Below are 57671 nucleotides of genomic sequence, written 5' to 3' on the forward strand. Positions count from 1 at the left end.
TCACGCGCCGCGGTGTTGCGTCCGGCCTCGCGGTCAGCGGCATCGGCGTCGGCACGCTGGTCATGCCGCCGCTCGCGACGGCGCTGATCGACGCGCTGGGATGGCGCAACGCCTACCTCGCGCTCGGATGCGGCGCGGCGGTCGTCGGCATCGGCATGGCCGCGCTCATTGCCGATGATCCCGCCGGCAAAGACATGGGGCCGGCCGGCGTCCATTCGGGCATGCTGCTGCGCGAGGCCGTCCGGTCGCGGCAATTCGTCTTGCTGTACGCGGCCTGCCTGGTCTGCTCGTTCGGGGTGTTCGTGCCGTTCGTCCACCTGGTGCCGTATGCGCTGGACCACGGCATCGGCCAGAAGGACGCGGCTTACCTGCTGGGGACGATCGGCATCGGCAGCACGCTGGGCCGGTTCTTCCTCGGTGGACTGGCGGACAAGGTCGGGAGACTGGCCTTCCTGCTGGCGATGTTTGCCGGCATGGCTGCCGCACTCGCGGTGTGGGCCGCGTCGACGGGCTTCCTCGCGCTAGCCGGGTTCGCGCTGCTGTTCGGCCTGTTCTACGGCGGCTGGGTCGCCATCATGCCGCCCGTGGTGACGGATTTGTTCGGCAACCGCCAGGTCGGCGGCATCATCGGCGTCCTGTACACGAGCGTCGCAGTGGGTACGCTCCTCGGTCCCACCGCGGCCGGCTACCTGTTCGACGCGAGCGGCAGCTATACGGTGCCGATCGTGGCCAGCGCAGCCGTCAACGTCGCGGCGGCGGGGATAGCCGCGCTCGTGGGCAGGCCGGCCTGATCACCATTCGTGCGTCGTCCGCTGCCACGCCGGCAGCGCCTGGATGCGCTCGAACCAGGCCAGCAGGTGCGGATACGCATCCAGCGGCAGGTGCGCCCGGTCCTTGTACATGAGCGGCGCCGCGACGGCGTAGTCGGCCAGCGTCACGCCGTCGCCGGCGAGCCACTGGCGCGTGGCCAGGTGCTGGTCCAGCACGCGGGCCGCCTCGGCCAGGTCGGCTGCGCCGCGCGCGACTTCCGCCGGATCGGCGTCCTGGCCCGTGACGAATTTCTTCCAGAGGTGTTCCCACGTGAACACGCCGATGGCCGGGGCGAAATGCTGGCACGCCCAGAACATCCAGCGGCTGACGTCCGCGCGCGCCCGGCGCTCCTGCGGCCACACGGTCTGGCCGGGCGTGCCCTCGGCCAGGTATTGCATGATCGCGCACGATTCCCACAGGATGAAGTCGCCGTCGATCAGCACGGGCAGCTTGGCGTTCGGATTGACCTCGCCGAGGCGGCGGCGGTCGTCCTGGCTGGCCAGGTTGATCTGGATGAGGTCGAACTCGATGCCGAGGTGGTCGGCCGCCAGCAGCACGCGGCGGGTGTTGGACGAGTAGTGGTTGTAGTAGAGCTGCATGGCCGTCTCCTGAGGGTTGGTTGATGCGGTGATGTTAAGACGGGCCACTGACAGATTCTGTCAGGAGTATTCGGGGATGTCGTACGCCTTGCGCCACTCCCGCAGCAGCTGGTGCCGCGGCGACGGATAGCGCTCCGTGATCGGCTCGGCCCGGACGATGCGGTCGACGCGGAAGTGGCGGATCGCATCGCGCAGTTCGCACCATGCCGCCATCACGCGCTTGCCCTCGAAGAACGCGAGCGCGAACGGCCATACGATGCGCTCAGTCGCCGTGTCGCGCTCGTCGCGGTACGCGATGCGCAGCTTGCACTGGCGCCGGATCGCCTCGCGCGCCGGCTGGATGAACGCCTCGACCGGCACCGCTTCCGGAAAGGCCGGCACCCACAAACTCATCTCGGCCATGTGGTCGCGCAGGTCGCGCGGCGTGGCCGTCGCAATCTTGGCCAGGGAGCGGTCGGCCGCGTCGGACAGCGCCGCATCGCCCTGCTGGCGCACCCAGCGCGCGCCCAGCACGAGGGCTTCCAGCTCGTCGGCGTCGAACATCAGCGGCGGCAGGAAAAAGCCCGTGCGCAAGACGTAGCCGACACCGGCCGAGCCGTCGACGGGCGCGCCCAGTTGCACGAGCGTCTGGATGTCGCGGTAGATCGTGCGTTCCGATACACCAAGGCGCTCGGCCAGGGCGCTGGCCGTCACGGGGCGGCGGTGGCCGCGCAGGGCGTCCATCAATTGGAACAGGCGTCCGGTGCGGCTCATGGCAGGCGTAAAAGTTTCATGGACGACATCATATTACGCCGGACCGACGGGGTCCAGACGCTCCCGTCCATCCGGCCGCACGACCAGTCATCCCGCATTTTCGGCAGTTCGTCGGTACCCCGTGGCCACGATGCCTGCAGGGATGTAGAGTGACTCCATCGAAACAAATTCCAACCGCAAGGAGTCATCATGACCAGGACCTACCACCGCAGCTTCGGCGCCACGCTGGAAGACCTCGCCCGCGACATCGTCGACGCCTGCCGCCGCACCGTGCGCGCCATCGCCGTGATGCCGTGGCCCGCGATGCTGGCGTGCTGCATCGCCCTCGCCTTCGTGATCAGCATCCTGCCGCTCGCATTGTTCCTGTTCGTCCTGTTCATGGGCATCAAGGTGGTCATCGGCGCATTCGTCGTGGACCACCGCCGCACACACCGCGAGAAATAAGCAGGAGAGCATCATGCGCGCCAGCGACATCAACCGCGTACTCGACTTCGTACGCGACGCCTTCCACGAAGCCAGCAAGGTGTGGTGGCGCTTCTTCGACTGGCTCGCCGTCGTCGAATGGCGCCAGCTGTTCCTGACGTGGTTCTTCGTCGTGGTCTTCTTCCAGCTCGTGAACACGCCCGAGCCGGGTTTCTGGTACATCTTCATCTCGTTCGCCGTCAAGGTGCTGGCGGGCGGCAAGCGCAAGGCGGAGCTGATGGCGCGCGAAGCGACGGCACAGGCCAACGTCGCCACGCTGGAACGCCGCCTGATGGAGGCGCAGATGGCCGCGCTGCAGGCCCAGGTCGAACCGCATTTCCTGTTCAACACGCTGGCCCTGATCGGCCAGCTGATCGAGACGGACCCGAAGGAAGCGGCGCGCGTGCACGCCCACCTGATCGACTACCTGCGCTCGACCCTGCCGCAGATGCGCCAGCGCGGCGGCGCGACACTGGGCAAACAGGTCGAGCTGTCGCGGGCTTACCTTGCCATCATGCAGGCGCGGATGAAGGAACGGCTCAACGTGCGCTTCGACGTGCCCGACTTCCTCGGCAGCGCCCCGTTTCCGCCGATGATGCTGCAGACCCTGATCGAGAACGCCATCAAGCACGGCCTGGAGCCGAAGATCGAAGGCGGCACCGTCGCCGTGCGCGCCCACGTGGTGGGGGCTGACCTGCACGTGGAAGTGTGCGACGATGGCGTCGGCATCGACCCGCACGCGGACGACGGCGTCGGCCTCGCCAACATCCGCGAGCGCCTGCAACTGCTGTACGGCGCGGAAGCGTCGCTGGACATCTCGACCCCGCCGGGCGGCGGCGCCTGCGCCACGATCCGGCTGCCCTACAAGATGATGGAGGATGCCTGACATGGTCACCGCCCTGATCGCCGACGACGAAGCCCCGATGCGCGACCTGCTGCGCGCGCGCCTGCAACAGGCGTGGCCGGACCTGCAGATCGTCGCCGAGGCCGCGAACGGCGTGGAAGCCGTCGAGCTGGGAGAGCAATTCCGGCCCGACATCGCCTTTCTCGACATCCGCATGCCGGGCCTGTCCGGCATCGAGGCGGCGCGGCGGCTGTACGAGCGGTCGCACATCGTGTTCGCCACGGCCTACGACCAGTACGCGCTGGACGCCTTCGAACAGGGCGCGCTCGACTATCTGTTGAAACCCGTGTCGGCCGAACGGCTCGCGACCACGTGCGCGCGGCTGCAGGCGCGCCTGCGCAAGCGTTCGTCGGCCGAGGCCGCGCCCCCGCAGGACATCGGCCAGCAACTGGCGAAGCTGACCACCCTGCTGGAGAACAAGGGCAAGCCGGACAAACCGACTTACCTGCGCTGGATCCAGGCCCAGGTCGGAGCGAGCCTGCGCATGGTGAGCACGCGCGAGATCCTGTTCTTCCAGTCGGACGAAAAATACACGCGGGTGCAGACGGCCGCCGCCGAATTTCTGATCCGCAAGACGCTGAAGGAATTGCTGGACGAGCTCGACCCGGACGAGTTCTGGCGCATCCACCGCTCGACGCTCGTGCGCGTGGACGCCATCGCCGAAGTGAAACGCGACCTGCGCGGACGCCAGATGCTGAAGGTGCGCGGCTATCCGGGCGAGCTCGAGGTCAGCCGCAATCACGGCAATCTGTTCCAGCAGATGTGAATCCATCCCATAGGAGACCGCCATGCCCTCGATCGCCATCCCCTGCCTGCGCTACCGCGACACCCCGGCCGCCATCGACTGGCTGTGCGAAGTCTTCGGCTTCGCCTGCCAGGTCGCCGTACCCGGCATCGACGGCGCCATCGCCCACGCACAACTGACGCTCGGCGACGGCATGATCATGCTGGGCTCGGTCAGCGACGAGGGAGAATATGGCAAGGTGCTCGTGCAGCCGGACGAGATCAAGGGCCGCCAGACCCAGACCGTCTACCTGCAGGTGAACGACGCCGACCGCGTGTGCGAGCGCGCACGCAATGCCGGCGCCATCATCCTGCAGGAACCGAGCGACACGGAATTCGGGAGCCGCGGCTTCATGTGCCGCGACCTCGAGGGCCACGTGTGGAACGTGGGGACGTATGATCCGTGGAAGCCGGAAGACCTGTTCCTGACGAACTCGTGATCAGCTGAACAAGCCTTCGTCCGACCCATCCCCGTCAAAAAAGCCCTGCCCGCCGTCGATACTGCCGTTGTCGACGCTGCTGTCGAACAACCCTTCCGACGAGCCATTGTCCAGCACACGGTCCACGTCACCCAGCCCCGCCTGGTCCGCCAGCGCGCTGCCGGACTGGTCGTTGAACAGGTTGTTGCTCGGATCGTCGCTGTTCAGCAAGCGGTTGCCGCCGTGGTCATGGTGGCCGAACATGTTTTCCAGGCCCTGGAAGAGGAAGCCACCGGCCGCGACACCGGCCGCCGTCGCGGCGATCGAACCCAGCGTACCGCCGAAGCCGCCACGCAGGAAGCCGGACGACGGCGCCGACTGGTATTGCGGCTGATTCTGCGGCTGATACTGCGGCTGATACTGCGGCTGATACTGCGGCTGATACTGCGGCTGATATTGCGGTTGGGATTGATAAGGCTGTTGGGTATCGCGCTGGTAGGACTGGGCCGGCTGCGACCTGCCGCTATTGCCCCAGGAATTTGCGTCGAGGAATTTACCGCCGTCACCACCTTGCTGACCGGAACGCACCTGGCTTTCCAGCCCGGCGATGCGGTCCTTGGCATTGTTCAGCGCCTGTTCGAGCAGCAACGCCCTCTGCACCAGCAGATAGGCAGCATCGGGTTGCTGGGCCACGGCGCGCTGGATCAGGGCCTCCGCTTCCGGGTCTTTCTGGATGCCGCGGGCCTGGATCAACTGGCTCAGGAAATCGTGCAACATCTGCGAATCTTGCGGGCTCATGACATCTGCTCCATTGAATGGTCGGATAGCCCACATGTTGTGGGCCTGTCCTTGAATTCAAGTTTGACAGCATCCGGGCAAGATTGCCTTAAACGGCGCTGAACCGTGCGCTCAGGACTTCTGGAGATCCCGCCCGCCGAACGCGTTCGGCAACTGCGCGGCCGCGGTCGTCTCCATCACGTCGCCCTTCAGGTTCGCCAGCACGACGGGCAAGTCGTTGCCGCCCAGTTCCAGGATCACCTGGCGGCAGGCGCCGCACGGGGCGATGGGGCCATCCGTGTCGCCGATGACGGCCAGCGCCGTGAAGTCACCCGGCACGTAGCCGTGGGCGATGGCGGAAAAGAATGCCGTGCGTTCGGCGCAGTTGCACAGGCCGTAGGATGCGTTCTCGACGTTACAGCCGCGGAACACGCGGCCGTCCTTCGTCTCGAGCGCGGCGCCCACCTTGAAGCGCGAATAAGGCACATATGCCAGTTCGCGCGCGGCGCGGGCTTCGGCTATCAGTTTTTTGTATTTCATGGGGACTCCCGAACGTCGTCCCCGCGAAAGCGGGGACCCAAGGTTGCTTGCGCAGTCGAGACGCCGACGAATTGGGCTCCCGCCTGCGCGGGAGCGACGGTTGATGTCGTCTTATGGGCGAATCGTTTTGTAGATCATCGGCTGCGCGGCAGGCTGTTCGGCCGCGATGCGGTACGCCGCCTGCACTTCGCGCACGGCGCGTTCCGCGGCATCCCGCGTGCGTGCGTGGACGAGCGCCAGCGGCTGGCCCGCCTCCAGTTGCGTGCCCAGCTCGACGAGGTCGGTGAGGCCGACGGCGAAGTCGATCGGATCCTGTGGACGGATACGCCCGCCGCCCAGGCCGACGACGGCCAGGCCCAGGCCGCGGCAATCCGTCGCGTACGCATAACCCGATTCGAGCGCCGGCACCGGCACGACGATCGGTGCCTTCGCGAGGTGCGCGTCCGGATTGTCCATCAGGTCGGCCGGACCGCCCAGCGCCTTGACCATGCGCGCGAAACGCTCGGCCGCTTCGCCCGAATCCAGCGCGTGCTGCAGCCTGGCGCGCGCTGCCTCGTCGGTCGCGGCGAGGCCGGAGATGACGAGCATCTCGGCGCACAATGCCATCGTCACCTCGTGCAGGCGTGCCGGGCGCGACTTGCCGGCGAGGTAGTCGATCGCGACGCGCACCTCGACGGCATTGCCGGCCGCCGGGCACAGCGACTCGTTCATGCCGGTCAGGATCGCCGACGTGCGCGTGCCGGCGCCGTTGCCGACGTGGACGATGGACTCCGCCAGCTCGACGGATTTTTCATACGTCGGCATGAACGCGCCGCTGCCGGCCTTGACGTCCATGACGAGGGCGTCGAGGCCCGCCGCCAGCTTCTTCGACAGGATCGAGCCCGTGATCATGGCGACGGATTCCACGGTCGCCGTCGTGTCGCGGATGCTGTAGAAACGCTTGTCGGCCGGCGCCAGCTGCGCGGTCTGGCCGATGATGGCGACGCCGACTTCCTTGACGATCTTGCGGAACAGTTCCGGATCTGGCACGGTGCAATAGCCGGGAATCGAATCGAATTTATCCAGCGTACCGCCCGTGTGACCGAGGCCGCGGCCGGAAATCATCGGGACATAGCCGCCGCATGCCGCGATCATCGGGCCGAGCATCAGCGAGACGACGTCGCCCACGCCGCCCGTGGAGTGCTTGTCGACGACGGGACCGGGCAGGTCCAGCGACTTCCACTCCATGACCTGGCCGGAATCGCGCATCGCGAGCGTGAACGCGACGCGCTCGTCCATCGTCATGTCGTTGAAGTAGACGGCCATCGCGAGCGCGGCGATCTGGCCTTCGGTGACGCTGCCGTCGGGGATGCCGCGCACGAAGAAGCGGATCTCTTCCGCGGTCAAGGTGCCGCCGTCGCGTTTTTTGCGGACGATTTCTTGGGGAAGGAACATAGGTTTATCCCGTTTTGGATACTGTCTTCAAAACGTCATTCCCGCCTGCCCGGGAATGACGGGCTCGGGGTTCCGGGCCTCAAACGCCGTACGGAATCCACACATTCTTGACCTGGCTCGCGTGCTGCAGCACCGCGCGCCCGCCCGCCTGCTTCGCATCGAACCAGTCGCGTCCTTTCGCGCCGCCCGTCCACGTGCGCTTCAGCGACTCGGCCGACAGGCGCTCGACTTCCGCGCAGCCTTCCGCCGAGCCATCGTGGCGCCACACGGCATCCACGTCGAAGTGCGACGCCAGCGTGCGGGCCAGCTCGTCGTGGCTGCCCGTGACGATGTTCAGCGCGCCGCCCGGGAGGTCGGACGTGTCGAGCACCTGGTACAGGTCCAGCGCGGACAGCGGATGCGCTTCCGACGGCACCGCCACGACGCGGTTGCCCAGCGCCAGCGCCGGCGCGACGAGCGAAATGAAGCCCAGCAGCGGGTTCTCGTTCGGGCACACGATGCCGATCACGCCCACCGGTTCGTTCAGCGCGACGGTGATGCCGTGCATCGGCGGCTGGTGCGCCAGGCCATCGTATTTGTCGGCCCATGCGGCCCAGTAGAACAGGCGCTCGATCGATGCCTGCACTTCGCGTGCCGCATCCTTGGCGCCCGTCTGCGCAAAGATGCGCGCGGCGAATTCGTCGGCGCGGATCGCCAGGTTTTCCGCGATGTAGTACAGCACCTGCGCGCGGTTGTGCGCGGTCGCTTTCGCCCAGCCGGACGCCTTGTGCGCCGCCTCGACGGCGTTGCGGATGTCCTTGCGGTTGCCCTCGCCCACGTCGGCCAGGAACTCGCCGCCGGCGCCATGGATCGCGCGGCTGTACGCGCCGTCCGGGCGCGCCTGCTTGCCACCGATGTACAGCTTCGCGGTGCGGTCGACGGCAAACGGGCTGTCGCCGCCCGCCAGCTTCACTTTGCCTTTGTGCTCCAACTGAGCTGCGACGACAGGTGCGGCCGGACGCGCATCTTCCGCCAGCGGCACCAGGTACTCGACCATGCCCTCTTTGCCGCCCTCGCGGCCGAAGCCCGATTCCTTGTAGCCGCCGAAACCGCATGCTGCGTCGAACTGGTTCGCCGTGTTGATCCACACGACGCCGGCCTTGATCTGCGGGGCGACGTCCAGCGCGAGGCTGATCGATTCGCTCCACACGCAGGCCGCGAGACCGTACACGGTGTTGTTCGCGAGTTGCACGGCTTCGCCCGGCGTGCGGAAGCTCGATGCGACGAGCACGGGGCCGAAGATTTCCGTCTGCGCCACGGTGGCCGACGTCGACGCGCCCGTGATCAACGTGGGCAGGTACCACGAGCCGGCGACCGGCGTTTCACCGGCCGGCTGCCAGATCTCGCAACCTTCGGCGCGCGCGGCTTCCACGAGGCCGTGGATGCGCTGCTGCTGCACCGGATCGACGAGCGCGCCGATGTCGTTCGATTTGTCGAGCGGCGAGCCGACGCGCAGGTTCTGCATGCGCGCCTTGACCTTCTCGATGAAGCGCGGGTAGACGCTTTCCTGCACGAGCAGGCGCGAACCGGCGCAGCAGACCTGGCCCTGGTTGAACCAGATCGAGTCGACGAGGCCTTCGACGGCCGCATCCAGGTCGGCGTCGTCGAACACGATGAACGGCGACTTGCCGCCCAGTTCCAGCGACAGTTTTTTACCGGTGCCGGCCGTAGCCTTGCGGATGATGCGGCCCACTTCCGTCGAGCCGGTGAACGCCAGCTTGTCGATGCCCGGGTGGTTGACGATCGCCTCGCCCACGCGGCCGTCGCCCGTGACGATGTTGACGACGCCCGCCGGCACGCCCGCCTGCTGGCAGATCTCGGCGAACAGCAAGGCGGTCAGCGACGTGTACTCGGCCGGCTTGAACACGATGGTGTTACCTGCGGCCAGCGCCGGCGCGACCTTCCACGCCAGCATCAGCAGCGGGAAGTTCCACGGGACGACCTGGCCGACGACGCCGACGGCGCGGTAGTCCGCGAATTCTTCCGACTGCAGCTGGGCCCAGCCGGCGTGGTGGTAGAAATGACGGGCGGCCAGCGGCAGGTCGGCGTCGCGCGTTTCGCGGATCGTCTTGCCGTTGTCCAGCGTCTCGAGCACGGCGAACAGGCGCGCGTGCTTCTGCAGCAGGCGCGCGAGCGAATACAGGACTTTCGCGCGGCCGTGGCCACCGAGGGCGACCCAGCCCGGCTGCGCGCGGCGCGCGGCGTCCACGGCGCGGTCGACGTCGGCCTGCGACGCCTGCGTCACCTGCGCCAGCTCGCTGCCGTCGGCCGGATTGAACGAGCCGAACGTCTCATTCGCATCGGTCCAGGCGCCGTCGACGAACAGGCCGAAACGGCGGCCATGGGCTTCCAGCCACGCTTGCGCTTCCTTGGTGCTCTCGGGGGCCGGGCCGTAATCCATAGTTTGCAGAATTTCTTTAATAGTGGGCATGACAGGTCCGTGGGTGATCAACTGAGTCAAGGTTGCGCGTGACGGTGTGCCGCGGAATAGCTGCCGGTGACGTAGTGCTCGAGCTGGCGCTCGATGTCGGTCAGGAGGCTGGAGGCACCGATGCGGAACAGATGCGGTTGCAGCCATTCGTTGCCCAGCTCTTCCTTCATCACGGTCAGGTATTGCAATGCGGCCTTGGCGGAGGACACACCCCCGGCCGGCTTGTAGCCGACCTTGTAGCCGGTGCGTTCATAGTACTCGCGGATCGCTCGTACCATCACCAGCGACACGGGAATGGTCGCGTTCACACCTTCCTTGCCGGTCGATGTCTTGATGAAATCGGCGCCTGCCATCATGCAGACCCACGATGCTTTTGCTACGTTTTCCAGAGTGACGAGATCGCCCGTCGCGAGGATCGCCTTCACGTGCGCGTCGCCGCACGCCTGGCGGTAAGCGACCATCTCGTCGTACAGCGCCTGCCAGTTGCCCGTCAGGACGTGCTGGCGCGTGATCACGATGTCGATCTCGGTGGCGCCCGCGGCCACGGACAGCTCGATCTCGCGGATTTTCGTTTCGAGGCTCGACAGGCCGGCCGGGAACGCGGTCGACACGGCCGCGATCGGGAGGCGGCCCTGCAGCACCTGCGCGGCCGGCTGGATCATCTCGTGGTAGACGCACACGGCGCCCGTCGTCAGGGAGTCAAGGCCCAGTGCCTGCATCAGGTCCGCGCGCAGCGGACGCATCGCCTTGCGGCACAGGCGCTCGACGCGGCCCGGGGTGTCGTCGCCGGACAAGGTCGTCAGGTCGATGCACTCGATCGCGCGGATCAGCCACGCGGCCTGGTATTCCTTCTTGACCGTGCGGCGGTTCGCGAGGCTGGCGGCGCGGCGGTCGGCGGCGTTGCGGTTGACCTTCAGGTGGTTGATCCAGCCCAGGTCGAGGTCGATTGCCGTGTTACGTTGAAAGTCCAAGGTGAGATCTAAATGCGGGCTCATAGCAAAGCGGTTCCGTTGGCAAGGAGTTTGACGCCGAGGTGGTGCGCCAGGGTGGCGCCGATGTCGGCGAACGTGTCGGACACGGGCAGCTCGCGCGCCGGCGCGGCCGGGCCGAAGAACAGCATCGGGATGTGTTCGCGCGTGTGGTCGGAACCGGGCCACGTCGGATCGCAGCCGTGGTCCGCCGTGATGACGACGAGGTCGCCCTCTTTCAGCTTCGCGATGAAGTCCGGCAGGCGGGCATCCAGTTCGTGCAGCGCGTTCGAATAGCCGGCGACGTCGCGGCGGTGGCCGAAGTGCATGTCGAAATCGACGAAGTTCACGAACGTGAGCGACTTGTCCGGCGCGGTGTCCGCCACGTCCAGCAGGCGGTCGAACAGCGCCATGTTGTCGGCGCCCTTGATGAGTTGCGTGACGCCCTGGCCGGCGAAGATGTCGCTGATCTTGCCGAGCGAGATGACCTCCCCGCCGGCACCCTTCACGTGGTCGAGCAAGGTCGGCGCGACGGGCGGCACGGCGTAGTCGTGGCGGTTGCTCGTGCGCTTGTAGTTGCCGTTGCTGCCGGTGAACGGACGCGCGATCACGCGGCCGATGTTGTACGGCTTGACCAGCTCATAGGCGGCTTCGCACACCTGGTACAGGCGCTCGAGGCCGAAGTGCTCTTCGTGCGCGGCGATCTGCATCACGGAGTCGGCCGACGTGTAGATGATCGGCTTGCCCGTCGCGACATGCTCGTCGCCCAGTTCCGTGATGATGGTCGTCCCGGACGCGTGGCAGTTGCCCAGCCAGCCCGGCACATTCGTGATCTCGGCCAGCTTGTCCGTCAACTCTTGCGGGAACGTGGGCACGGTCTTCGGGAAGTAGCCCCAGTCGAACAGCACGGGCACGCCGGCGATTTCCCAGTGGCCGCTCTGCGTGTCCTTGCCGGTCGAGCGTTCGCGCGCGACGCCCCAGGCGCCGGTGAAACCATCGCGTTTCTGGAAGCCCGCGGGCCACTCGCCGCTCGCCTTGTGCGCGGCGGCGCCGAGGCCGATGGTTTCCAGCGTGGGCAGCGACATCGGCTTGCCCGCATCCGCGGCCCACTTCGCGATATGGCCGAGGGTGTTGGCGCCCGCGTCGCCGTATTTGTCGGCGTCGGGCAAGGCGCCCAGGCCGAAGGAGTCCAGCAGGAGGATGAATGCGCGTGACATGTCTATTTTTCCAAGTCAGATAACACGTCATTCCCGCGAAGGCGGGAATCCATCCTGAAGCCCGGAACTCGACAGCGTCGGCGTTACCCGTAACGATTGCCGGCACCTCAGCATGGGTTCCCGCGTCCGCGGGAACGACGGTGTGTTTAGGCCGCGTTAGTCGTTTTACCCAGTCGTTCAATAAACCCGTGAATCAGCGTGACCATATCCTTGGCCGCAATCGCAGCATACTTCAGCGTCTGTTCGTGCGACAGCGGGAACGGGGTCAGGCCTTCGGCCAGGTTCGTGATGGCGGACATGCCCGCGACCTTCAGGCCGCAATGACGGGCCGAGATCACTTCCGGCACGACCGACATGCCGACGACGTCCGCACCCAGCGCCTTGAACGCGCGGATCTCGGCGGCCGTCTCGAAGTTCGGGCCAGGGCAGGCGAGGTACACGCCTTCATTCAAGGTGATGTTCTTCTCCGCCGCCGTGGCCTTGATCAGGTCGCGCATGTCGGCATCGTACGCATTGGCCATGCTGAAGAAGCGCGGGCCGAAGCGGTCGTCGTTCGGGCCGGCCATCGGGCTGCCCGGCAGCAGGTTGATGTGGTCCGTCAGCACGACGACGCTGCCCGCATCCACTTCCGGACGCAGCGAGCCGGCGGCGTTCGTCACGAACAGCAGTTCGCAGCCGATCAGTTTGAACGTGCGCACGGCCGAGGTCATCACGGCCGGGCCGTAACCTTCATAGAAGTGGCCGCGGCCCTTCATGCACACGACCGGCACACCGGCCAGCGTACCCAGGACCAGTTCCCCCGCGTGGCCGTGCACGGTGCTGATCGGGAAGCCCGGCAGGTCGGCGTAGCTGATCGCCACCGCATCCTCCATCTGCTCGGCCAGCACACCGAGGCCGGAACCGAGGATCAGGGCCACGCGCGGCGTGAAGCCCGGCTTGCGGGCGCGGATGACGTCGGCGGCTTCGAAAGGAGTGTTGCTGAAGGAGTGAGTAGTCATTGTCGCGGTCCGGTCGAGAATGGGGCAGAGGGATGCACCAACATATGCCAACTATGCATGAACCCCGATTGTGTTGGCAAATACCATTTTTCTGGCAGATTTATATCTTGCGGGAATAAATTCGCGCTAGACTCCAATCATGCATATGCCCGCGTTGACCTTGTGCAAACATATGTTTAAGATGAAAAACAAAAGTTTAACCCAACCGTCATCGTGACAGAACCGTCGAAGAAACAACATCTCTACGAGGCCATCCGCGCGAATCCTTTCATTTCGCAGCAGGAGCTCGCCAACCAGCTCGGACTGTCGCGCTCCGCGGTCGCCGGCTATATCGCGGGCCTGATCCGCGAGCGCAAGCTGCTCGGGCGCGCCTACGTGCTGCCGGACCGCCGTCCCGTCGTGTGCGTGGGTGCGGCGAACCTCGACCGCAAGCTGCGCTCGACGGCGCCGCTCGCCCTGCGCACGTCGAACCCGGCCAGCCAGAGCGAATCGTTCGGCGGCGTGGCGCGCAACATCGCCGAGAATCTCGCCCGGCTGGGCACGACGGTCGCGCTGCTGACAGCGATCGGCGCGGATTCCTCCGGCGCCGCCCTGCTCGACCATGCCGAGAGCCTCGGCATCGACGTGCGCGGCGCGCTGCGCCTGGACGGCTGCTGCAGCGGCACGTACACGGCCGTGCTGGACCGCGACGGCGAGATGGTCGTGGCGCTGGCCGACATGGCGCTGTATGACCGCATGGAGCCGGCGTACATCGACGCGCGCCAGGCCCAGCTCGCGGGCGCCGCGCTCGTCGTCGCGGACCTGAACCTGCCGCGGGACACCGTCGCCGCCCTCGCCCACCAGGCGCGCCGCAACGCGACGCCGCTCGTCCTTGTCGCGGTATCCGAACCGAAGATGGCGCGCCTGCCCGACGACCTGTCCGGCGTGCGCCTGCTGATCCTCAACGCCGGCGAGCTGGCGGCGCGCGTCCAGCGTCCGCTGCCGGACGGCGCTGCGTTCGCGGAGGCCATCCGCGCAGTGCAGGCCCAGGGTGCGCAAGACCTGATCGTCACACGCGGCGCGCGCGGCGTCCTCGTCACCGCGGGCGACGGCATCGTCGACCTGCCCGCGCCGCCGGTCGACGTCGTCGACGTGACGGGCGCCGGCGATGCGTTCGCCGCCGCCATTTGCTGGTCGCTCGTGCAGGACAGGGATGACAACAGCGCCGACGACCTCGTGCTCGCGTGCCGCCGCGGCCTGCATTTGTCGGCCCTCACCCTGGGCGTGCCCGAGACCGTCCATCCTGGCCTGGGGCCGGACAGCCTCGCCACCGAATCCCTTCCGCTTTCACAGGACTGAACATGCAAGCCTTCCTCCAGTTTTCCCCCGAAGTGCAAGCCGCGCGCGCGGCGGGCAAACCCGTCGTCGCGCTCGAGTCGACGATCATCTCGCACGGCATGCCGTACCCGCAGAACGTGCAGACGGCACGCGAGGTCGAGCAGGTGATCCGCGACGCCGGCGCGGTACCGGCCACCATCGCCCTCATCGACGGCCGCATCTGCGTGGGCCTGGCCGACGACCAGCTCGAACAACTGGGCAACGCGCAGGATGCGCTGAAAGTGAGCCGGCGCGACCTCGCGTACGTGCTGGCCGAGAAGAAGCTGGGCGCGACGACGGTCGCCGCGACGATGATCTGCGCGGCGCTGGCCGGCATCGAAGTCTTCGTCACGGGCGGCATCGGCGGCGTGCACCGCGGCGCGGCGACGAGCTTCGACATCTCCGCCGACCTGCAGGAACTGGCGCGCACGAACGTCGCCGTCGTGTGCGCGGGGGTGAAGTCGATCCTCGACATCGGCCTCACGCTGGAATACCTGGAGACGCACGGCGTGCCGGTGGTGAGCGTCGGCCAGCCCGGCTTCCCCGCCTTCTTCACGCGCGAATCGGGCTTCAATGCCGACTTCCAGCTCGACACGCCGGAACAGCAGGCCCGCTTCATCCGCACCAAGTGGCAGCTGGGCCTGACGGGCGGCGTCGTCGTCAGCAATCCGGTCCCAACGGAATCGGCGATGAAGAACGACGAGATCGGCGGGATCATCGCGCAGGCCCTTCGCGAGGCCGACACGCAAGGCGTGAAAGGCAAGGCCGTGACGCCGTTCCTGCTGGCCCGCATCAAGGACCTGACGGGCGGCAGGAGTCTCGCCACGAACATCGCGCTCGTGAAGCACAATGCCCTCGTCGGCGCCCGCCTCGCGGTGGCGCTGCACGCGGCCGCCCACGTTTGAGACCATCATGTCGATCGACCTGAAGCAACTGAAATACTTCCTGGCGGTGGCCGAAGAAAAAAGCTTCAGCCGCGCCGCCGAGCGCCTGCACATCTCGCAGCCGCCGCTGTCGCAGCAGATCATGAAGCTGGAGAGCGAACTGGGGGTGCGCCTGTTCGCGCGCACGACGCGCAGCTTCGAGCTGACGGTCGCCGGCAAGGCGCTGATGCACGAAGCGGCCGACCTGCTGGGCCGCATGCGCATGACCATCGACACCATCCGCCAGATCGACCGCGGCGAAGTGGGCCGCCTGCGCGTGGGCATCGTCGGCTCGGCGATGTGGGGCCCGATCCCCAGCCTGCTGGAACAGTTCCAGAGCCAGTTCCCGCGCGTGACGTGGACCATCCACGAACTCGGTCCGAACGACCAGTGGGACGCGCTGCGCGGCAAGCAGATCGACGTGGGTTTCTGGCGCGAGCCGAAGATCGACGAGGACATGCTGAGGAACGCCGGCCTGCGCCAGGAACTGGCTTTCCGCGAAGACGTATGCGTCGCGATCAACGCCCAGCATCCGCTTGCGCAGCAGGACGCCATCGAACTGATAGCCATCGCCGACGAGCCGATGCTGACCCTCCACCTGGACCAGTCGGCGGAGCCGCGTTACCTGATCCAGTGCTGCGTCAACGCGGGCTTCCAGCCGACGATCTTCCAGGAAGCCGCGGAGCCGCAGACCCTGCTCGCGATGGTCGGCGCGGGACTCGGCGTGGCGCTGATGCCGGCGACGACGAGCCGCATCGGCTGGCCCGGCGTGCGCTTCCTGCCGGTGCGTACCAATCCGCCGTCGGCCAATCTGTACATCACGTATCCGACGCAGGACGATGCGCCGGTGGTGCGGGCATTCCTCAAGATCCTGCATCCCGCCGGGGAATAAACCGTCGGGTGGGCACGGGGCGCCCACCCGACGCACGATTCAATGGGTAGCTCCGCCGGCCTCCGCCGTATCGGTCTCCGTCACCACCGCCACCTCGACCGCGATCCTGAGCGCGTCGACGATGTCGCGCAGCGCCATCGACGGCGGCCGCTCGGGGCGATCGGCCGCCTGCTCGGGCAGGAACGGCACGTGGATGAAGCCCGCCTTCACGGGTTGCCCGACCGCGTGGTGCATCAGGCCGTAGAACACGTGGTTGCACACGAACGTGCCGGCCGTCTGCGACACGCCGGAAGGAAAGCCGCGCAGCCGCAGCGCCTTCACGATGGCCTTGACGGGCAAGGTGGTGAAATACGCTGCCGGGCCGTCGGCCGCGACGGGCGTGTCGACGGGCTGGTTGCCCGCGTTGTCGCGGATCGACGCATCGTCGACGTTGATGGCCACGCGCTCCAGCGAAATCTCGGAACGCCCGCCGGCCTGGCCGACGGCGATCACGATGTCGGGCTTGACGCCCGCGATGGATTCGCGCAGCACGTCGAGGGCGGTGCCGAACACGCACGGCAGCTGGCGCGCGACGACCGCGAAGCCCGGCCCGGACCAGCCGTCCAGCGCGCGCACGGCTTCCCACGACGGGTTGATGGCGGCGCCATTGAACGGTTCGAATCCGGTCAGCAGGACGGTCCTGGTGGGTACTTGAGTGGTGGGTGCGGTCATGGTCGGCTCATCGATACATCAGGAAGTACAACAGGACGATATTTGCGCCCAGCAGCGGCAACGCGGTCGGCAGCTGGGCCTTGATCACGGCATTCTTGTCGGGCAGTTCGAGCAGTGCCGCCGGCACGATGTTGAAATTCGCCGCCATCGGCGTCATCAGGGTGCCGCAATACGCGCTGAACATACCGATCGCGGCCATCACGGCCGGGTTCGCATGATACACCCCGACCAGCACGGGAATCCCGATGCCGCCCGCGATGACGGGGAACGCGGCAAAGCCGTTGCCCATCACGACGGTAAATAATGCCATGCCCACGCAGAACGCGGCGCAGGCGAGCAGGCGCGAATCGAGCGGGATATAACTGGTCGCGACGTGGGCCACGGCCTTGCCCACGCCCGCCTCGGAAAACAGCAGCCCGAGCACCGCGAGCATGTGCGGCAGCACGACGGCCCAGCTCATCGCATCGATCAGGCGCCGTGCCTCGCGCACGCCCTGCAGCGGCGTCGCGCGCGTGAGCCAGCACGCGAGCGCCAGCGCGGCGATGCTGCCGCAGCCCATGCTCACCAGGGTCAGGTTCTTCGGGTCCAGCAGGTAGCGCATGCCGACGTGGACGTCCTTCAGCACGACGGAACCGAGCATCGTCACGACGGGAATCGCCAGCGCCGGCACGAGCAGGCGGTTGCCCAGGCGCGCCGCGGTGGATTGTCGTTCCGCTTCCGGCAGGACGTCCGCCTTCCCCGGCCGCACGAAACCGAACCCGGCGACGAGCGCCATCGAGATCATCAGCACCCCCGCCACGCTTGGGGCCAGGCGCTCGCCCAGCAGGTAGACGAGCGCGTACAGGCCCCAGAACAGTGCCGTCGTGAAGCGGCGCGGATTCGTCTTGTCGCGCAGCGTCATGAGCGCGCACGCGGCGAACAGGAGGCCGACGAGCAGGTAGAAAAAATCGAGCGCAACGAGCATTACGCGACCTCGCCTGCGGTCTCGCGGCGGATGCGGGCGTCGAGCCGGCGCAGGTTCCACGCGTGGATCACGAACGCCGTCACCGCCGTCGGGATGCCCCACAACGCCATGTGGATGGGATCGACCTCCAGGCCCTCGGCTTTCAGGATCGTCTGCATCAGCACGATGGCGCCGAACGCGACGAACACGTCCTCGCCGAAGAACAGGCCGACGTTGTCCGTGGCCGCGCTCATCGCCCGGATGCGCTGGCGCAGCGGTTCGGGCAGTTGCCCGTGGCGCGCCTCGGCCGCCGCCTCGGCCATCGGCGCGACGAGCGGACGCACCATGTTCGGATGGCCGCCCAGGCTCGTCAGGCCGAACGCGGCCGCCACCTCGCGCGCCAGCAGGTACACCGTCAGCAGACGGCCCGTCGTGGCCGAGCGGATGCGCGCGATGCTGGCCTGCGCGTGCTCCTTCAGGCCGAAGCGTTCCAGCAGGCCGATCGCGGCCAGCGGCAGCAACAGGATCAGCGGCAGGTTGCGGGTCTTGATGAACGCCGTGCCGAGCGACTCCAGCAGGTGCAGCAGCGGCAGGTGCGCGGCCCAGCCGGTCACGCCGCAGGCGACGATCACGACGAGCACCGGATTGGCCCGCAACACGAATCCGGCGGCCACGGCCGCGATGCCGAGCAGCGGCCACAGGTTGACGGCAGATTGCATGATCCTCCAGCGGTTGTGGTTGCGTGCGGAATCTTAACCTAGAGCTAGCTCTGCGCCGTTCGTGTCTTGTGCATCCGGTGATGCCGTCGCTTCGCCACGACGCGCCGCCGACCTGCACACAAGCGGGCGGCACGCTTTGCGCGCACGCATGGCTTACCAGGCGATGCGCGCTAAGCTCGATGCCGTATCCATCGGGGGTTCGGCCATGACTGTCTTCGAACGCGCGCTACGCTGGGTTGTGTCTGGTTTCCTGCTGCTGGGCTTGTCCAGTTGCGGTGGCGACGTGGGCATCGGCATCGGGATCGGCTGGTTCCACGAGCCCGACCATCCATGGCCCGACCATCCCGACTGGCCCAGCTGGCCCGACCGGCCGCAGGGCGCCACGGGCCTGTTTCCGATCGCGGGCGACGTCTGCGGGCAATGCGCCGGCTCGCAGGACGGCACGGGCGGCGCGGCGCGCTTCAACGGTCCGCAGGGCATCGCGGCGGACGCGGCGGGCAATCTGTACGTGGCGGAAAGCGCCAGCGCCACCGTACGCAGGATCTCGACCCAGGGCGTGGTGACGACGCTGGCGGGCGCACGCGGCGCCGTCGGCTATGCGGACGGCGCCGGCGCGGCGGCCCGCTTCAACGAGCCGAGCCGGCTCGTCGCGGACAGCAACGGCAATGTGTACGTGACGGACAGCGGCAATTCCGTCATCCGCCGCGTGGCGCCGGACGGCACGACGACGACCATCGCCGGCGATGGCACCTGCGGCAGCGCGGACGGCAAAGGCACGGCGGCGCGCTTCTGCAAGCCGCGTGGCATCGCGCTGGACCGCCTGGGCAATCTGTGGGTGGCCGATACCGGCAACCACATGCTGCGCCGCATCGACGCGGGCGGCAACGTCACGACGGTCGCCGGCACCCCGGGCGTATGCGGCAGCCGCGACGGCGACGGCGGGCAGGCGCAGTTCTGCGAACCGCAGGACGTGGGTGTGGACAACTGGAACAATGTCTACGTCGTCGACACCGGCAATTCGACGATCCGCATGGTGAACGACAAGGGCATCGTGTCGACGCTGGCCGGCCAGCCGGGACGCTGCGATGCGGTGGACGGCAGCCCGGGCGTCTCACGCCTGTGCGCGCCGGGCGGCATCGCCGTCGACGGCAACGATTTATACATCGCCGACACGGGCAACTCGACGATCCGCCGCATCAACCTCGACAACGTGACGAGCACCGTGGCCGGCGTGCCGGGCCACGCGGGCATCACCCTCGGCGCCCTGCCTGGCAGCCTGGACCGGCCGATCGGCGTGGCCCTGGCCCCCGACCGCTCGATCGCGCTCACGACGCACAACCTTGTCGTGAAGCTGTTGCCGGCGAAGTAGTTACTCTGGACGGACGGGGTTGCTGGCCTGCTCGCCAACGACCGTGATCCACGGCCGCACGTGCCACTGCGTGACGAGTCCATTCACGACATACGGATCGGCATGGGCGAAGCGCTCGGCGGCGTCCGACGATTCGCCGCTGAACAGCAGCACGGCCTTGTCGGCCGGATCGGCCAGCGCACCGGCGATGACGATCTCGCCGCGATGCTGGGCTTCCCATGCCAGCCTCAGGTGTTCGTTGCGGAATTCGCCACGGCGTTCAAGGTAGTCCGGGGCCAGGTCGTAGATCAGCAGAAAGTGCACAGTATGTCTCCGTAAAAACGCGTTGGTGCCAGACATGGTAATCGCTTCGGCGCTGAGGCGTCGTGTCAAGGCGGTTTGCACAACGTCGACCGCGGCAGCGCATGACAGCATTGGGAGATGAAAAGACACCACATCACACTGGGTGCGCCCACCACGGCCGACGGCACCGTGACCTCCGCGAGCGCGCTGGTCTCGATTAACGGCGTCCGCGTTGCGCTGGAGGGCGATACGATCGCTTGCCGGACCTGCGGCAGCACGGGCGTCATCCGTTGCGTCGGGCCGCGCATTCCGGAGCGCTACAACGGCAAGCAGGTCGCGCTGGAGAACGATCTGTGCATCTGCAACTGCCCAAGGCCGCCCAGGCTGGTTGCGAACCAGACGATCAAGGCACAGTGCATCGACGATGGCGCGATGCCATGACCGACCGTGCCCCACGGTACCGTGCGTAGCCGATACCCGGCCTTATGCCACACTTTGCTTCTCCCGCCGACCGCTCATCCGCGCTGCCGGCACGACCTTTTCTGGAGGAAGCATGCCCAAATCGACGATTGCCGGCCATCCGCTGCACCCGATGCTGATCGTGGCGCCGGCCGCCCTGATTCCGTTCGGTTTCATCCTCGACGCCATGCACCGCGCGACGGACAACGACGACTATGCGAACGCCGCCTTCTACAGCCTGACCGGCGGCCTCATCGGCGGTCTCGCGGCCGGGGTCGCCGGGGCCATGGATTACCTGGAAATCGAGAACGAGACCGAGGTCAAGCAGACGGCCAACGTCCACGCGATGCTGAACGGCGGCGCACTTGCGGTGACGGCGGCCAATCTCGCACTGCGGCGGAGCGGCTACAAGCACACGGGCGGCTCGCTGGCGCTGTCGGCGATCGCCGCGATCGGCGTGGTCGTGTCCGGCTGGTTCGGCGGCCGCATGGTCTACGAACAAGGGATGCGCGTCAAAGGCGTCAGCCCCGTCGAGCATGCGCCGGAGGCGAGGATGCCGGGCGACGAGCGCGTCGTGCAGGCGCTGCACGACGTAGAACGTTACGCGCCCTCGTCCGGCCCCATGCTGCACTAGAGCTGGGCAGCTCGACGGCGGACAGGCTTGTTGGCGGCGCCCGGCGTCGCCAGCTCGTCCGCCGCCGTCATCACCGTGCCTGCCGGATGGGCTTTGGTGAGCGGACGGGTGAAGACGAGGCCGGTACCCGACACGCTGGCGCCCGCGTCATGGGCGCGCGTCAACGGCGCCTGGAGCGTCAGCTTGCCCGTCCGCCAACCCGTCTCCACCGCGGCGACGACACCCTGCTCTTCATCCACGCCGCTGCCGACGATCACCGGCTGGCCGGCCACGAACTGGCGCGCGTCGTCGACGCGGACGACCGTGGAGCCCTTGTCTGCGGGCGCCGCTGCGCGGGTGAGCCCGGGCGAACCGACCGTCGCGACCGTCAGGGTTTCGGCATGGTCGCCCGCATCGATGACGACGGCCTGGCCGGGCGCAACATGCGCGACCGTGTCGACCTTGACGCTCGTCGCTCCCGCCGCCGTCGCGCCTGTCCTGACCGAGACGGCCGTCACGAAATCCACGCAATCGTTGTCGCTGTCCTGGCCGTCGGGATAGCGTCCCGTGCTGCCCTGGGTCGCATCCACTTTCGCGAGGTCGCCGCTGAACGGGATGCCCGGGAGGGAACGCTCCCCCGTTTGCGCGGCGCGGATACCCGGGGCGTCCGCGTGACAGGTGGCGGCCTTGCCGGCGGCGCCGCGGAATCCACCGGATGCCCACGGGTCGACGAGATCCCCGTAGTTCAGGCTGTCGACGACGTACCCCGCCGCATCGCGCAGCACCATGCTGCCCGCTTCCCGCGACAGCGCCGGGCCGCCGAACCACTGGTTCGGGGTGCCCTGGAATCCCGCGCTGGTCACGGTGTCCACGCGCACGACGGCATCCGTGTCATGCGCACGCGCCAGGGCGCGGTCGAGCACGATCCCGCTGCCCGCCGGGCGCACCGGCTCGTTGCTCGAGTGCGCATGGCGGGTGGCGGGGGTGAAAGTAATGCCCGTACCGCGCACGCTGAACGGCAGGTTGGCGGCATGGTCGTACTTCAACGGCGCCGCCAGGTCGAGGCCCGTGCCCGGCTCCACGAACGGCTCGTTGGCCACGTGATCCTTTGCGAGTGCAGGGGAAATCGTCAGCGTGAGGTCGCCGCCCGGCGTGCCCTCGACGCGCACGATATCCACGGTTTGGAGCTTGCCGGGCGCGCCGATCACGGCCTTGCCTGGCGTGTAATCGACGTTCGTTTTCGTGGGGAAGCCGATCGCGCCATGGACGACGATCGTCGTGGCGCCCGCAGCGGCATCGCGGGCGAGGCTCGTACGGCGGGCGGCCGTGCCCACGTGCTTGACGGTGACCATGTCGATGCCGTGATCGGCGCTGTCGATATCGAGGCGGATCCTGTCGCCGGCGGCAATGCCGGCGGTCGACGTCACCTGGATATTGGTGGAACCTGCCGCCGCATCGAGACCCAGCCACGCCTGGCTGCCCGCCGTGCCGACGCCGGTGATGGTCACTTTTTCGTAGTGTTCGGTCGCGCGTCCGTCGACCGGATACGTGGTGCCGTAGCCGAGGGCAAGCGTATCGCCGACGGCAAAACCTTCGGTGCTGGTCACGGGGACGCTCGTCGAACCGGCCGGGATGGTGATGATGGGACCGTCGGGCAGCGGCTGCCACAGCGGCGTCGCCTGGCCGGCCGCCGTGCCGACGCGGACCACCTTGCGGGTTTCGTCGCCGACCACGATAGTGTCGTCCGGCTTGATGCCATCGACGTTCCGCACGTGGATGGTCGCATCGCCCGGCTGGGCGGGCAGCACGAGGCCCGAGTTGGACAAGCCCAGTACATAGAAGCCGTGCGGGGCAAGTCGGGTTCCGGCAGGCATCTTCACCTTGGAAAACAGCGGCTCGCGCGTCGCGTGTTGCGCGAACGTCCAGTTCGAGATATCGACTTCTTTCTCGCCGGCGTTGTACAACTCGATGAAAGCATTGGTCGCGTTAGTGCGCGCGCCGTCGCTCAGGCGGAATTCGTTGATTTTTACCGGCGCCACATTGCGCACCTTCGCCACGGCCGATTCGGTGCGGCCTGCCCACGTGGCCACGCCTTTCAGGTCGCCATTGAACGGCGCGGCACCGGATGTCACCTTGAAAACAGCATGCACGCTTTGGCCGGGCGCGACCGCGTCGGCGATGGTTTTCGCGGCCGCGTCGACATGCCAGCCCTTCGGCACCGCCAGGGACAGCGTGACGCCCCGCACGGGCTGGCCCGTCGTATTCGTGAACGTGACCGCCAGGTCTTTGGACGCCAGCGGCGCGAACGTGTGCAGGCTGCCCGGGACGTCGGACGCCGCTGCGGCCCCGACACTGACGGCTGCGACCTCGTAACGGGCGGCCGCCACGTTCTGCGCGACCAGCTGGTCCGTCGCGTTGGACGGATACGTCCGCGGCGCCGTCATCGCGCCTTCGTAGAACGTGCCTTGCGACGCGGTACTGTTGTCGCCGCCATTGCCGAGAAGGACGGCGCCCTGCTTGCGCATGGGGTCGTAGGATGCATCGATCCGGCGGCCTTCGTACATGACGGCCAGTTGTCCCCGCTGGGCATCACCGCCCAGCGTCGCCCAATGTCCGGGCTTGCCTTTCGTGACGGCCGCGATGAAGCGCGAACCGAGGGTGGGCAGGTTGGCGCACAGCTTCGATTTGTCGTCGTTGACGCAACCGACGAGATTGTTTTCATGGTCGGCCATCACCCAGGGCCCGGCCCCGCTGCCGCGATACCACCCTTTCGCGTTGCCGAAATAGATGGCCTCCATCGTGCCGTTGTCGTCGTCGATGCTGTCGATCTCGCCGTTGCCATAGTCGAAGCAGCAAGCCCCGTTGTAGTGATAGCCATTGATGACGGCATATTGCCCGCCCGCTTGGTCATCGACGGGCACGCCGTGCGTATCGTTCAGGCGCAGGCCCATGCCGGGCGCGATGTACACGCCATACACCTTATGTCCCATGATGGTGACCGGCGCCAGGTCCGCGAGCGGCAGATTGTCCATGCCTCCCAACGCGGGCCCCGTCCAGGTGCCGCGCGGCGCCTGCACGAGGTGATTGCGCTTGCCCGACTGGTCGTACAGGATCGTGATCCAGCAATAGGTGTCGGCGCAAAACGCGTCCTGCGCCGCCGCGTTCGCATAGCCGGCGCCTCGCACGACGCCGATGTCGCGCGTTTTGCCGTCCGACTGGCGCATGACCTGGTAGAGCGGCCCGTTGTACGCGGCGTAGAGCGCGCGCGTAGTGCTGTGCGCTGCCACGCAGGGCGCGCCCGCCTTCGCATAGATGTCGCAAGGGCCTTCCGGCCGGGGAGCCTGGGTGGATGCCCAGGCCGGCAGTCCACTCAACAGCAGCGCCAGGCTGAAGAACAGTTTTAGAATTTTCATGTTATCGATCTCTCCAAGAACCTCCCATCGTAGAGTCGATCACATGACCTGGACCAATTACTTTTTTTGCTTGATCGATATCCGATTTGCAATGTCCCGCTGGTCCGCCGCACGGGCAACGATCGCATCGGCGTGCGCCTGCGCACGCGCCTTCTGGTCCGGCGTGAGGCCGGTACCGATCTCGTCCAGGAACGGACCGTTGAACGGGATGGCCTGCTGCTCGGGCACGCCGTCCAGCTTGACCATGATGTCGCGCAGCGCCATGCCGTAGGCCAGCGCGCTCTGGCGGTCCGCGGCGATGGCCGGGTGGCCGAACCAGAAACCGGTAAAGAGTTGGTACAGGCTGGCCCAATAGCCCTGCTCCGCCTGCTCGTTCAGCATCCCGTTGATCCTCTCCTTCCACTCCTTCACGAGCGGATCGTCGGGGCGCGTCGTGAGGGCGGTCGGGTCGCCGAACGGGCCTTCTTCGACCAGTTCCGCCAGCGCGCCGTCCACGCCCGCGCGCGCGGCGCGTTCGAGATGGTCGATGCGCGCCATCTTCATTCTTTCGTTGACGGTCGCGCAGGCATGCGCGGGATCGGCGATGGCATCCGGTTCAGTGCCGTCACGCTCGGGCAGGCGACCGGTGCGCCCGAACACGACGCAGGCGTGCAACAGCCACCACGCGCGATACGCATCGCGCGGATCGCCGCTGGCGACCAGGCGTTCGATGCGCTGCGCCAGCGGTTCGGCAGGCACCGGCAGCGGGGCCGGCGGCGCACCGAGGTCGGACAGCCAGGCCGGCCCGGCCGTCGCGCCGGTCGTCGACGCTGGCGGCACGGGCAAAGCGGCCGGCGTGACGACCGGCGGCGCCGACCGCCACGCCGGCACCACCAGCACCGCCAACAGGCCCAGCCCGGCACATGCCGGCACGACCGCTTTCCACCTCATCCCGCCTCCACATCCTGTCTTCATGGACAGCCTAACAAACCCTGTCAGGCGGCGACAACGCCCGCGCTGTAACAGGATGTTGCGGCAAAGCTACTCTTCGTGAGTTCGCACCATAATGAAGGTGTATTTGATGGGCACCGCACAGACTTCATCCCTAGCCAGAGGTAGACTGTATACATGAGCACACATAAAAAATTGGCGGCAGGTATGGCTGGCTTTGCCAGCATGTTGTGGCTGGGCCTCACGGCCGCGGTCGCGGCGAACCAGCGCCGTCTCGTGTTCAATCCCACCGTCGAGCGCGAAGTGGCGCATCCACGCAGCAGCGGCCACCGCACCCGCCCCGTCGTGCTGCGCGCCAAGGACGGCACGCGGCTGTCCGGCTGGCTGATGACGCCGAAGATGCCCGGCTTGCGTCCCGCCGTCATTTATTTCGGCGGCCGGTCCGAGGAAGTGTCCTGGGTCGTGCGCGATGCCGGCAAGCTGTTCCCCGGAATGGCTGTGCTGGCCGTGAACTACCGCGGTTACGGCGATTCCCACGGCGACCCGGCCGAAGCGCACATGATCGACGACGCCTGCATGCTGTTCGACTGGATGGCCGCGCACCACCACGTGGATCCGAAACGCATCGCCGTCGTCGGCCGCAGCCTCGGGTCCGGCGTGGCCGTGCAGGTCGCGAAGGAGCGGCCCGTGCACTCCGTCGTGCTGATCACGCCTTACGATTCGATCCTCGCCCTCGCGAAGCGCAAGTTCCGCGTGATGCCGATCGAATACATGCTGCGCCACCGCTTCGAGTCGATCAAGTATGCACCCACGCTGAAGGCGCCCACGTTCGTGCTGCGCGCGGCCAGCGACGACATCGTGCCGCACTCGCACACCGACCAGCTCGTCGCCAAACTGGCCCAGCTGATCGGGGACGAGACCGTGCCCGACTCGGACCACCTGAATATCCCGTACCTGGAAGACACGCAGACGCGCATCGCGCGCTTCCTCACGTCGCAGTTCGCCAGGCCGATCGGGATTCCCTCCCCCGCGCCGACGCCGGCCGCGCCCATTCCGGCGCCGGCACCGGAGATCGTCATCCCGGCTACGACCACCGCGGCCGTCGCCGCCATCGCCGTTCCGCCCGCACTCCCGCTCGCCGACTGAAACGGCGCTATTTATATGTCAACAAAATAAATAGCAAAGTAAAATCGTATTTGCCACGAATAAACTGGCTGATGCATAGTTCCGAGAATCCCCCTCCCTGCACAGCCGTTGCGCCGGTAAAATATGGGATTCAGGAGCCTAAATCAATGAAATTCAAGCAACTTTGTACGATGATCGCGGCGCTGTGCATCAGCGCCAGCGCCAGCGCCGACATGGCGGGCGCGAAGCTGGCGATCGTCTACGATGCCGGCGGCAAGTTCGACAAATCCTTCAACCAGTCCGCCGCCGAAGGCGTCGCGCGGTTCACGAAGGAAACCGGCGTCAAGGTGTTTGAAGCCCAGGCCAACTACGACACCCAGGCCGAGCAGGTCTTGCGCGCGCTCGCGCGCAAGAAGCTGCAACTGATCGTCTCGATCGGCTTCTCGCAGACGCAGCCCGTGCAAAAGATCGCGGCCGAATACCCGAACGTGCACTTCGTGATCATCGACGGCAACGCCCAGGGCAAGAACGTCAACTCCGTGCTGTTCAAGGAAGAAGAAGGCTCGTACCTCGTCGGCGTCGCCGCGGCGATGGCGTCGAAGACGAAGACGATCAGCTTCGTCGGCGGCATGGACATCCCGCTGATCCGCGCGTTCGCCTGCGGCTACGTGCAGGGCGCGCGTGCCATCAATCCGAAGGTGCAGGTCCTGCAGAACATGGTCGGCACGACGTCCGCGGCCTGGAACGACCCGGCCAAGGGCGGCGAGCTGGCACGCGCGCAATTCGACCGCGGCTCCGACGTCGTCTTCGCCGTCGCGGGCGGCTCCGGCATGGGCGCGCTGCAGATGGCCAAGGAAAAGGGCAAGCTGGCGATCGGCGTGGACTCCAACCAGAACTACCTGTACCCGGGCACGATGCTGACGTCGATGGTCAAGCGCGTCGACAACGCCGCGTACGAAGCGTTCATGAAGGCCAGGAACGGCCAGTTCACGTCGGGCATCACGTACGAAGGCCTGAAGGAAGGCGGCGTCGACTGGGTGCTCGACAAGGACAACCGCATGGTCGTCACCCCCGAGATGGAAAAGCGCGTGATGAGCGCCCGGGCCGACATCATCGCCGGCAAGATCAAGGTGGTCGACTATCGCGCGGCCAATTCGTGCCCAGTGCAGTAACACGGCATCGAACACAGTTTGACAGTGAAGCGCGCCGCGCCGGTTTCCATGCCGGCGCGGCGCGCTTTTAAATGAATGGACAGACCGCTATGCAGCCAGCCGTAGAATTTCGCAACATTAGCAAAGCCTTCGGGGCGGTGCAGGCGAATGCCGACGTCAGCTTCGCCATCGCCAAGGGCTCGATCCATGGCGTGATCGGCGAAAACGGCGCCGGCAAGTCGACCCTGATGAGCATCCTGTACGGCTACTACAACGCCGACAGCGGCCAGGTCCTCATCGACGGCCGGCCGCAGGACATCCGTACCAGCCATGAGGCTATCGCGCTCGGCATCGGCATGGTGCACCAGCACTTCATGCTCGTCGAGAACATGACCGTCCTCGACAACGTCATGCTGGGCAACGAGGGCGGCTTCAAGCTGGCCGCGAAGCGCGGCGCCGTGGAAGCGAAGCTGCGCGAGATCTGCGACCGCTACCGCCTCGACGTCGACCCGCTCGCGACGATCCACGACCTGTCCGTCGGCGCGCAGCAGCGCGTGGAGATCCTCAAGCAGATCTACCGCAGCGCCAACATTCTGATCCTCGACGAGCCCACCGCCGTGCTGACCGCGCAGGAGACGGCGTCGCTGTTCGAGATCCTGCGGCTGTTCAAGGAACAGGGCAAGACCATCATCCTGATCACCCATAAACTGCAAGAGATCATGGAGATCACGGACGAGGTGACGGTGATGCGCGCGGGCCGCGTCGTCGGTGCGGTCAAGACCGCGGAGACGTCGCGTGAAGAACTGGCCAACATGATGGTCGGCCGCCCGATCCAGAGCGAGCTGCCGCGCGCGCCGTACAACCCGGGCGCGGAAGTGCTGAAGGTGTCGGGCCTGGAGCTGCAGGATGCGAACGGCGTCGCCCTCCTCGCCGACATCGACTTCACCCTGCGCGCGGGCGAAGTGGTCGCCATCGCGGGCGTGTCGGGCAATGGCCAGAGCGAGCTGCTCGAGATCCTGTCCGGCATGCGGCTGCCCACGTCGGGCAAGGTCGAATTCCTCGGCCAGGACCTGCCGTACACGGGCCGCACGAACGCGGACGGCCTGCCGGCGGAGTTCCGGGAACGGGGCATCGGCCACGTGCCGGAAGACCGCCTGCGCGACGGCGTGATCAAGGATTTCTCCGTGATGCAGAACACGGTGTTCGGCTACCAGGACAACGTAAAAAACCGCTGGGGCCTGTTCGACTACAAGAAGATCGCGCAGCGCTGCGCGCACCTGATGACGGCGTTCGACGTGCGTCCGAACAATCCGGACCTGCGTATCGGCCTGCTCTCGGGCGGCAACCAGCAGAAGGTCGTCATCGCGCGCGAAGTGGCTGCGAAGCCGAAGCTGATGCTGGTCGGCCAGCCGACGCGCGGCGTGGACATCGGCACCATCGAAAGCATCCACACGCAGCTCCTGCGCCTGCGCGACGAAGGCGTGGCAATCCTGCTGTCGTCGGTGGAACTGGAAGAGGTGCGCGCGCTCGCGGACCGCATCATCGTGATGTCCGGCGGCCGCATCACCGGCATCCTCCCCATCGACGAATTCGACACCACCCGCATCGGCCTTATGATGGGCGGAATGCACAAGCACTGACATCATGAACAACACCGAATTGCCACGCTGGGCCACCGGTTTCGTCCTGCCCATCCTGAACCTGATGTCGGCGCTGCTCGTCGCGGCGCTCGTGATCCACCTGCTCGGCGAGAGCCCGTCGGAGTCGCTCCGCATCCTCGTCGACAGCGCCATCCTCGATCCGGAAGGCCTCGCATACACGCTGTTCTACGCGAGCACCTTCATCTTCGCGGGCCTCGCCGTGTCGATCGCGATGCAGGCCGGCCTCTTCAACATCGGCGCGGAAGGCCAGATGTACGTGGGCGGCCTGGGCCTGACGTGGGTCGTGCTGGCGCTCGACGCGCACCTGTCGGGCATCCTCATGATCCCGCTCGCGATGATCGGCGCGGCCGTCTTCGGCGCGCTGTGGGCGTTCATTCCGGGCTACCTGCAGGCGAAACGGGGCAGCCACGTCGTTGTCACGACGATCATGTTCAACTTCATCGCGGCGAGCCTGATGAACTTCGTGATCGTCAAATACCTGATCCCGGAAGGGCAGCAGAACCCGGCCTCGCGCGTGTTCGCCGACAGCGCCGCCCTGCCCCTGCTGAGCAAGCTCCTGCCGGTGCTGGGCGACACGCCGCTGAACATCAGTTTTATCCTTGCCATCCTCGCCCTGGTGATCTACGGCGTCGTCGTATGGCGTTCGTCGTGGGGCTACCAGCTGCGCGCGACGGGCCTGAATGCGCACGCCGCGCACTACGCGGGCGTAAAAATCAGCCGCACGATCATCGTGACGATGCTCGTGTCGGGCGCGCTGGCCGGCCTCGGCGCCGTCAACTCCGTGATGGGCTCGACGCACTACCTGTCGCTGAACTTCCCCGCCGGCGCGGGCTTCGTGGGCATCGCGATCGCGCTGATGGGCCGCCAGCATCCGGTCGGCATCTTCCTGTCGTCCGTGCTGTTCGGCGCGCTGATCCAGGGCGGCTTCGACCTGTCGCTGGAAAAACCGAACATCCCGCAGGAGACGTTCATTTTCATCCAGGGCCTGATCATCCTGTTCTGCGGCGCGATGGAAAACTTCTACGCCCCGGCCGTCCTGAAACTGCTCAACGTCACCCGTACCAACAAGGGGATTTGAATGGAAGACTTCCAACTCGCCAGCATCATCGTCTCCACGATCCGCAACGCGCCGGTGCTGATGTTCGCCGCGCTGGCCGGCCTGTTCGCCGAGCGCTCGGGCGTCGTCGACATCGGCCTCGAAGGCAAGATTCTCGCGTCGGCGTTCGCATCGGCCGCTGTTGCGTACACGACGCAGAACCCGTGGTACGGCATCCTCGCCGGCATGGGCGTGTCGGTCGCCCTCGCGATGGTGCAGGCGTTCGTGTCGATCACGCAGAAAGGCAACCAGCTCGTGGCCGGCATCGCCATCAACATCGCCATGAGCGGCCTGACGTTCGTGCTCGCGCAATTCTTCTTCCAGCAGGGCGGCCGCACGCCGGACCTGCGCAATGCGCGCCTGTTCGACGTCGTCCTGCCCGGCACCGCGGCCGTCGAGCATATCCCCGTCATCGGCTGGCTGTACGGCCACCTGATCGGCGGCCAGTCGGTGCTGGTCTACGTAGCGTTCCTGCTGCTGCCCGTCGTGCACTGGGTCGTGTACCACAGCCGCTTCGGCCTGCGCCTGCGCGCGTGCGGCGAGAACCCGCATGCGGCCGACGCGGCCGGCGTCTCGGTCGAGCGCACGCGCTATCTCGCCATGTTCGTGGCCGGTGTCCTGTGCTCGTTCTCAGGTGCTTACCTGACGCTGGTCCAGAGCGGCTTCTTCCTGCGCGACATGTCGGCCGGCGCCGGTTACCTGGCGCTGACGGCGCTCGTCTTCGGCAACTGGCGCCCGCTGCACACGGTGCTGGGCTGTTTGATGTTCGGCCTGTTCGGCGCGATCCAGATCCAGCTCGAAGGCGTCGACCTGCCCGTCGTCGGCCGCCTGCCAGGGTCGCTGATCCAGGCGATTCCGTACATCGTCACCGTCGTCGTTCTCGCCGGCCTGATGGCCAAGTCGGTCGCGCCGAAAGCCATCGGCAAGCCGTTCGTCAAGTCGCGCTGAACATCACTCGTTGGCGCGCTTGCTCGAGCGCGCCAACGTCCACGCCAGCCCCACCCCGGCCGACGCGCCGACATCCTTCCTGAACAGTGGACTGTCCCGGTTCGCATTCCCCGCATAGCTGTCCAGCCGCACGAACGCGAACGCGCGCACGTCCTGGTTGACCTTGACCGTGCCGAACACGCCCGTCCGCACCAGCATCAAGCCGCTGTCGGCCCGGTAGGCCGGCCGGTCCGCCGTCGCATACTGCGGCGCGACGTCGTAGAAATAACCGTGGATGCGGCGGTCGCCGAACACGGCGCCGACCTGCGCTTCCATCGTCCAGCGGCCCGCGTCGCCGCGGCGTTCCCACACGAAGCGCGGCTCCGTCGTCCAGCCCTGGCGGCGCAGGCCGCCGCGCGCTTCGATGACGGCGCGTACCGGGAGTTCGAAGCGCAGGCGCCCCGCCTCGCCCAGGTCGGCGAATTTATACTTCACGCGCGGGCCGAATTCGACGAGCGTGCCGAGGTCGGGCATGCCGCGGCGCGCCTCGACGTCGTCCGAACGGGACGGCAGCGCGCCCGCGAAGCCGATGTCGAATTCGACCTTGTCCGTGTCCAGCAGGCGCGCGCCGACGCCCTGCTGGTCGGCGCGCAGCACCTTGCCGCGGTACAGCAGGAACGGCAGCACGAGGCCGCGGTTGCTGCGGTCGGACGCGCCCGGATACGCGGGCGTGTTGAACACGGCGGCGCCGATGCCGGCTTCCCACAGCGGGAAGTTGGGTTCGGCGGCCACGGCGGGCACGAGTGCCACCAGTGTGGACGCGGGGATGATGAAACGAAGAATCGTGGGCATGGTAAGGGTCCGTATGAATCCGCGATTCTAACCCACGAAAAAAAACCGCCGCGGCCTTGTGGGCGCGCGGCGGCTTGCGGAAGGCTGGCGCCGGGATTACGGCCAGATCGCCTTCAGCAGCGCGGCCAGGTTGTAGCCGCCCTTGATCATCTGTGTCTTTGCGAGCGCGGAGCTGGGCACCGGATAGTCATTCGGCACTTCCAGCGTCCACGTGTAATAGGTTTCGCCCTTCTTGCTCACCTGCGGCACGATCTTGCCCGCGGTGACGCCCGCGAACGCGATCTTCGAGACCGCCAGCGTATCGTCCGCCCACTGGTACGGCCAGGTGACGGGATCGCCGCTGTTCTGCGCCACGTTCGGCTTGCCGTCGATGGCGGCCTGCGCGAACCGCTCCGGCGTCTTCGCGCGGACGCGGCGGAACGCGTAGTCGACCGTCGTGCTGTCCCAGTACGAGTGGAACGGCTTCGTCAGCGCCTGCGGCACGCCCGGCTTGACGGGCTTCGGTTCGCCCGGCGGGATCAGGTTGGCGGACATCTGCTCGATCTTCGCGTCGTCCATCAGGAAGTTGTTGCCGCCGCGCGAATCGAAGACGACGGTCTCGTCGATCTCGGCCTTCGTCTTCGGCACGACGAATTTTCCGTCCTTGTCGACGAAGGCGGCGCCCACGTGCAGCGGCTGGACGATGTCGCCCGCCAGGTGGGTCACGAGGATCAGCGCCTGGCGCTTCGTGAACTTGTGCGGATTGGTCGCGGGCGTGTCCTTGCCCTGCAGGACGGCGATGGCTTCCTTCAAGGTCTGCACGATGTCGTCATCGGCCGTGCCGGCGGCGCCGTCGTGGTAGTGGTCGAGCTGGAACGGGACGTCCGTGTAGTGGTATTCGCTGTGCTTCGGATTCGCGTTCACGTACTCGATCATTTCCGGCGTCTGCGGACCGCACCAGTTGCCCTTCACGCAGTCGGGCCACGTCGACACGGCTTCCAGCGATTCGCCCGGCAGCAGCAGCGCCTTCACCTGCGCCTCGGCATGCGTGCCCTTGATCAGCTTGTCGGCGATGGCGCCCACGGCGCGGTGGCCGTCCGTGCCCCATGCGGCCGCATCCAGCGACACGAAGGCGCTTGCCAGCGCCACGACACATGCGATTTTCTTCATGAGGGTCTTTCTGTGAATACGGTTTATATCGTTAGCGCACCTTGCGGATGCGCTGAGGTGCGGCAAAACTCATGCCGCCGGCTTCCGGATGCTTCTGCAGGTACGCGATCAGCGCATCGAGGTCGCGCAGGCCCGTCTCGACGCGGCGCGTGCCCTTGGCGAACATCGGGATGTTGTCGCCGCCCTCCGCCAGGAAGTTGTTGGCCACCACGCGATACACTTTATTATCGTCGAGCGCCTTGCCGTCCACCTTCACGTTCGCCGTGCACCGGCCGACGGGTTGCGTGCCGTCCCAGTCGTACGTCAGGCTGCTGGACACGGCGAGGATCGAAGGATCGGACGATGCCGGCCGGTCCCACTGCTGTTCGAGCACGCGGCGCAGTTGCGCGCCGGTGAGGTCCATCACGACGAGCGTGTTCCCGAACGGGAGCACGGCCTGCGCCTGGCCGAAGCTCACCACGCCGCCCTCGCCCACTTCGAGGTCCTTGCGGATGCCGCCCGGGTTCATGAAACCGATCTGCGCGCCCTGGTCGCGCGTGGCGGCGACGGCCGCGTCGGCAATCACGCCGCCCAGCGCCGATTCGCCGGCCGGGTTCTCCTTGCGCGACAACGCGCCCTGCACGCGTGCCACCGGCTTCGCCAGCTCCGCGCGGCTCTTCGCACGCACGTCCGCGAGATACGTCGACAGGCCGGCGTCCGGTGTGAACGCGTCCGGCGCCATCACGACGTTGCGCACCTGGATGTCCTGGACGGCCTTCGTGGCCGGATCGAGCGTCAGCCTGATGCGCGACAGCAGATGGCCGTACGCGTCCGCCTGCGTGACGACCTTGCCGTCCACCTTGCACAGATAGCCCGTGTGCGAATGGCCGCTGATGACGAGGCGGATCGCGGGGTCGAGTTTCTTCGTGATGGCGACGATCGGGCCGTGCAGGGTGTCGCAATCGGCCTTGTCATACGGCTGGTCGGCGAAGCCGCCTTCGTGGATCAGCACGACGAACACCTGCGCGCCCTGCGCACGCATCGCGGGCAGCACGGCGTTGATCGATGCCGCTTCATCCTCGATGGCCAGGCCTTTGATGGACGAGGCGATCGTCACGGAGGCCAGGTCGTGCAACACGGCGCCGATCAGGCCCACCTTGACGCCCTTGACGTCGACGATGCGCCAGCCCGGCACGAGGGTCTTGCCCGTCTGCGCGTCGACGACGTTGGCGGCGAGGTAAGTAAAACCGGCGCCCCTGAAATCGGGCGAGAAGCGGCATGCTTTCGCGGGCCGTGGCGAATCGCAGCCGCCGTGCTGCTGGCGCAGCAGCTCCTTCGGTCCCTGGTCGAATTCGTGGTTGCCGAGGGAGCTGGCGACGAGGCCCATGCGGTTCAGCGCCTCGATGCTCGGTTCGTCCGCGAACATCGACGACGCGGCGGGGCTCGCGCCGACGAGGTCTCCGGCCGCGACGAACAACAGGTCCGGGTCGTCCTTGCGGAACGTGTCCAGCGCGCCTTTCAGCACGTCGATGCCGCCGGCCTGGATCGTGCGCGGCTGCGTGGAGCCCGGCGGCGTGTACGTGTACTTGCTGGGCTCGAGATTGCCGTGGAAGTCGTTCAGCGCGACGAGATTGATCTCGAGCGGACGGACCGGCGCGGAGGCGCAGCCAGACAGCAGCAACGCGGCGCCCAGGGCCAGCGCGAACGGACGGGATACGATCATATGAAGTCTTTGTGATGCGAACGGCAGCCATCGATTATGGCACGCCCGTTCGCAGTTCTGGTCTTTACAAGGGAAGAAAAGACGGCCGGTGTCGCCACCGGCCGTCTCATTTACGTCATGTCAGGCCCGGATCAGAACTCGTACTTGACGGTGACCTGTGCCGACCACTGCGACTCGCCCTTGACCTGGCGGATCTGCAGCGGATCGGCGGCCGAGCGGACCGCGTAGACATAACGGCCCTGGCTGTCCATGCCGGCGTAGTCGACGAAGCCGCGGGTCTGGCCGCCGTTCGAGAAGAACGGTGCTTCGTAGATCTGGCCCCACTTCTTGTTCAGCAGGTTGCCGAAGTTCAGGATGTCGAACGAGACCGACGCCTTGTTACGTGCGAACAGGCCCGGGATTTCCTGGCTGATGCGCAGGTCGAAGCTGTTCGTCCATGGCGAGAAGTCGCCGTAGCGGGCAACGGTGCCGCCGGCTGCCTGGCGCAGGGCCTTGTTGGCGTTGACGATGCCCCAGAAACGCTGCTCGTTGGCGTGGCTGGTCGCCGTATCGCCCGCGAACACGACTTCACCCGAACCGAACGCTTTCGGGATGTACATCAGGTCGTTGCTGCCGATGCCGTCGCCGTTCATGTCGTTCTTGAAGGTCCAGCTGTACGGCTTGCCGGTACGGCCTTCGTAGAACACGCCGAAGCGGGTCTTGTACTTGCCGAAGAACGCCTTCTCGAAGTTCAGCAGCGCGTTGATGCGGTTCTTGACCAGGTAGGCCGAGTTGGCGGCCACGTTGTCGTTCGGGTTCAGGGCCGAACGGGCGCCGTAGTTCGAGCCGGACGTCGACGACGTGAGGTTCGAGACTTCTGTCGCATAGGTGTGGCTTGCCGCGACCGACCAGCCGAAGCCCTTGGTCATCGGGTACGACAGCGACAGCGTCGAGACGCGGTTCTCGCCCTTGTCCGTGCCGGTGACCTTGATCACGTTGCCGAACGCGGAATTCGACAGCGACTTGGTCGTGTTGGTGCAGCCCTTGGCGGTGCTGACGGCGTTGTTACCCACGCTCCAGCAGTTCTGCGACAGGCCGTTCGCGTTCCAGAACAGCTGGCGGCCATCGACGCCGATGCGGGTCGGCTGGCCCAGGTTCAGGTTCTGGAAGAAGATACCGTCCTTGGTGTGCGCGTACAGCACTTCGGCGCCGGCGACGAGGCCGTACCACGGCAGTTCCGTTTCGAAGGCCAGGTTGGCTTTCCACACGGACGGCTGCTTCACGTTCGGGTCGATCAGGTCGACGTTGGCGATCGGCGGGGTCGAGCCGCCCAGCTTCGGCTGGTTGTTGATGTCGGTGCTGAACGCGCCGTTCGGCGTGCCGGCGACCGGCGGGCACTTGGTGTTACCCGTGGCCGAGCAGGTGATCTGCTGCGTCGTCATGCCGGTGTTCTGGAACGGGTTCGCGAGCCAGACGGACATCGCGGCGCCCTGGAACAGGCCGAAGCCGCCGCGCAGCTGCATGCGGCGCGGGGTGTCGAAGTTGTAGTTGAAGCCGAAGCGCGGCTGGAACAGCTTGGTGCCGTCGATCGTCTGCTGGTTGTTGTAGCCGAAGCCGCCGGTCTGGCGTGCGTTCGGGTTCAGCACGGCGGCCTGGGCCACTTTCGTGTTGGCGACCGGCGTACCGCCCACGCCCACCTGGTCCACACGGAAGCCGTAGTTCAGGGTCAGCTGGCGGTTGACGTTCCAGGTGTCCTGCAGGAACAGGCCGGTGTTCGTCATGTTGAACTGCGCGACGGCGTCGTTCAGCGTGAAGCCCGGTGCGGCGACCTGCAGCGTGTACGACGTGTAGCGGCCGGAGCGCAGGTTTTCCAGCACGGCGGCTTCGACCTGGGCCTGGGACGCCGTGTTGCAGTTGATGGAACCGAACGAGTAGTTCAGGTTGTTGTCGCAACCGAAGGTGTAGTTGCCGTACACGTTCTGCAGGAACGCGTTGTAGATCTTGTTCTTCTGGTAGTCCGCGCCGAACTTGATTTCGTGGTCGCCCACGGTCCAGTTGGCACCCGCGTAGAAGTCCTGCGTGCGGGTGCGCAGCAGGTTCATGTGACGCGAGTTGTCGGTGCCCAGGTTGATCGTGCGGTTACCCGTCGTGACGTTGCTCGGGGTGCCGGCCGGCAGTGCGCCGGTGAACTGCACGCCGATGGTCGGCAGCTGCGTGTTGTTGGTCGGGACGGAGTCGTAGTTGCGCGACGACGCCTTCAGTTCGGTCGAGAACGTCGGGGTCCAGTCCGAGAATAGCTGGGCGACGGTCGTCTCGATCTGCTTGCCCTGCGAGTAGTACGCCGAATCCAGGCTCAGGCCGGTGGCGCTGAACAGCGAATACTGCGGCTCGGCCTGCGTGGTGCGCTGGTAGCGGATGTTGGCGCGGTGGTTGTCGCTGATGTTCCAGTCGACCTTCAGCATCTGCTCGCGCGACACGAAGTTGCCGCCGCCCTGGGCCAGGCCGCCGGCGTTGACGCCGTACTGGTTCTTCATGATGTTCTGCACGGCGGCGATTTCCGCCGGGGTCACGGCGACCGTCGTGCCGTTGTTCGAGCCGACCGGACCGTAGTCGGGCGCGCTGCGCGACGAGTTGGTCTCTTCCGACAGCGCGTACAGGAACAGCTTGTCCTCGACGAGCGGGCCGCTCGCCCACACGCCCTTGGTCGTTTCCTTGAAGGGTACCGGATCCGAATAGGTGTCGTTGGCCGGGTTGTAGCGCTGGCCGGCCAGGCGGTCGTCGCGGTACACGTAGTACACGCCGCCCTTCCACTGGTTCGTGCCGGACTTGGTGACGGCGTTGATGTTGCCGCCGGTGTAGCCCTTCTGCGTGACGTCGTAGTTGGCGACGTTCACCTGGGTCGACTGGATCGCTTCGATCGAGATCGGCTGGCGCGAGGTCGGGCTGCCGTTCGCTTCCAGGCCGAACGTGTCGTTCACGTTCACGCCGTCGATGGTGATCGAGTTGTAGCGCGAGTTCTGGCCGGCGACGGACAGTTCGCCGCGCTCCTTGTCGGTCTGCGAGACGCGCGGGTCGGCGCGGGCGTAGTCCTGCAGGTTGCGGTTGACCGACGCCTGGATCTGCAGCTGCGCGTTGCTGATCGCGGTGCCCGCGCCCATGTTGGAGCGGCTGAAGATGTCGGAACGCGCGCGGTTGCCGGCGATGGTCACGGTCTGCATCGGCGCGCCGACGGTCGCGTCGACGGTGGCGGTTTCCGCCAGTTGCAGGTAGATGCCTTCGCGTTTTTCGGTAACGCCGTCCTTGGTGATGATGATCGTGTACGGACCGCCGGTACGCAGGCCGCGCGCGATATAGCGGCCTTCCGCATCGGTGACGACGTTGCTGACCGAACCGGATTCGGTGTGAACGATTTGCACTGCGGCGCCGGCGGCCGGTCGGCCGTCAGCGCTCGAGATACGACCGCCGACAGCCGACGTCGTGTTCTGCGCCAGGGCCGGCGCCCCCGCGAGCGCAATCGACAGAGCCAGCGCCAGCTTCGTCAGCTGGATCCGTTTTTGATAGATCATTGGATTAACCCCAAATAGACTTGATAGTTATGGTTGGGAACGGAGTTCCCCCCTCTTGAGTACTGCAATCCTCGACCGGCCGCTCATGACGCCCGGTCTCTCGTTCTTTCTGCATGCTGTTCGATGGTGCGGATGTGGATGACAATGCACCAGCAAAAAGCAGCGCACGCGAGTCTAGCGGTTAATTGTTTCCAGGCTATTACACCCAAAACCACGCATTTTCTCGGACGTTGGCTTAATAAAAGGCCAATATGGCATGAAGCCGTTTATCGAGACAAATACGTTTTCACTTCGGAATTTATAGCTTGCGCGTATAAGTTGCTCAAGAAGTGAGCAGGTGGTCGCGTGCAGGATGCATTTTCCCTCAGAAACGGACACGTCGGGATGATAAATGGGGCGTTCTCGAATGAAATTGTTTAGCTTGGTTTTTAAGCAAACGACATGACAATTAATCCATTCTGTCGCGAGTTGGCCACAGGGGCGGCATATGCGGTGCCTGTTCCACATAGTCGGGTGGCAACTGCGGTTCGGAGGAAGGATGCCGGCGGCGGGACCGCCGCCGGCGGGAGGACAAAACTCAATGCTTCACGGCGGTGCGTTCGAGCGCGGCGACGTCCGACTCGAAGCGCGCGAAGCGTGCATCGAGCAGGCGCGTCAGGCGCTGCTTGTCGGAGTCCGGCAGGAAGCTGTAGCGGATGCTGTTGTACGACGCCTTCTTCACTTCCGCATAGCTCGGCTTGTAGCGGCTGGCGAACAGCACGTATTCGTTGGCCAGGTTGTGGCGCGTGACGCCCGCGTCGTCCGTCGAGATCACGTACGGCACGCCATATTTGCGGTACAGCGTGATCGGGTGGTTCTCGCCTTGCACGCCCTCGATGAACGCGTTCGACGTCAGGTTGATTTCGACCGGGATGTCCTTCGCGCGCATCGTCTTCATGATGCCGACGGCGTTCGTCTCGTGCGCGAGGTCGATGCCGTGGCCGATGCGCTGCGCGCCCGCCACGTTCAGCGCCTGGTCGATGTGGTATTTCAGGTCTTCCGGCGGCACGTCGCCCAGCGCCAGCTCGCCCGCGTGCATCGCGACGTTGACCTTCGGGTACACCTTCTTCAGGTAGCGGAACATCTGCATGTGCAAGGTGTAGTCGCGCATGGAGACCATCTGGCTTTCCTGGCCCACGATGTTCACGCCGACGATCCTGCCGCCCCGCGCCGCCGATTCGAACGCGGCCAGCATCGACGAGAACACGCGCGACGGCGAGAACAGGCGCACGACATAGGTCTGGTAGCGCATCGTGAAATTCTCGTCGTCGATGCCCAGCGCCGCTTCGTTGACGGTGCGGACGAACGTGTCGACGGAGGCGCGGAACGCCGGCGTCGCGTTCAGCTTCTGGCGCGCGGATTCCAGCAGCTGGGCGAACTTCGCCTCGTCGCGTGCGCTGTCCCACGCGCGCTTGTCGAATTCGGGATCCGAGACCGTGTCCGGGCTCTTGAACATCGTCTCGATGTAGGCCACGTTCTCGGCCAGCGCGCGGTTCTTCAGCTCGACGAGGCCTTCGTGGAAGTTGCGGTCGGAGATGGGGCCGAAGTAGCCGAAGGTCTGGAAGAACTGGCGGTCCGGCGGCGGCTGGATGGCGCCGTGGTTATTGAAATCCTTGCTCGACCAGCGCTGCAGCAGCTCGCGCCACGTGGCGTCGTCGGCATACACGTCGGACGACGACAGGCAGGCGCGGTCCTTCGGCTGCTTCGCGCGCTCGTGCTCGACGACGCTCCTGTCGGTCTCGATCTTGTAAGTCAGCTTGTTGACGCAATAGCCCTGCTTGTCGAGCCAGTCGACATAGGTCTCGGCATAGATCGCGCCGGAGTAGTGGTGGTGCAGGTCGCCGCCCTTGGGCATCTGCGAGAAGAACAGGACCAGCTCCGCCGTCTTCGGCTGCGCGCCCGCGATCAGGGACGCGTAGTGGCGCGCGGTGGCCGCTTCGTTGGGGCCGGACGCCGGGGTGCGCGCGGAAGCGGCGGCCGCAAGGGCCGCCAGGGTGATCAGCAGGCTGCTGCTCAGGGTTTTTGTCATGTTGGTCTCGGCTGTGAGTGATTGTCGACAGTATCTCACCAGCGCCGAAGTCGTCGTTCCCGCGCACGCGGGAACCCATACTGAGTGTCCTGTTCGGCTCAGCATGGATCCCCGCGTTCGCGGGGATGACGTATCAATGCCGCTCGTGCACCCGCTTGCCGGCCGCATACGTGGCACGGATCGCGCGGTCGTCGCCCAGCAGCGCCAGCGCGAACAGGGTTTCCTCGAGCGAGTCGCCGTTCGCCGTGCGGCGCGCCAGCAGCGGCGTCGCCTTCGGGTCGAGGACGATGAAGTCCGCCTCGGTGCCGGCGGCAAAATTGCCGATCGTCCCTTCGAGCTGCATGCTGCGCGCGGCGCCCAGCGTGGCGAGATAGAACATGCGCAGGGCCGGGAGATAGCTGCCTTTTAACCGCGCAACTTTATACGCTTCATTCATTGTTTGCAACATCGAGAACGACGTGCCCGCGCCGACGTCCGTCCCCAGCGACACGTGGGCATGCACGCTGTCCGCCTTCGCGACGTCGAACAGGCCGCTGCCGAGGAACAGGTTCGACGTCGGGCAGTGGGAAATCGCGGCGCCCGTGTCGGCCATCAGCGCGAAGTCGACGTCGTCCAGCCAGATGCAGTGGCCGAACATCGAACGTTGCCGCATCAGCCCATGGTGCTCATACACCTGCAGGTAGCTGCGGTTGTCCGGGTACAGGCTTTTCACCCACGCGCATTCGTCGCGGCTTTCCGACACGTGCGTCTGGATGTACGTCGTCGGGAACGCGCGCGCCAGTTCGCCCGCCGCGCCCAGCTGGGCTGGGGTCGACGTGGGCGCGAAGCGCGGCGTGATCGCGTACATGGCGCGGCCGTGATTGTGCCAGCGGCGGATCAGCTCTTCGCTCTCGCGCAGGTCGGCCGTGTCCTGCAGGAAGTCCGGACAGTTGCGGTCCATCAGCACCTTGCCGCCGGCCATGCGCAGGTTGCGCGCGGCGCTCGCCTCGAAGAACGCGTCGACGGATTCCTTGTGCACCGTGCAGTAGACGAGCGCCGTCGTCGTGCCGTTGCGCAGCAGCTCGTCGAGGAAGAATTCGGCGACGGTGCGCGCGTGCACCGGGTCCTTGAACTGGCGCTCGGTCGGGAACGTGTAGTTCTCCAGCCACGGCAGCAGGTCCGGCGCGGGCGAGCCGATCATGTCGGTCTGCGGGAAGTGCAGGTGCGTGTCGATGAAGCCGGGCGTGATGATCTGGCCGCGGTAGTCGACGATGTCGGTGCCGTCGGGCAGCGTGGCGACCAGCTTGTCGTAGTCGCCGGCGGCGAGCACGCGGCCGTTCTCGACGACGAGGAGGCCGTCCTGGTGCCAGGCATGGGCGTTCTCGGCGAAGGCCGGATCGGCGTGGAAGTGCAGCAGGCTCGCTCGGTAGGCCTGCACGGTACGGGTATCGTTGGACATCTCAGTCTTGTTCCAGTGGGACTTCGGTTGCGGTCGCGGGCGCGGCGAGGGCCGCCGCCTCCCAGACCATCAGCAGTTGCGCGACGACGGCGACGGCGATCACGGCGGGTTCCTTGCCCTTGATGCCGGGGACGCCGATCGGGCACACCATGTCGTCCAGGCGCGCGCGGGAAATGCCGCGGTCGCGCAGGCGGTGCTCGAACTGCCTGCGTTTGGTTTCCGATCCAATGAGGCCGAACCAGTCCTGGTGCGCGGGCCGTCGGAGGATCGCTTCGGTCAGGCGCTGGTCGAGCGCATGATTGTGCGTCATGACGAGGAAGCTCGTGCCGGCGGGCGCCGCGCGCACGACGGCTTCCGGCAGGTCGGTCGCTTCCACGACGACGTTCGGGGCGACGGTGGCCGGGAACAGGTCTTCCCGCTCGTCCACCCACGTCACCTTGCACGGCAGGTCCGCCAGCAGGCGCACGATGGCGGCGCCCACGTGGCCGGCGCCGAACAGCATCACGTGCGCGCGCGGCGCCGGGACGTGATCGACGAGCCAGCGCCGTCCCGCGTCATCGAGCAGCACGCGGGTGCCGCCGCTGCGCTCGAAATCCGGGTAGCGGCCGCCCTTGCGCTGGATGTTGTGGCCCAGCGCATCGACGAGCGCGAGATCGGGTTCGCCGTCCAGGGCGACGACGCGCCACACGTCTTCATGACGGCGCGCGGCCAGCTCGGCGCACTGGTCGCGGTCGACCAGTTCGAACGCGAGGTGCACGACGCCGCCGCAGCACTGGCCCAGGCTCGGACCGAGCGGGAAGCGTTCGATACGGCGCGCCTCGCTGGCGCCGGCGGCGAGCATGGCGCGCGCCGTCTCGATGCCGCGCAGCTCGAGGTGGCCGCCGCCGACGGTGCCCCACTGCCCGCCGGCGTCGACGAGCATGCGCGCGCCCGGTTCGCGGGGTACGGAACCGTCGACCTTCGCGACCGTGATCAGGACGGCCGGTTGCGCGGTGGGGATGAGCCAATCGTCCATGTCAGGCGTTTTCGACGAAGGACACGGCGTCGAGGATCGCCTCGCTCGTCGCCGGCGCGCGCAGCGGCGGGTTCACCTTGTGGTCGCCCACGGCCGAGATGGCGTCGCGGATCGCGAGGAACACGGAGAACGGCAGCAGCAGCGGCGGTTCGCCGACGGCCTTCGAGCGGTGGATCGAATCGGCCACGTTGTGGTTGTTGAAGAGCTTCACCGTGAACGCGTCCGGGCAATCCGACACGCCCGGGATCTTGTAGGTGGACGGCGCATGCGTCATCAGCTTGCCCTGCGCATTCCACCACAATTCTTCCGTCGTCAGCCAGCCCATGCCCTGGATGAACGCACCTTCGACCTGGCCGATGTCGATGGCGGGGTTCAGCGAGTTGCCGGCGTCGTACAGCGCATCGGCGCGCAGCAGTTTCCACTCACCTGTCAGCGTGTCGATGACGACTTCCGCCACCGCCGCGCCGTATGCGAAGTAGAAGAACGGGTTGCCCGTCATCGTCTTCGGATCCCAGTGCAGGTTCGGCGTCGCATAGAAACCGTCCGACCACAGCTGCACGCGCGACAGATAAGCTTTCGCCACCAGTTCGCCGAACGGGACTTCGTGCCCGTTCGCGAACACGGTGTCCGCGACGAAGCGCACGTCTTCCACGGCGGCGCCGTACTGCTTCGCGGCGAACGCGGCGAGGCGCTCGCGGATCTGGCGCGCCGCATCCTGCGCAGCTTTGCCGTTCAGGTCCGCGCCCGTCGATGCGGCCGTCGCCGACGTGTTGGCGACCTTGCTCGTGTTGGTCGCGGCGATGCGCACGCGGGTCAGGTCGACGCCCAGTTCGTGCGCGACCACCTGCATCACCTTGGTGTTGACGCCCTGCCCCATCTCCGTACCGCCGTGGTTGACGAGGATGGAGCCGTCCACGTACACGTGCACGAGCGCGCCGGCCTGGTTCAGGTGCGTCACGTTGAACGCGATGCCGAATTTTACGGGCGTCAGCGCGAGGCCCTTCTTCAGCACGGGGTTCGTCGCGTTGTACTCATTGATGGCCTGGCGGCGCGCGCGGTATTCGCTCGTCTGTTCCAGCTCGCCCACCAGTTCGTGGATCACGTTGTCGACGACGGGCTGGCCGTACGGCGTGACGTTGCGGTCGATCTTGTCGTAGAAATTCAGCTTGCGGATGTCGAGCGAATCCTTGCCGAGGTTGCGCGCGATCTCGTCGATGATGTACTCGATCGCGATGGCGCCCTGCGGACCGCCGAAACCGCGGAATGCCGTATTCGACTGGGTGTTCGTCTTGCCTGCCGCCGCGCGGATGTCGCAATCGGACAAATAATACGTGTTGTCGAAGTGGCAGATGGCGCGGGTGGCCACAGGGCCGGACAGGTCCGCCGAGTAGCCGGCGCGGCTCACCATGTCGACCTTCGCCGCGAGGATGCGGCCGGCATCGTCGTAGCCCACTTCGTACAGGTAGTGGAAGCAGTGGCGCTTGCCGGTCACCATCATGTCGTCGTCGCGGTCCGCACGCAGCTTCACGGCGCGGCCCAGGCGTTTCGCCGCGATGGAGGCGCAAGCGGCCCACAGCGCCGACTGCGATTCCTTGCCGCCGAAGCCACCGCCCATGCGGCGGCACTCCACCACCACGTTGTGCGAGTGCAGGCCGAGCGCATGCGCCACGACGTGCTGCATCTCGCTCGGGTGCTGCGTGGAGCACAGCACGAGCATGCCGTCGTTTTCCTGCGGGATCGCGTACGAGATCTGGCCTTCCAGGTAGAACTGCTCCTGGCCGCCCACGTACAGCTCGCCCTTCACGCGCAGCGGGGCACGTTCGAATGCGGTTTCGGCATCACCGCGCGTCAGGCGCATCGGCGGCAGCACGTACGAGCCGGCGGCGCGCGCGGCCTGCGGCGTCAGGATAGCCGGCAGCTCTTCGTAGCTGACTTCCGCCTTCTTCGCGGCGCGGCGGGCCAGGTCGTGGCTGTCGGCGACGACCACGAAGATCGGCTGGCCGATGTATTGCACGAGGCCGTCCGCGAGGATCGGGTCGTCGTGGATGATCGGGCCGCAATCGTTGGTGCCCGGGATGTCCTTTGCCGTGAGCACGGCGCGCACGCCGCGGCTGGCCAGGACGTCCGTAAAATCGATGTCGAGGATGCGGGCGTGCGCCTTGCCCGACAGGCCGAGCGCCGCGTGCAACGTGCCGCGCACTTCGGCGATATCGTCCGTGTAGTCGGCCTGGCCCAGCACGTGCAGCCGGGCCGATTCATGGGTCTTGCCGAGGCCGACCTGCTTCCATTCGGCCTTGGTCAGAGCGGGGGATCCTGCGTCGTTCATGTGTATCTCCTCAAGCCAGTGCGGTCGGCGCGCTTTTAATTTCAATCTTCGCGAACGGGTTGACCGCGTCAGGCGGCAGCGGGTTGTCCTTGCGCGTTTCGAGCCAGTAGCGGCGCAGCAGGTTCTGCGCCGTCTTCATGCGGTAGGCACTCGAGGCGCGCATGTCGGACAGCGGTGCATAGTCTTGCGCCAGCGCGGCCATCGCGTCCGTCACGGCCGCTTCGTCCCACGCGCGGCCGTTCAACAGGCTTTCCGCCTGCGCGGCGCGCTTCGGCGTCGCGGCCATGCCGCCGTAGGCGATGCGGGCCTCGACCACGATGCCGTCGTCCAGCGTAAAGGCGAAGGCGGCGCAGACGGCCGAGATGTCCTGGTCGAAGCGCTTGGCCAGTTTATAGGTGCGGAACGCGACGTTCTTGCGCGGCAGCGGCACGCGCACGGCCTGCACGAATTCGCCGTCGCGCCAGTCCTTGACCTGGTAGCCGAGGTAGAAGTTCTCGAGCGGCATGGTGCGCTCGCCGTCCGGACCGCGCAGCACCAGTTCGCTGCCGATGGCGATCAGCCACGGCATCGAGTCGCCGATCGGCGAACCATTCGCCACGTTGCCGCCCAGCGTGCCCGCGTTGCGGATCGGGAGCGATGCGAAGCGCTGCCACAGCTCGCCCAGCTCTGTCTCGTAATGCTTGCAGATGGCGGCATACGCATCTTCGAGGGAGACGCCGGCGCCGATCTCGACGTAGCCATCCTGCTCGCGCACGGTCTTCAGTTCGGCCACGTGGCCCAGGTAGATGACGTCCGTCAGGTCGCGCATCTGCTTCGTGACCCACAGGCCGACGTCGGTCGAACCGGCGAGGATCGTCGCCTTCGGATGCGCGGCGCGCACGGCCACGAGTTCATCCAGCGTACGCGGGGCGTGGAAGGTCTGGCCATCGTATTCATAGGTGGCGCCCGCGTCACGCTGCAGCGCCCGCAGTTGTTCGATGACGGCGGCGCGGTCGAAATCGACGCGCGGCAGCGTGACCATGCGCCTGGCGGCGTCGATGATGGGACGATAGCCCGTGCAGCGGCACAGGTTGCCGGACAGGGCATCGTCGATCTCGCAGCGGCTCGGCTCGCGGCCTTCCTGCTTCAAATACATGCCCCACAGCGACATCGCAAAACCCGGCGTGCAGAAGCCGCATTGCGAGCCGTGGCATTCGACGAGGGCCTGCTGCACGGGGTGCAGGTTGCCATCCTGCTGCGCCAGGTCTTCGACGGTGAACAGGGCCTTGCCGTCCAGGGTGGGCGTGAACTGGATGCAGGAATTCACGGAGCGCATCTGCAGTTCGCCGTTCTCCAGCGATCCGACGACGACGGTGCAGGCACCGCAATCACCCTCGGCGCAGCCTTCCTTGGTGCCGGTGCAGTGCAGATCCTCGCGCAGGTGCTGCAGGATGGTCTGCGTCGGCGCGACGTCGTTCACTTCATGGACGGCGCCGCGGTAGAAAAATCGGATCGGTGTGGACATCATCGCCTCGGAAAGGATCTTGTGAAAATTATGACTATCTGGATGCAAGAGTAGCACCGGGGGTCAGGCTAGATATATCGGAATACTGATTTTGAATATCAGATATTTTCAATAGCGCGCCGTGGGCTTGTGAAACTTGCTATGCTTGAGCCGTCAATGGAGGCGTCATGGCTTTGCACATCGTACATTTCATCGGACCGATCAACGCAAATTCCGCCTGTACCGTGCGCAACCTTTGCTTGCAGGCACTGCAGAGCGGCGCGACGGAGATCGAGCTGCACATGTCGACCGAAGGCGGCAACATGACGGCCGGCTTCGCCCTGTACTACTTCCTGAAATCGCTGCCGCTGCCGCTCACGACGTGGAACGTGGGCAGCGTGGAGTCCGTCGGCGTCGCCATCTTCCTGGCCGGGCAGCAACGCTATGCCTGTCCCGGCACGCGCTTCCTCATCCACCCGCTGCACTGGGGCTTCGGCAACCTCGTGGCGGCGGACCACGCCCGCATCTCCGAATGGCGCGACTGCCTCGACTTCGACGCCGAGCGCTATGCCGCCATCTACGAAGACGCCACCCGCGGCGCACCCGGCGCCCACGACATTCGAACCTACCTGACGGGCAGCGCCCGCATCTACACGGCCGAGCAAGCGGTCGAGGCCGGCATCGCGCACGCGGCGCGGCAGGCGCGCCTGCCGGAAGCCGGCACGACGACGCACTGGTGGAATTAAATACATCATCCAATTCTGACAGGACGCCCTGTCTGATCTGCACAACAAAGATAGCGGTCACAACTGAATAGAGTGACTATTCGTGAGTTTTTCCTTGCCGCAATTTTTGCTGCAACTCTACAATTCGACAGATTCGTTACACGGCGTAACGCGCGCCGTCACAGTGTTTCTATAACAAGAACTTCCACCCGCCGTCTGCAGCAGGGAAATCCATGAAAAAACGCATCATCGCGAGTGCGCTCGCCTTGTCATTTGTCGCGCCTTGCGCATTCGCGCAGGACGCCGTCCGCATCAGCGGTTTCGGCACCGGCGCCCTCACCTGGACCAACACCGACAAGGCCGAGTTCGGCCGCCCGAACCAGGCCGGCGGCGCCACGAAGGACGTCACCACCGGCGTCGATTCGAACTTCGGCGTGCAGGCCGACTACGCCGTCAACAGCTGGCTGTCCGTGACGGGCCAGGGCCTCGTGCGCAAGGATGCGCAGGACGATTTCGGCGCCGAACTGGCATGGGCGTTCGCCAAGGCGACGGTGTCGGACGACGTCTCGATCCGCGTCGGCCGCATGGGCCTGCCGGCATTCATGATCTCGGACTACCGCAACGTGGGCTACGCGAACACGATGCTGCGTCCGCCGGCGGAAGTGTATTCGCAGATGCTGTTCAACACGGTCGACGGCGCCGACGTCATCTGGCAGCACAGCGATGCCGCCACGACGTACACTGCACAATTCGCGGTCGGCAAGACCAAGGCCGACGTCGCCGGCGGCCCGAGCCTGGACGGCCGCCGCGTGACGGCGCTGAACCTCGTGGCCGAGCACGGCCCGCTGACGGTGCGCTTCGGCCGCGTGGACGGCCGCCTGACGCTGAACGGCTCGGCGTCGCTGGCGGCGCTGCTGAACACGCTGAATACGGTCGCTGCCGGCTACAAGTTCCCGCAGGCGGCCCAGCTCGCCAAAGACATCGACGTGCGCGACAAGAAGGCCTCGTTCACGTCCCTCGGCGCGACGCTCGACTGGAACGACATCGTCGTGCAGGGCGAGTACGCGAAGCGCAAGACGGACAGCTACATCAACGACACCACGTCGTGGTACGTGATGGGCGGCTATCGCATCGGCAAATTCCTGCCGTACTACAGCCACGCCAGGCTGTCGATCGACGGCAATGTCCACAACGGCATGCCGGCGGCCTGCCCGGCCGGCTACCCGGCCGCCTGCACCCCGACGCTGGCCACGCTTTCCGGCATCGTGTCGAACCTGCGCTACACCGGCGTGAGCCAGGGCGAACAGCAGACCGACACGATCGGCCTGCGCTGGGATGTCCGCTCCTCCGTGGCCCTGAAGGTGCAGTTCGACCACGTGCGTCCGAACAAGACCGCCGGCCTGCTGATCAATGCGCAGCCGGGCTTCAAGGGTCCGGTGACCGTCGGCGCCGTCGCGCTCGACTTCGTGTTCTAAGGGGACGACGATGAAACAACTGATCAAGACCGGCCTCGCCGCCGCCGCACTGTGCCTCGCGCTGCCCGCCATCGCCGACGTGGTCGTCGTCGTGAACCCGAAGGCGGCCGACGCCTCGATGACGAAAGACCAGATCGCGCAGTATTTTCTTGGCAAATCGGGCGCGATGAGCCCGATCGACCAGCCTGAAAGCGCCCCCGTCCGCGCCGAGTTCTATAAAAAGGTGACGGACAAGGACGGTTCCCAGGTCAAGGCTTTGTGGTCCAAGCTGGTGTTCACCGGCAAGGCCACGATGCCGAAGGAAGCCGCCGACAGCGCCGCCGTCAAGAAGATGGTGGCCAGCGACCCGAAAGCCATCGGCTACATCGAAAAGAGCGCGGTCGATGCCTCGGTCAAAGTGATCTACACACCGTAAGCATCCCCACCCACCCGCCCCCGGTGGTATCCGGCGGCGGGCTGTTGAACTTAAGGAAACGGCATGAGCATCAAGCGCAAGATCTGGGCACTCCCCGTCATCTCGACCATCATCTTCGGCCTCGGCGTGGCGGTCTCCGCCAGCATCGCCAGCGGCGCCCTGGACTCGATCCGCACGACCGAAGCCGTGGATTACCCGGCGCTGGGCACGGCGAAGGCGTTGACGGCGGACCTGCAGGGCATCACCGACGGCTTGCGCGATGCCGTCTCCGAAGGCGACAAGGCCCGCATCGCCCAGATCGGCGACCAGGCCAACAAGGTCCGCGCCAAGCTGGCCGACGTGACGAAGATCCCAGGCATGGATGCCACCGGCAAGCGCCTCGCGAAGGAATTCGAGGATTACTATGCGCCGGCCGTCTCCGCCGCCAGGATCATGCTCGAACTCGAGCAGGGCGATCCACAGGCGACCGTGCAGCGCATGCAGGGCGCGCTGACGGTGCTCAATGCCGACGTCGCCAAGCTCAACGACCAGGCCCAGCAGAATTTCAAGGACGGCATCGCGCGCAGCAGCTCGAGCGTGCGCCGCGTGCTGTCCATCACCATCATCACGGCCTTGATCGTGATCGCCACGCTGATCGGCGTGTCGTGGTTCGTCATCCGCACGATCTGGCAGCAGCTGGGCGGCGAGCCGGAGTACGCGCGCGAGATCACGCGGCTCGTTGCGGCCGGCGACCTGTCGATGGACATCCGCCTCGACGCCGGCGACCAGCATAGCCTGCTCGCCGCGCTGCAGGAAATGCGCACGCGCCTGGCGACGATGGTGTCCGGCATCAAGACGTCGGCCGAGACCATCGCGTCGGCCAGCGCCGAAATCGCCAGCGGCAACGCCGACCTGGCCAGCCGCACGGAATCGCAGGCCGGCAGCCTGGAGCACACGACGCGCGCCGTCGAATCGCTGACCGATACGGTCCGCACGAACGCGGCCAACACGAACCAGGCGAACGCGCTCGTCGTGTCCGCCACCGACATCGCCACCCGCGGCGGTGAAGTGGTCGGCAACGTGGTGTCCACCATGGGCGCCATCAACGCGTCCGCGAAGCAGATCGTCGAGATCATTTCCGTGATCGACGGCATCGCCTTCCAGACGAATATCCTCGCGCTGAACGCCGCGGTGGAAGCGGCCCGTGCCGGCGAACAGGGCCGCGGCTTCGCCGTCGTCGCGGGCGAGGTGCGCAACCTGGCGCAGCGCTCGGCCGCCGCCGCCAAGGAAATCAAGCAATTGATCGGCGATTCCGTCGCCAAGGTCGACGCGGGCAGCGCGCTCGTCGACGAAGCGGGCGCCACGATGGAACAGATCGTCGCCTCCGTGCGCAAGGTGCACGACATCATGGCCGAGATCAGCGTCGCGGGCCAGCGCCAGGCCGAAGGCATCGAACAGATCGGCCGCGCGATCGACGACATGGACCAGATGACGCAGCAGAACTCGGCGCTCGTCGAGGAAGCGTCGGCCGCGGCGGAATCGCTCGCGGAGCAGACGGAGCAGTTGTCGGGTGCGCTGGCGCAGTTCAAGCTGGCGGCCGGGCACGCGCTGGGGGCGCCGGCGGGCCAGGCACGGCTGGCGCTGGCGCGCGGCTGAACGGCGGCGCGCAATTCGCAATGGACAGTGCACATCCTGTCTGGATTCGGCGTATGCTGTCATTACAAGCGCCGTACTGCATGCAGTGACCGACCTGGTCGCGCGGAATCAACGGCAACGCACGGAACCCGGCCGCCTGCGGCGGCCACTCGCCGGCACGACGCTCTCCATGAGACAACGGGGGAGATCATCATGCGTCACACCTTGAAAGCCGTCTTCGACCAACGCAGCGATGCCCAGCACGCCCTGGACGCATTGCTGGCATCGGGCTACCCACGCGCCGACATGGCGCTCTCGAACATGCGCACGACGGAACCGGACACCTCGCTCCGGCATACCGCCGCGCGGCTGCTCGGCACCTTGTACCACCGGCACGCGCAGCCAGGCGACACGCGCGATCGCCACATCGTCACGCTCACGACAGGCACCGATCCGGAAGCCGCGCGCGCCACCGGCATCATGGGGCAGTACCGCCCGGCCGGCGTCGAAGACATCCCTGACGAGGGCGATCCCGCCGCCTGGACCGGGACCGTCGCGTCGCGCCGCGACTACCCGCCGGGCACCGCGCCCGGCGCCCTGCAGCACCATCCGCACGAAGACAGCCATTATTTCGGCACCCAGGACGCCGACGCCCCGCCCGCCGGCAACACGTTCAAGGAGACGATGGGCAGCATCGCGCGGTGGGACAACCCGGACGAGGATGCCACGTGGGCCGCCCCTGCCGGCGCCAAGGCGCCGCAGTCCGACCAGGCCTGGGAAGACGTCGAGCCCGCGCTGAAGCGCGAGTGGGAATACCGGCACGCCGGCAGCGCGGCGTCCGCCTGGGACAAGGTCAAGCTGGCCATGCGCCATGGCTGGGAACGGATGCATCACTGACATCATGAATCCGGTCACATCGTTCCTGGTCGCCGTCAGCCTGGGCATCGGCATCGTCCTGACCTGGTGGGTCAATCCGCTGCCCGGGTTGCTGTTCGTCGCGCTGGCCGTGATCATCGCGTTCTCGCTGAAAATGGCGAACACGTGGCAAAAATTCGTCATCCTGAGGCTGGGGAAGCTCCATAGCGTCAAGGGCGCCGGCCTGTTCGCCATCGTGCCCGTCATCGACAACGTGATCGCCGTCATCGACGTGCGCATCCAGACGACGGCCTTCAACGCCGAGCAGGCGCTGACCAAGGATACGGTGCCGGTCAATGTCGATGCCATCATTTTCTGGCACGTGCACGATGCCGAGAAGGCCGCGCTGGCGATCACCAACTACCGCGAGGCGATCGACCGGGTCGCCCAGACGTCGCTGCGGGAAATGATCGGCATGTCGATGCTGGCGGCGCTGCTGTCCGAGCGCAAGGAGGCGGACGCGCAACTGAAGGAATCGATCGGCCGGAAGACGGCGCCGTGGGGCATTACCGTCGGTTCGGTGGAGATCCGCGACGTCGCCATTCCCGTCGTGCTGCAGGATGCGATGTCGCGCCAGGCCCAGGCGGAACGCGAGAAGCAGGCCCGCGTCATCCTCGGTTCCGCCGAAGCCGCCATCGCCGGGAAATTCGTGGAAGCGGCCGACATGTATGCCGGCCATCCGGCGGCCCTGCAACTGCGGGCGATGAACATCATCTATGAAACGACGAAGGAGCGCGGCGCCACCATCCTGATCCCCAGTTCGATGGTCGACAGCCTGAATCCGGGCACCGCGCCTCCCTAGCCAAACTTGCAAGCCCCCTCCCCTTGTCTTAGAATCGACCTCTGCGCTGGCCTTCGCCAGTTTCCCGACGATTCTTCACGGTGATCCTTGGAAACCGTACCACTTTGGGTGCTCATCCTCGCACTCGCCCTCCTGATCCTTTGCTCGGCCTTCTTCGCGATGGCGGAAACCGCCCTGATGGCGGCCAACAAATATCGCCTGCGCCATCTCGCGAAACGGGGCAACCGCGCCGCCATCACCACGCTGTGGCTGCTGGACCGCACGGACAAGCTGCTGTCGCTGGTCCTCATCGCCAATACGCTGATCAATGCGATGGCGACGGCGCTCGTCACCGCGATCGCGATCCTGTTCTTCGGCCACGAGGAAAGCGTGATCACGATCGCCACGGCCGTCGTCGCGTTCCTGCTGATCGTGTTCGCGGAGATTTCTCCGAAGATCATCGGCGCCACGTATCCGGAGCGCATCTCGCTCGGGTCCAGCTATGTGCTGCGTGCGCTGATGAAGGTCGCGAAGCCGGCGATCTGGTTCGTCAACCTGTTCGTCAACGGCCTGCTGCGCGTGCTGCGCATCCGCGGCGTGGGCGTGGGCCATGCGGATGCCCAGCAGAGACTGTCGCCGGAGGAATTGCGCTCCGTCGTGCTGGAAGCGGGCAGCTACATCCCGCAAAAGCACAAGAGCATCCTGCTGAACCTGTTCGAACTGGAAAAGATCTCGGTCGAAGACATCATGACGCCGCGCAGCCAGATCGAAGCGCTGAACCTCGCGCTGCCGGTCGACGACCTCAAGGCCGAGCTGACCACCTGCTACCACAACAAGCTGCCCGTGTACGAGGGCGAGATCAACCGCATCGTCGGCATCTTGCACGTGCGCAAGGCCGTCGCGCTGCTGAACGAGGAAGACGACCTCACGATCGAGCACTTCCGCGAACTGTTGACGGAGCCCTACTTCATTCCGCAGGACACGGGCGTCTTCACGCAGCTCCAGTATTTCCAGGAAAACAAGGAGCGCCTGGGCATCATCGTGGACGAATATGGCGAGGTCCAGGGCCTGGTGACCCTGGAAGACATCATCGAGGAAATGATCGGCGACTTCACGACCTCGACGCCGGGCGCCGCCCGCAGCGATGCGATGGCGTGGAATGCCCAGGGCGAAGTCCTGCTGGAAGGCACGACGCCGCTGCGCGACATCAACAAGAAGCTCGGTCTCGACCTGCCCCTCGACGGGCCGAAGACCGTCAACGGCCTGCTGCTTGAACAGCTGCAGGAGATCCCGGAATTCCCCATCGCCCTCAGGATCGGCAACTGCGTGATCGAAGTCGTGCAGGTGCAGAACCAGGCCATCAAGGTCGTGAAACTGTTGCGGCCGGTCGCGGTCAAACGCTGGCTGGCAGCCTGATCGGGCCTCGCCGGCCGAGCGCCGCCGGCCACGAACCGACGGTAAGCCCTTGTTCTTGCACGAGGAATAACGATGTTGTTCACACGACATTGCGAGCCGGTTACATGCCATTTCATCCACGTGGTATGCACGCATCTTTCCCTACGACAAAGTCTTGACCGATTTGATGCCTACGGGCATCATCGAGACGATCCGCCGGGGCCGTCCATCCTGCCCGGCTTCCTGTCGTCCTTCCAAACCTGACCATATGGCAGCAGTCCTTCCCAACACCACCCCTGGCACGGCGTTGCCCGGGCTGGCGCGTGCACTGGTGCAGGCCGGACGGCTGACCTTGCCTCAAGCGGACACCTTGCAAAAGAAGGCGTCCGCCGACAAGGCCGGTTTCATCGACACCTTGCTCGGCAGCAGCTCCATCGATGCGAAATCCCTGGCGGCGTTCTGCGCCGAGACTTTCGGCTATCCCCTGCTCGACCTGGGCACCTTCAGCCCCGACGCCCTGCCCGTCAACGCGATCGACCCGAAACTGATGCAGGCCCAGCGCGTCGTCGCGCTGGCACGCAGGGGCAACAAATTGTCGGTGGCGTTGTCGGACCCGACGAATACGCAGGCCCTCGACCAGATCAAGTTCCAGAGCGAATCGACCGTCGAACCGGTGATCGTCGCGCACGACACCCTGCTGGCGCTGCTGGCGAACATCGCCAAGAGCGCCGAACAGGACTTGAGCGAGCTGGCCGGCGAGCAAGGCGACATCGAATTCGCCGACGAAGAACCGCAGACGCAGGCGGCGGAAGCGGCGGCCGCCGCGGCGGCGGAAGTCGAGGACGCGCCCATCGTGCGCTTCCTCAACAAGGTGCTGATGGATGCGATCACGCTCGGCGCGTCGGACATCCACTTCGAGCCCTACGAAAAGCAGTACCGCATCCGCCTGCGCGTGGACGGCGTGCTGCGCGACCATCTTGCCCCGCCGCTGTCGATCCGCGAGAAGCTCGTCTCGCGCATCAAGGTGCTGGCCAAGCTCGACATCTCGGAAAAGCGCGTGCCGCAGGACGGCCGCATGCGCCTCGTGCTGTCGCCCACGAAGACGATCGATTTCCGCGTCAGCACCTTGCCCACGCTGTTCGGCGAAAAAACGGTCATGCGTATCCTCGACGCGACGCAGGCCCAGATGGGCATCGACGCGCTCGGCTACGACCCCGACCAGAAAGCGTTGCTGATCGACGCCATCACGCGCCCGTACGGCATGGTGCTCGTAACGGGCCCGACGGGTTCGGGTAAAACCGTGTCGCTGTACAGCTGCCTGAACCTGTTGAACAAGCCGGGGATCAATATCTCCACGGCGGAAGACCCGGCCGAGATCAACCTGCCCGGCGTGAACCAGGTCAACGTCAACGAAAGGGCGGGCCTCACCTTCCCCGTCGCGCTGAAAGCCTTCCTGCGCCAGGACCCGGACATCATCATGGTCGGCGAGATCCGCGACCTGGAAACGGCGGACATCGCCATCAAGGCGGCGCAGACGGGCCACATGGTGTTTTCCACGCTGCACACGAACGATGCGCCGTCGACCTTGACGCGCCTGATGAACATGGGCGTGGCGCCGTTCAACATCGCCTCGTCCGTCATCCTGATCACCGCGCAACGCCTCGCGCGCCGCCTGTGCACGTGCAAGCAGCCGCTCGACATCGGCCGCGACACGCTGAAGGCCGCGGGCTTCCGCGACACCGACTTCGACGGCGACTGGAAACCCTACGGCCCCGTCGGCTGCGAACGCTGCCTGGGCTCCGGCTACAAGGGCCGCGTGGGCGTCTACCAGATCATGCCGATCACGCCCGCGATCGAGGCGCTGATCCTCGCGCACGGCAACGCGATGCAGATCGCCGCCCAGGCCGAGGCCGAGGGCGTGAACTCGCTGCGCCGCTCCGGCCTGCTGAAAGTGAAACAAGGCCTCACCAGCCTCGAAGAAGTGCTCGGCTGCACGAACGAATAAGGATCCACCATGGCAACGACATCCGCCCCGGCACGCCGCGCGCCCAGCGCGCAGATCAAGGAACACATCTTCGCCTGGGAAGGCAAGGACAAGACCGGCAAGACCGTGCGCGGCGAAATGCGCGCCGGCGGCGCGACCATCGTGAACGTGACCCTGCGCCGCCAGGGCATCATGGTCACCAAGGTCAAGAAAAAGGTGTACCGCAGCGGCAAGAAGATCCAGGACAAGGACCTCACGCTGTTCACGCGCCAGCTGGCCACGATGATGAAGGCCGGCGTGCCGCTGCTGCAATCGTTCGACATCGTCGGCAAGGGCCATTCGAACCCGTCGATGTCCAAGCTGATCATGGACCTGCGCGCCGACATCGAGACGGGCACCAGCCTGAACAACGCGTTCCGCAAATATCCGCTGTACTTCGACCCGCTGTTCTGCAACCTCGTCGGCGCCGGCGAGCAGGCCGGTATCCTCGAAGACCTGCTGACGCGTCTGGCGATCTACAAGGAAAAGACGCTCGCGCTGAAGAGCAAGATCAAGGGTGCGCTGATGTACCCCTGCGCGATCATCGCCATCGCCTTCATCGTCACGGCCGTGATCATGATCTGGGTGGTGCCCGCGTTCAAATCCGTGTTCTCCAGCTTCGGTGCGAACCTGCCGGCGCCGACCCTGATCGTGATGGGCATCTCGGATTTCGTCGTGAAATGGTGGTACATCATCTTTGGCTCGATCTTCGGCGCGCTGTACTTCTTCTTCCAGTCCTGGCGCAGGTCGCTGAAAATGCAGCAGTTCATGGACCGCGTGCTGCTGCGCCTCCCCGTGTTCGGCGAAGTGATCCGGAAGGCGACGATTGCCCGCTGGACCCGCACGCTGGCGACGATGTTCGCGGCCGGCGTGCCGCTCGTGGAAGCGCTGGACTCCGTCGGCGGCGCATCCGGCAACAACGTCTACCTGGAAGCCACGAAAAAGATCCAGACGGAAGTCAGCACGGGCACGAGCCTGACGGCCGCGATGCAGAACGCCAATGTCTTCCCCAACATGGTCACGCAAATGGTCGCCATCGGCGAGGA

49 protein-coding genes (2 of these 49 cut by a window edge) are annotated in these 57671 nt (G+C 66.2%); 25 read left to right on the forward strand and 24 right to left on the reverse strand.

Features of this window, described 5'->3' with window-relative positions:
- Positions 1-791 carry the 3' portion of an MFS transporter gene (locus ACEN9G_RS06630; protein ID WP_483126514.1) on the forward strand. The gene continues 385 nt to the left of window position 1, outside the view, so 791 of the gene's 1176 nt are visible here — the last part of the coding sequence; the start codon falls outside the window, past its left edge; the stop codon is at positions 789-791.
- Here ACEN9G_RS06630 and ACEN9G_RS06635 read toward each other — a convergent pair whose 3' ends face one another.
- Both ACEN9G_RS06635 and ACEN9G_RS06640 read right to left on the reverse strand, forming a co-directional pair.
- Positions 792-1409 carry a glutathione S-transferase family protein gene (locus ACEN9G_RS06635; RefSeq protein WP_483126515.1) on the reverse strand — a complete coding sequence of 206 codons (618 nt, stop codon included), beginning with the start codon at positions 1407-1409 and terminating at the stop codon, positions 792-794.
- 60 nt (positions 1410-1469) lie between these two features.
- Positions 1470-2162, reverse strand: a complete 693-nt coding sequence (locus tag ACEN9G_RS06640; protein WP_413341883.1) for a helix-turn-helix transcriptional regulator — start codon at positions 2160-2162, stop codon at positions 1470-1472.
- A 189-nt stretch (positions 2163-2351) separates the two neighbouring features.
- Between ACEN9G_RS06640 and ACEN9G_RS06645 the strand changes: the two genes are divergently transcribed.
- The 4 genes from ACEN9G_RS06645 to ACEN9G_RS06660 are packed head-to-tail and all read left to right on the forward strand — an operon-like array spanning position 2352 to position 4751.
- Positions 2352-2606 (forward strand): hypothetical protein, encoded by a 255-nt coding sequence (locus ACEN9G_RS06645; RefSeq protein WP_413341882.1) that lies wholly within the window; start codon positions 2352-2354, stop codon positions 2604-2606.
- A gap of 13 nt (positions 2607-2619) precedes the next feature.
- The gene (locus ACEN9G_RS06650; RefSeq protein ID WP_413341880.1) at positions 2620-3510 is read left to right on the forward strand and encodes a sensor histidine kinase; all 891 of its coding nucleotides are present in this window, start codon (positions 2620-2622) and stop codon (positions 3508-3510) included.
- Between the two features lies 1 nt (position 3511).
- Positions 3512-4294, forward strand: coding sequence for a LytR/AlgR family response regulator transcription factor (locus tag ACEN9G_RS06655; RefSeq protein WP_413341878.1), 783 nt, complete (start codon positions 3512-3514; stop codon positions 4292-4294).
- Between the two features lie 22 nt (positions 4295-4316).
- Positions 4317-4751, forward strand: coding sequence for a VOC family protein (locus ACEN9G_RS06660; protein WP_413341876.1), 435 nt, complete (start codon positions 4317-4319; stop codon positions 4749-4751).
- Here ACEN9G_RS06660 and ACEN9G_RS06665 read toward each other — a convergent pair whose 3' ends face one another.
- The 7 genes from ACEN9G_RS06665 to xapA all read right to left on the reverse strand — a co-directional run bounded on the left by ACEN9G_RS06665 (position 4752) and on the right by xapA (position 13134).
- The gene (locus ACEN9G_RS06665; RefSeq protein ID WP_413341874.1) at positions 4752-5528 is read right to left on the reverse strand and encodes a DUF2076 domain-containing protein; all 777 of its coding nucleotides are present in this window, start codon (positions 5526-5528) and stop codon (positions 4752-4754) included.
- 111 nt (positions 5529-5639) lie between these two features.
- Entirely contained in the window at positions 5640-6047 is a 408-nt protein-coding gene (locus ACEN9G_RS06670) for a cytidine deaminase (RefSeq protein ID WP_413341872.1), read from the reverse strand.
- A 111-nt stretch (positions 6048-6158) separates the two neighbouring features.
- A complete protein-coding gene (gene deoA / locus ACEN9G_RS06675) occupies positions 6159-7481 on the reverse strand; it encodes a thymidine phosphorylase (RefSeq protein WP_413341870.1) in 1323 nt (440 codons plus the stop codon).
- 79 nt (positions 7482-7560) lie between these two features.
- Positions 7561-9951: an aldehyde dehydrogenase family protein gene (locus tag ACEN9G_RS06680; RefSeq protein ID WP_483126516.1), complete on the reverse strand. Its 2391-nt coding sequence runs from the start codon at positions 9949-9951 to the stop codon at positions 7561-7563.
- 26 nt (positions 9952-9977) lie between these two features.
- A complete protein-coding gene (gene deoC / locus ACEN9G_RS06685) occupies positions 9978-10946 on the reverse strand; it encodes a deoxyribose-phosphate aldolase (RefSeq protein ID WP_413344214.1) in 969 nt (322 codons plus the stop codon).
- Positions 10943-12136, reverse strand: a complete 1194-nt coding sequence (locus ACEN9G_RS06690) for a phosphopentomutase (protein ID WP_413344212.1) — start codon at positions 12134-12136, stop codon at positions 10943-10945. Before ACEN9G_RS06690 ends, deoC begins: the two co-directional genes overlap by 4 nt.
- A gap of 146 nt (positions 12137-12282) precedes the next feature.
- Positions 12283-13134: a xanthosine phosphorylase gene (gene xapA / locus ACEN9G_RS06695; protein WP_413344210.1), complete on the reverse strand. Its 852-nt coding sequence runs from the start codon at positions 13132-13134 to the stop codon at positions 12283-12285.
- Positions 13135-13347: 213 nt separating this feature from the next.
- Between xapA and ACEN9G_RS06700 the strand changes: the two genes are divergently transcribed.
- Genes ACEN9G_RS06700 through ACEN9G_RS06710 form a run of 3 tightly spaced genes read left to right on the forward strand, consistent with a single transcriptional unit; the run spans position 13348 to position 16305 of the window.
- Positions 13348-14472 (forward strand): carbohydrate kinase, encoded by a 1125-nt coding sequence (locus ACEN9G_RS06700; protein WP_483126517.1) that lies wholly within the window; start codon positions 13348-13350, stop codon positions 14470-14472.
- Between the two features lie 2 nt (positions 14473-14474).
- Positions 14475-15395: a pseudouridine-5'-phosphate glycosidase gene (locus tag ACEN9G_RS06705; RefSeq protein WP_413344129.1), complete on the forward strand. Its 921-nt coding sequence runs from the start codon at positions 14475-14477 to the stop codon at positions 15393-15395.
- A 7-nt stretch (positions 15396-15402) separates the two neighbouring features.
- Positions 15403-16305 (forward strand): LysR family transcriptional regulator, encoded by a 903-nt coding sequence (locus ACEN9G_RS06710; RefSeq protein WP_413344131.1) that lies wholly within the window; start codon positions 15403-15405, stop codon positions 16303-16305.
- 39 nt (positions 16306-16344) lie between these two features.
- Here ACEN9G_RS06710 and pcp read toward each other — a convergent pair whose 3' ends face one another.
- From pcp to ACEN9G_RS06725, 3 genes are read right to left on the reverse strand one after another with little or no spacing between them, the layout of a single operon-like run.
- On the reverse strand, positions 16345-17016 hold the full coding sequence (gene pcp / locus ACEN9G_RS06715) for a pyroglutamyl-peptidase I (RefSeq protein WP_413344132.1): 672 nt from the start codon (positions 17014-17016) through the stop codon (positions 16345-16347).
- A gap of 7 nt (positions 17017-17023) precedes the next feature.
- The gene (locus ACEN9G_RS06720; protein WP_413344133.1) at positions 17024-17980 is read right to left on the reverse strand and encodes a DUF979 domain-containing protein; all 957 of its coding nucleotides are present in this window, start codon (positions 17978-17980) and stop codon (positions 17024-17026) included.
- Positions 17980-18678, reverse strand: coding sequence for a DUF969 domain-containing protein (locus ACEN9G_RS06725; protein WP_483126518.1), 699 nt, complete (start codon positions 18676-18678; stop codon positions 17980-17982). The genes ACEN9G_RS06720 and ACEN9G_RS06725 overlap by 1 nt, the downstream gene beginning before the upstream one ends.
- Positions 18679-18883: 205 nt before the next feature.
- Between ACEN9G_RS06725 and ACEN9G_RS06730 the strand changes: the two genes are divergently transcribed.
- Positions 18884-20047: an NHL repeat-containing protein gene (locus ACEN9G_RS06730; RefSeq protein ID WP_413342539.1), complete on the forward strand. Its 1164-nt coding sequence runs from the start codon at positions 18884-18886 to the stop codon at positions 20045-20047.
- Here ACEN9G_RS06730 and ACEN9G_RS06735 read toward each other — a convergent pair whose 3' ends face one another.
- Positions 20048-20350: a YciI-like protein gene (locus ACEN9G_RS06735; RefSeq protein WP_413342537.1), complete on the reverse strand. Its 303-nt coding sequence runs from the start codon at positions 20348-20350 to the stop codon at positions 20048-20050.
- 117 nt (positions 20351-20467) lie between these two features.
- Between ACEN9G_RS06735 and ACEN9G_RS06740 the strand changes: the two genes are divergently transcribed.
- The gene (locus ACEN9G_RS06740; protein WP_413342536.1) at positions 20468-20770 is read left to right on the forward strand and encodes a PAAR domain-containing protein; all 303 of its coding nucleotides are present in this window, start codon (positions 20468-20470) and stop codon (positions 20768-20770) included.
- 112 nt (positions 20771-20882) lie between these two features.
- Positions 20883-21422 (forward strand): DUF2231 domain-containing protein, encoded by a 540-nt coding sequence (locus tag ACEN9G_RS06745; RefSeq protein ID WP_413342535.1) that lies wholly within the window; start codon positions 20883-20885, stop codon positions 21420-21422.
- Here the strand turns inward: ACEN9G_RS06745 and ACEN9G_RS06750 are convergent.
- Together ACEN9G_RS06750 and ACEN9G_RS06755 are read right to left on the reverse strand one after the other, a co-directional pair.
- Positions 21419-24814, reverse strand: coding sequence for an arabinofuranosidase catalytic domain-containing protein (locus ACEN9G_RS06750; RefSeq protein ID WP_413342534.1), 3396 nt, complete (start codon positions 24812-24814; stop codon positions 21419-21421). The two genes, ACEN9G_RS06745 and ACEN9G_RS06750, sit on opposite strands and share 4 nt — an antisense overlap.
- A 57-nt stretch (positions 24815-24871) precedes the next feature.
- The gene (locus tag ACEN9G_RS06755; protein WP_483126519.1) at positions 24872-25744 is read right to left on the reverse strand and encodes a hypothetical protein; all 873 of its coding nucleotides are present in this window, start codon (positions 25742-25744) and stop codon (positions 24872-24874) included.
- 207 nt (positions 25745-25951) lie between these two features.
- Here ACEN9G_RS06755 and ACEN9G_RS06760 point away from each other — a divergent pair, with 207 nt between their 5' ends.
- The 5 genes from ACEN9G_RS06760 (at position 25952) to ACEN9G_RS06780 (ending at position 31725) form a co-directional block, all read left to right on the forward strand.
- A complete protein-coding gene (locus tag ACEN9G_RS06760) occupies positions 25952-26890 on the forward strand; it encodes an alpha/beta hydrolase (protein WP_413337730.1) in 939 nt (312 codons plus the stop codon).
- Positions 26891-27036: 146 nt separating this feature from the next.
- Positions 27037-28041: a BMP family lipoprotein gene (locus ACEN9G_RS06765; RefSeq protein WP_413337731.1), complete on the forward strand. Its 1005-nt coding sequence runs from the start codon at positions 27037-27039 to the stop codon at positions 28039-28041.
- Between the two features lie 89 nt (positions 28042-28130).
- Complete coding sequence (locus ACEN9G_RS06770; RefSeq protein ID WP_413337732.1) at positions 28131-29660, forward strand: ABC transporter ATP-binding protein; 1530 nt, start codon at positions 28131-28133, stop codon at positions 29658-29660.
- A gap of 4 nt (positions 29661-29664) precedes the next feature.
- Entirely contained in the window at positions 29665-30759 is a 1095-nt protein-coding gene (locus tag ACEN9G_RS06775) for an ABC transporter permease (RefSeq protein WP_413337733.1), read from the forward strand.
- Positions 30760-31725, forward strand: a complete 966-nt coding sequence (locus tag ACEN9G_RS06780) for an ABC transporter permease (protein WP_413337734.1) — start codon at positions 30760-30762, stop codon at positions 31723-31725.
- 3 nt (positions 31726-31728) lie between these two features.
- Here the strand turns inward: ACEN9G_RS06780 and ACEN9G_RS06785 are convergent, their stop codons facing one another.
- The 9 genes from ACEN9G_RS06785 to xdhA form a co-directional block, all read right to left on the reverse strand.
- Positions 31729-32556, reverse strand: a complete 828-nt coding sequence (locus ACEN9G_RS06785; RefSeq protein ID WP_413337735.1) for a MipA/OmpV family protein — start codon at positions 32554-32556, stop codon at positions 31729-31731.
- A 96-nt stretch (positions 32557-32652) separates the two neighbouring features.
- Positions 32653-33705: a S1/P1 nuclease gene (locus ACEN9G_RS06790; RefSeq protein ID WP_413337736.1), complete on the reverse strand. Its 1053-nt coding sequence runs from the start codon at positions 33703-33705 to the stop codon at positions 32653-32655.
- Positions 33706-33736: 31 nt separating this feature from the next.
- On the reverse strand, positions 33737-35407 hold the full coding sequence (locus ACEN9G_RS06795; RefSeq protein ID WP_413337737.1) for a bifunctional metallophosphatase/5'-nucleotidase: 1671 nt from the start codon (positions 35405-35407) through the stop codon (positions 33737-33739).
- A gap of 131 nt (positions 35408-35538) precedes the next feature.
- Positions 35539-38952: a TonB-dependent receptor gene (locus ACEN9G_RS06800; protein WP_413337738.1), complete on the reverse strand. Its 3414-nt coding sequence runs from the start codon at positions 38950-38952 to the stop codon at positions 35539-35541.
- A 577-nt stretch (positions 38953-39529) separates the two neighbouring features.
- Positions 39530-41020 (reverse strand): adenosine deaminase family protein, encoded by a 1491-nt coding sequence (locus tag ACEN9G_RS06805; protein ID WP_413337739.1) that lies wholly within the window; start codon positions 41018-41020, stop codon positions 39530-39532.
- A gap of 133 nt (positions 41021-41153) precedes the next feature.
- Positions 41154-42458 carry a guanine deaminase gene (guaD, locus tag ACEN9G_RS06810; protein ID WP_413337740.1) on the reverse strand — a complete coding sequence of 435 codons (1305 nt, stop codon included), beginning with the start codon at positions 42456-42458 and terminating at the stop codon, positions 41154-41156.
- 1 nt (position 42459) lies between these two features.
- Positions 42460-43473 (reverse strand): xanthine dehydrogenase accessory protein XdhC, encoded by a 1014-nt coding sequence (gene xdhC, locus ACEN9G_RS06815; protein WP_413337741.1) that lies wholly within the window; start codon positions 43471-43473, stop codon positions 42460-42462.
- A gap of 1 nt (position 43474) precedes the next feature.
- Positions 43475-45799: a xanthine dehydrogenase molybdopterin binding subunit gene (gene xdhB, locus ACEN9G_RS06820; protein ID WP_413337742.1), complete on the reverse strand. Its 2325-nt coding sequence runs from the start codon at positions 45797-45799 to the stop codon at positions 43475-43477.
- 10 nt (positions 45800-45809) lie between these two features.
- The gene (gene xdhA / locus ACEN9G_RS06825) at positions 45810-47303 is read right to left on the reverse strand and encodes a xanthine dehydrogenase small subunit (RefSeq protein ID WP_413337743.1); all 1494 of its coding nucleotides are present in this window, start codon (positions 47301-47303) and stop codon (positions 45810-45812) included.
- Between the two features lie 167 nt (positions 47304-47470).
- Here xdhA and ACEN9G_RS06830 point away from each other — a divergent pair, with 167 nt between their 5' ends.
- From ACEN9G_RS06830 to ACEN9G_RS06870, 9 genes are all read left to right on the forward strand, one after another.
- On the forward strand, positions 47471-48028 hold the full coding sequence (locus tag ACEN9G_RS06830) for an ATP-dependent Clp protease proteolytic subunit (RefSeq protein ID WP_413337744.1): 558 nt from the start codon (positions 47471-47473) through the stop codon (positions 48026-48028).
- Between the two features lie 212 nt (positions 48029-48240).
- Entirely contained in the window at positions 48241-49482 is a 1242-nt protein-coding gene (locus ACEN9G_RS06835) for a porin (protein WP_413337745.1), read from the forward strand.
- Positions 49483-49492: 10 nt separating this feature from the next.
- The gene (locus ACEN9G_RS06840) at positions 49493-49897 is read left to right on the forward strand and encodes a hypothetical protein (RefSeq protein ID WP_413337746.1); all 405 of its coding nucleotides are present in this window, start codon (positions 49493-49495) and stop codon (positions 49895-49897) included.
- Positions 49898-49960: 63 nt separating this feature from the next.
- Positions 49961-51532, forward strand: a complete 1572-nt coding sequence (locus ACEN9G_RS06845; protein ID WP_413340970.1) for a methyl-accepting chemotaxis protein — start codon at positions 49961-49963, stop codon at positions 51530-51532.
- A 192-nt stretch (positions 51533-51724) separates the two neighbouring features.
- On the forward strand, positions 51725-52408 hold the full coding sequence (locus ACEN9G_RS06850; protein ID WP_413340971.1) for a hypothetical protein: 684 nt from the start codon (positions 51725-51727) through the stop codon (positions 52406-52408).
- Positions 52409-52412: 4 nt separating this feature from the next.
- A complete protein-coding gene (locus tag ACEN9G_RS06855; RefSeq protein ID WP_413340973.1) occupies positions 52413-53228 on the forward strand; it encodes a slipin family protein in 816 nt (271 codons plus the stop codon).
- Positions 53229-53315: 87 nt separating this feature from the next.
- On the forward strand, positions 53316-54623 hold the full coding sequence (locus ACEN9G_RS06860; protein ID WP_413340974.1) for an HlyC/CorC family transporter: 1308 nt from the start codon (positions 53316-53318) through the stop codon (positions 54621-54623).
- 247 nt (positions 54624-54870) lie between these two features.
- A complete protein-coding gene (gene pilB, locus ACEN9G_RS06865; RefSeq protein ID WP_413340976.1) occupies positions 54871-56607 on the forward strand; it encodes a type IV-A pilus assembly ATPase PilB in 1737 nt (578 codons plus the stop codon).
- Between the two features lie 9 nt (positions 56608-56616).
- Positions 56617-57671, forward strand: partial view of a type II secretion system F family protein gene (locus ACEN9G_RS06870; RefSeq protein ID WP_413340978.1) — the 5' portion only. It continues 184 nt past the right edge of the window; the window shows 1055 of its 1239 coding nt (coding positions 1-1055); it begins with the start codon at positions 56617-56619; its stop codon lies beyond the right edge, outside the window.

The sequence above is a fragment of the Massilia sp. Masssp94 genome (assembly GCF_059491305.1).

What these genes read in the sequence shown, in the direction of transcription:
- ACEN9G_RS06635 (WP_483126515.1), bottom strand. Translation starts at nt 1,409, where the DNA reads ATGCAGCTCTACTACAACCACTACTCGTCCAACACCCGCCGCGTGCTG.
- ACEN9G_RS06640 (WP_413341883.1), bottom strand. Translation starts at nt 2,162, where the DNA reads ATGAGCCGCACCGGACGCCTGTTCCAATTGATGGACGCCCTGCGCGGC.
- ACEN9G_RS06645 (WP_413341882.1), top strand. Translation starts at nt 2,352, where the DNA reads ATGACCAGGACCTACCACCGCAGCTTCGGCGCCACGCTGGAAGACCTC.
- ACEN9G_RS06650 (WP_413341880.1), top strand. Translation starts at nt 2,620, where the DNA reads ATGCGCGCCAGCGACATCAACCGCGTACTCGACTTCGTACGCGACGCC.
- ACEN9G_RS06655 (WP_413341878.1), top strand. Translation starts at nt 3,512, where the DNA reads ATGGTCACCGCCCTGATCGCCGACGACGAAGCCCCGATGCGCGACCTG.
- ACEN9G_RS06660 (WP_413341876.1), top strand. Translation starts at nt 4,317, where the DNA reads ATGCCCTCGATCGCCATCCCCTGCCTGCGCTACCGCGACACCCCGGCC.
- ACEN9G_RS06665 (WP_413341874.1), bottom strand. Translation starts at nt 5,528, where the DNA reads ATGAGCCCGCAAGATTCGCAGATGTTGCACGATTTCCTGAGCCAGTTG.
- ACEN9G_RS06670 (WP_413341872.1), bottom strand. Translation starts at nt 6,047, where the DNA reads ATGAAATACAAAAAACTGATAGCCGAAGCCCGCGCCGCGCGCGAACTG.
- deoA (WP_413341870.1), bottom strand. Translation starts at nt 7,481, where the DNA reads ATGTTCCTTCCCCAAGAAATCGTCCGCAAAAAACGCGACGGCGGCACC.
- ACEN9G_RS06680 (WP_483126516.1), bottom strand. Translation starts at nt 9,951, where the DNA reads ATGCCCACTATTAAAGAAATTCTGCAAACTATGGATTACGGCCCGGCC.
- deoC (WP_413344214.1), bottom strand. Translation starts at nt 10,946, where the DNA reads ATGAGCCCGCATTTAGATCTCACCTTGGACTTTCAACGTAACACGGCA.
- ACEN9G_RS06690 (WP_413344212.1), bottom strand. Translation starts at nt 12,136, where the DNA reads ATGTCACGCGCATTCATCCTCCTGCTGGACTCCTTCGGCCTGGGCGCC.
- xapA (WP_413344210.1), bottom strand. Translation starts at nt 13,134, where the DNA reads ATGACTACTCACTCCTTCAGCAACACTCCTTTCGAAGCCGCCGACGTC.
- ACEN9G_RS06705 (WP_413344129.1), top strand. Translation starts at nt 14,475, where the DNA reads ATGCAAGCCTTCCTCCAGTTTTCCCCCGAAGTGCAAGCCGCGCGCGCG.
- ACEN9G_RS06710 (WP_413344131.1), top strand. Translation starts at nt 15,403, where the DNA reads ATGTCGATCGACCTGAAGCAACTGAAATACTTCCTGGCGGTGGCCGAA.
- pcp (WP_413344132.1), bottom strand. Translation starts at nt 17,016, where the DNA reads ATGACCGCACCCACCACTCAAGTACCCACCAGGACCGTCCTGCTGACC.
- ACEN9G_RS06720 (WP_413344133.1), bottom strand. Translation starts at nt 17,980, where the DNA reads ATGCTCGTTGCGCTCGATTTTTTCTACCTGCTCGTCGGCCTCCTGTTC.
- ACEN9G_RS06725 (WP_483126518.1), bottom strand. Translation starts at nt 18,678, where the DNA reads ATGCAATCTGCCGTCAACCTGTGGCCGCTGCTCGGCATCGCGGCCGTG.
- ACEN9G_RS06730 (WP_413342539.1), top strand. Translation starts at nt 18,884, where the DNA reads ATGACTGTCTTCGAACGCGCGCTACGCTGGGTTGTGTCTGGTTTCCTG.
- ACEN9G_RS06740 (WP_413342536.1), top strand. Translation starts at nt 20,468, where the DNA reads ATGAAAAGACACCACATCACACTGGGTGCGCCCACCACGGCCGACGGC.
- ACEN9G_RS06745 (WP_413342535.1), top strand. Translation starts at nt 20,883, where the DNA reads ATGCCCAAATCGACGATTGCCGGCCATCCGCTGCACCCGATGCTGATC.
- ACEN9G_RS06750 (WP_413342534.1), bottom strand. Translation starts at nt 24,814, where the DNA reads ATGAAAATTCTAAAACTGTTCTTCAGCCTGGCGCTGCTGTTGAGTGGA.
- ACEN9G_RS06755 (WP_483126519.1), bottom strand. Translation starts at nt 25,744, where the DNA reads ATGAGGTGGAAAGCGGTCGTGCCGGCATGTGCCGGGCTGGGCCTGTTG.
- ACEN9G_RS06760 (WP_413337730.1), top strand. Translation starts at nt 25,952, where the DNA reads ATGGCTGGCTTTGCCAGCATGTTGTGGCTGGGCCTCACGGCCGCGGTC.
- ACEN9G_RS06765 (WP_413337731.1), top strand. Translation starts at nt 27,037, where the DNA reads ATGAAATTCAAGCAACTTTGTACGATGATCGCGGCGCTGTGCATCAGC.
- ACEN9G_RS06770 (WP_413337732.1), top strand. Translation starts at nt 28,131, where the DNA reads ATGCAGCCAGCCGTAGAATTTCGCAACATTAGCAAAGCCTTCGGGGCG.
- ACEN9G_RS06775 (WP_413337733.1), top strand. Translation starts at nt 29,665, where the DNA reads ATGAACAACACCGAATTGCCACGCTGGGCCACCGGTTTCGTCCTGCCC.
- ACEN9G_RS06780 (WP_413337734.1), top strand. Translation starts at nt 30,760, where the DNA reads ATGGAAGACTTCCAACTCGCCAGCATCATCGTCTCCACGATCCGCAAC.
- ACEN9G_RS06785 (WP_413337735.1), bottom strand. Translation starts at nt 32,556, where the DNA reads ATGCCCACGATTCTTCGTTTCATCATCCCCGCGTCCACACTGGTGGCA.
- ACEN9G_RS06790 (WP_413337736.1), bottom strand. Translation starts at nt 33,705, where the DNA reads ATGAAGAAAATCGCATGTGTCGTGGCGCTGGCAAGCGCCTTCGTGTCG.
- ACEN9G_RS06795 (WP_413337737.1), bottom strand. Translation starts at nt 35,407, where the DNA reads ATGATCGTATCCCGTCCGTTCGCGCTGGCCCTGGGCGCCGCGTTGCTG.
- ACEN9G_RS06800 (WP_413337738.1), bottom strand. Translation starts at nt 38,952, where the DNA reads ATGATCTATCAAAAACGGATCCAGCTGACGAAGCTGGCGCTGGCTCTG.
- ACEN9G_RS06805 (WP_413337739.1), bottom strand. Translation starts at nt 41,020, where the DNA reads ATGACAAAAACCCTGAGCAGCAGCCTGCTGATCACCCTGGCGGCCCTT.
- guaD (WP_413337740.1), bottom strand. Translation starts at nt 42,458, where the DNA reads ATGTCCAACGATACCCGTACCGTGCAGGCCTACCGAGCGAGCCTGCTG.
- xdhC (WP_413337741.1), bottom strand. Translation starts at nt 43,473, where the DNA reads ATGGACGATTGGCTCATCCCCACCGCGCAACCGGCCGTCCTGATCACG.
- xdhB (WP_413337742.1), bottom strand. Translation starts at nt 45,799, where the DNA reads ATGAACGACGCAGGATCCCCCGCTCTGACCAAGGCCGAATGGAAGCAG.
- xdhA (WP_413337743.1), bottom strand. Translation starts at nt 47,303, where the DNA reads ATGTCCACACCGATCCGATTTTTCTACCGCGGCGCCGTCCATGAAGTG.
- ACEN9G_RS06830 (WP_413337744.1), top strand. Translation starts at nt 47,471, where the DNA reads ATGGCTTTGCACATCGTACATTTCATCGGACCGATCAACGCAAATTCC.
- ACEN9G_RS06835 (WP_413337745.1), top strand. Translation starts at nt 48,241, where the DNA reads ATGAAAAAACGCATCATCGCGAGTGCGCTCGCCTTGTCATTTGTCGCG.
- ACEN9G_RS06840 (WP_413337746.1), top strand. Translation starts at nt 49,493, where the DNA reads ATGAAACAACTGATCAAGACCGGCCTCGCCGCCGCCGCACTGTGCCTC.
- ACEN9G_RS06845 (WP_413340970.1), top strand. Translation starts at nt 49,961, where the DNA reads ATGAGCATCAAGCGCAAGATCTGGGCACTCCCCGTCATCTCGACCATC.
- ACEN9G_RS06850 (WP_413340971.1), top strand. Translation starts at nt 51,725, where the DNA reads ATGCGTCACACCTTGAAAGCCGTCTTCGACCAACGCAGCGATGCCCAG.
- ACEN9G_RS06855 (WP_413340973.1), top strand. Translation starts at nt 52,413, where the DNA reads ATGAATCCGGTCACATCGTTCCTGGTCGCCGTCAGCCTGGGCATCGGC.
- pilB (WP_413340976.1), top strand. Translation starts at nt 54,871, where the DNA reads ATGGCAGCAGTCCTTCCCAACACCACCCCTGGCACGGCGTTGCCCGGG.